The organism is Streptomyces sp. NPDC006516 (assembly GCF_040611875.1).
Classification (GTDB): domain Bacteria; phylum Actinomycetota; class Actinomycetes; order Streptomycetales; family Streptomycetaceae; genus Streptomyces.
Genome location: NZ_JBEXPD010000003.1, coordinates 339,850 through 395,048, shown reverse-complemented (window position 1 = coordinate 395,048; position 55,199 = coordinate 339,850). Strand labels below are relative to the sequence as shown.

The window sequence follows — 55,199 nt, the reverse complement described above, 5'->3', positions numbered from 1 at the left end:
CGGCTTCCCAGCGGCTGTCTTTGCGCTGGTAGACGGTTCCGTCGCCGTTGGCGCGGGAGCGGGTGCGGCGGGACGAGGCGGGGCGCGGCGTGGTCATCAGGCGGCGGCTTCCTGTTCGAGGCGGGCACGGATGAAGTCGGTCAGGGCGTGGGTGGGGATGCGGCGGGCGCGGCCGAGGGTGATTGAGGCGAGTTGGCCGGTGCGGAGCAGGTCGTAGACGGCGGAGCGGCCGAGCTGGAGGCGGGCCATGACCTGGGGCACCGTGAGCAGATCCAGCGCCGGAGCCCTCTCTGTGCGGAGAGCGGCGAGTAGGGGCGAGGTCATCAGCAGCCTCCTTCGGCCGTGAACTGCCGTTCCAGTTCTTCGCGGTGCCGGACACCCGCGGCGAGGAGCGCGCCGCCGGGGCTGTAGCCCGAGCCCTGGTAGGCCCAGTGGCCGATGACGAGGGTGGTGTCCGGGTCGTGCTCGGGCAGGCTGGCGTGGGCGCGGGCCTGTTGGGTGCGCCAGGTGCGGCGGGCGTCGCGCAGCGCGCCGAGGGTGGTGGAGTAGCGGCGGGATTTGGTGGAGAAGTGGCCTCGGAAGCCGAGCATGTGCGCCCACTTCCAGAGCTTGAGGCCGGTGAATTCCGGCAGCCTGCCCAGCTCCCAGCAGGTGCGGATCATCTGCCGCACATGCCGGGCGACGGCGAGCCGGGGCAGGGGACGGGCCTGCCCGGTGCCGTCACAAGCGGTGCACGGGAGCGGGGTTCCATGAGGCAGGAGGGTGGCGCCGCGTCCCTGGCAGGGGCGGCAGAACAGGGCGTGGTCGAGGGTGCCGGAGGCGTCGGCGGACTTGGTGGCGTACTTGGCCACGTAGGCGGCCACGGCCTGGTCAGTGAGTTCGGCGTCAGTGCCGAAGGCGGCGATCTCGCGCACGTCGAGCTGTGTTCCCCAGGTGAGTTCGCGCTCCCCGATCGCGTCCGACGTGAGGGCCACTCGGACACGGCGGGCTGCGGCCCGGATGGCGTCCGTGAGCACGGTGACGGTGGCAGACGGGGGCGGGGGCGTGGTGTTGCCGTCGGGGCCGTCGAGCCGGATGACGGCGTGGAAGTGGACCAGGCCGCGCTTTTGGTACTCGGCGACTTTGGCGAAGGAGATCCGCAGCACGGCGCGGGCGGCCTTCTGGGTGAGGCCGAGCCGGGCGGCGATCTCGCGGCGCAGGTAGATGGTGAAGCGGGCCCACAGAGCGGAGGCGTGGGCGTTGAACAGGACCGCACCCGCGTAGTCGTACGTCGCCGGGTTCAGCGGCGTGCCCAGTAGGGCGTCCGTGGGTCCGTGGAGCTGGTGACAGCGGCAGGGCCTGATGTCGCCGCCGGGGGTGGTGGGGCGGTTGTGGACGGGGCCGAAGGAGGGTGCGGTGAGGGTGGCGAAGACGCGGGGGTGGGTGCGGACGGTGTCGGGCACGGTCTTGCCGCCGGAGAGGCCGGCGCGGATGAGGTGGTAGGTGTCGGCGGCGTAGAGGCGGGAGCAGGCCGGGCAACGGGAGGAGCGGCGGTTGCCGCACGTGGTGAGCAGGCTGCCCGTCGGCTCGTCGGAGGAGGTATAGGCACGAAGGGCTTCGCCGGTCGTGGTGTCGACGGTGGTGGTCTGTCCGGTCAGGCGGATGGGTTCGGCGCAGCCGCCGAGGCGTTCGATCTGCTGCTGTGCGCGGTCGAAGTCGGGGTGGTTGACGAGGTGGAGCAGGTCCCGTACGGCGGGGCTTGCCACGTGGCGCAGGTCCAGGGTGACCATTCGGGGCGTGTCCCTTCGGTTCGGGTGGGTGGCCCCGAGCAGCAACCAGCCGGATCTGTCGGCTTGTTGGTGCTGCTCGGGGCATGGCGAACCAGCCCCAGGGGCGGGCGTGGGTTCAGCGAGGGGGATGTGGCCGGTGGGGGCCGGTGCTCAGAGCTGAGCGAGTGCGGTGGTGGCCACCGGCAGGGCGATGCCCATGCGTGTGCCCAGGTGAGCGGCGGTGATCGGTGTTCCGTGCTCGGCGCGGTGGGTGTCCGCGATGCGCCGGGCCGCGTCCAGCAGGGCGGCCGGAAGGGCAGGGCCGGAAGCGGGTCGGCCCGTCGTGGTGACGGCGACCGGCGGAGCGGCGGCCGGAGCGGGCTCCAGCTCCTCGATCAGGGAGGCGGCGATCTGCGGGGCGGGCGTCGGGGGTGCCGATTCGGGTGATGGTGCGACGTCGGGCACCGGCTCGGTGGCAAGGGTGGCGGCGGTGGCCTCCAGGTGCAGGTTGGGGCGGGTGTGGGTGTGGAACTGGGCGAGGAAGGCGGGGCCGACGTGGCCCCAGCCGAGGAGCAGGAGCGGGGCGACGGTGTCCAGGCAGGCCCGTCCGTAGCGTCCGGCCAACAGCGGTTCGGCGGTGTTCAGCGCGAGGGTGAGCAGGCCTCACAGGTGCAGCAGCCGGGTGCCGGCCTTCAGCTCCGCCTTGGGGACGCCGCGCAGAGCGAGGAAGCGCAGGGCGACCAGGAGCCCGACGACGGACAGGTCGACCATGGGGGCGATCAGTGGCGCGATCGGGTGGGGGACGCCGAGCCGCAGGGCGAGGGCCCAGACGTTGCCGAAGGAGAAGACGAAGGCCAGGGCCGCGATAACCGCCATGACCACGGTCACGGTGCGCCGGGTGAACCGTTCCTCCGCCATGCCCTCAACCTCCTTTCCGGTGTGGGCTTTCGGGGCTACTTGGCGAGCGACGGCCGGGGTGCCGTGGTCCGGCCGGTCGAGGCGAGGAGAGCGTCCAGGCACAGGTCCGGATCGGCGGTCAGGTGCGAGGTGGCTTCGGCGACGCGGGCGGCGTCGGCGTCGGAGACGTAGGGGGTGCGGATGCGGGTGTAGCCGGGGCGGCCCTGCATCGCCATGACCGCGACGCCGACGTAGGCGGGGTCCTGCAAGGTGACCGGGCTGGCATCGGGCCAGTTGCGGATGTCGTCACCGAGTGCGGCCACCGCTGCTTCCACGGTCTTCTGCGCGAAGGACAGCCCGATGGGGCACACGTCGCGGATGAAGGTGGGGATGGCGTCGCCGGTGGTCTTCTGGCTGATCAGGATCACCAGGATGCCTACGCTGCGGCCCTTCTTGACCAGGTCCTCCACCAGCCGGGCGTTCTCCGCCGTCAGCGCGGCCAGCCGTTTCGTGGCCGGGTCGCTTCCCTTGTACTCACGGAAGTACGTGTGCGCCTCATCAATGATCAGGACCGTGAGCGGCCACTGCGGCGAGGGCCCGACGTGCCACATGTTTTTCACGCCCAGCACGTCCCGGATGGTCGCCGAGCGCCGCTTGCGCAGCTCCACCAGGCGCTTGAACAGCGCGTTCGCTTCATCGAGATCGTCTCCGCAGAACGCGAACATCCGCTTGACCAGGTCGGCGTAGTCGCCCTCCGAGGCCCGCGACACCTTCCCGTCCGCACCCGCGATCTGCACGGACGCAGACGGCGCGAAGTCACAGACGAACTTGTTGACCCCCGAGGTCTTGCCCGCACCCGGGACGCCGGCCACCGTCACCCCGGGCACGTTGGCCAGGGACACGCACACCTTCGCGGCGTACTCGTCGATGCCCAGCTCCCAGCGCGTCAGGTCCACGGGCGGGAGGCCGGAGGGCCGGTGCGTGGTTGGCGTGGTCAGCGGGTCGGAGCGCACGCCCCGGATCACCACCCTGCCGGGGCCGTCCGGCAGCACGGAGACCCGTGTGCACCGCCAGGCATCCGCCAGGAACCGCGCAGACTTCTGGTACTCCTCCACCCCGACCTGCGGCAGCGTCTTGGCTCGCACGATCACCCCGAACTGGTCCGGCTTCACCTTGATCTTCGGCGTCAGGACTCGGGGCGCGGGGGCGGGGCCGTCCTTCTGCGCGGTGATCTGTGCGAGCAGGCCCGGGGTCTTGTCGGTGACCGTCAGCCCGGCCATCCGCGCGAGCCGTGCCCAGCCCCAGCGAACCCGCAGGGCCTGCCGCATGCTGACCCGCGTGCCCCGGTCGGCCCGCACGTAGCGCACCACCGTCACCAGCAGCCACACACCGACCAGGACGGCCACGGCCAGCAGCGCGTCCGGCGCGTATTCCGGCACGGAATTTTCGAAGCGGATCACTGGGCCGCCTCCATCGTCACCAGCTCCAGGCGGGCGGCGCGGTAGGCGACGCCGTCGGAGAGCTGACCGTTGAAGATCCGCGCCCACGGGGTTGCGAAAAGCTCCACGGGCCGCACCATCGCGCCCGGCTTGAGCCCGGCGGCCAGGCCGGTTTCCGGGACGGTGATCTTCAGGACCTCGGCCCGGCCGTCCTCCATGAGCATCACGGTCACCGTGTACAGCGACGCGCCGGTCTCCCGGTCGGTGGCGACCTCTCCGGTCTGCTGGTCCTTGATCTTCAGCGCCGGGTCGGTGCCCGCGATGCACACCGCCGACGGCAGCAGGGCAACACGGATTCGAGTCATGGCCATGCCATCACACCCTTTGTTCGATGGAGCCGCTTGATCGGCTCGACATGGAGCATAAGGAGATGATCGCTCAACTTGCAAGGTCGATTAAGTTGTGACTTCGATCAGGTTGGTAGGCGGTCAGGTGGGGAACCCGGGGATGTGTCTGTATCGCTACGGCTTGCTGGCGATACCGTGGGAGCATGACCCTGCCCTTGGACGAGGACTCCCGGCCGCCGTACCTCCAGGCCGCCGAGGCCCTGCGGGACGCGATCCTGAACGGTGAGTACCGCTCCGGCGAGCGCCTGCCCTCGGCCAACGTGCTGGGTGATCGGTTCGGGGTGTCCAGCTCCACCGTCCAGAACGCTCTGCGCGTGCTCAAGCAGGAAGGCTTGGTCTACTCCCAGCTTGGCCGGGGCAGCTACGTCAGCGACTCCGTCGGCGGGAGCACCGAAGAGGTCGACGGTGATCATGAAGAAGCCGATGCCGAGGGGCCGGACTGGCCGGTCGACGTCATCTACAACGGTGATCCCCGACCGCCGTACGCTCAGGTCGCCGATATCCTCCGGCGGGAAATTGTGGAAGGCACCTACCCTCCAGGCTCCCAGCTTCCTCCCGCCCGGGAGATCCAAGAGCGATTCAAAGTCGCCAACTCCACGGCGCAGAACGCCTATCGGCGCCTTAAGCAGGACGGGCTGGTGTACGCGGTCAAGGGACGTGGTGTTTTCGTCCGCCAGGAACCGGAGCCGGGCAAGCACCACGGGACGATCACGAACTACCTGCTGCGCGATGAGATCGCCCGCGAGGCACGTATGGCCGCCACCGAGTTCGCCGACCTCAGCGACGAGGAGCTGCTGGCGCGGGAAGCAGAGCTCGACCGACGATGGGACGTGGTTCGGGAGGAGCATCAGCGGCTTTACGGCGAGCGCCGGAAGGTCAAGCGGGAGAAGAGCCGACGCGGCCTGTTCCTGCCACCCCTGCATGACGACGACGCCGAGCCGGACATGTCGCCGAGCGAGAAGCTGAACACCGCGCTGGCCGAATCGAAGAAGCGCCGGCAACAGCGGCCCTGACCATCGACCGGGCAACTCGATCAGTGCGTGAGCTGTTCAGAGTTTCTTTACTTGATCAAGGGCGTCCCGCTGGCGCGGGCCGCCGCGCGCCGGCGGTCGGTGACCGCCGCCCGCTCCTGTCTGCCGCCCCGCTGGCGACGGCCGCCGACCACTCGGCGCGCAGAGCCCGGGAGCGTAGGCCGGACCACCAATCGGAAGACCCGGTCCGACCGCTCAGCAGCAGTGGCTGGGCACCTGAGAGGCTGCCCGGCGGGCTCGCGCCGTCCCGGACGCCCATGCTTGCTGCCTGGCTGGGGGCCGTGACGATGGAGATAACTGGGCTGATGCCGGTGCGGGGTTGAGCGAGACACACGTGGCGGGTGATCGGTCGGCGCGCCCGCCGTCGTGGCTGACTTTCTGTGGCAGAGGCCAGAACTCCCACAGTCATGGGCACGGCACGCACGTGAGGGCCCGTCCCTGCCGGGGCTGACGAGTGCGGGGGAGCCTCGATCGGCTGCGCCCGGCAGGGACGGGAGTCGGGTGGGTCAGCGCGGTGCGGCGCCTGGGCGAGCGAGGCGGGTCATGTCTGGCGCCAGGTCCGCCAGGGGCGGGTGATGATCTCCCGGTAGGTGTGGTGGGACGGGTTCTGGCCGCAGTGCCGCAGGACCCAGTCCTGCGGTTCGGCGAAGTCCTCGCTTGCCGGCGAGGTCTCTCCGTCCACGGCGCACTGCATCGCGTAAAGGACCGGCTCCGCGTCCGGCTCGCGGTCGGGCTGGAGCGTCCAGGTCTCGTAGCGCAGGACCGAGCGCGGGGTCACCGTCCCCACCTCCGGTTGGCCACGGCCACCTTCGCGCTCAACTCCTCCGTCGGAGTCGGCGAACGTACGTCCTCGGGCGGCACGTCCCACTCCTGGCCACCGCGCGGCGGCCGAAGCTGCACGTACGTCCCCACATGCCCCATCACCACGCCCACCTTGCCGCTCCGCCGGTCGACCACCAGGGCGCCGGCATCGGGCGAGACGGTGTGCCCGTCGGCATCAGGGGTGGGGGCCGTCATCGTGACCACCCCGGCGAGGCGGCGCGCGACCGGGCGTCCAGTCGCAGGGCGGGAACACGTGGGGTGGCGCTCATTCGCACGGTGACGCTCCTCGGCGGCGTTGATGCGTGCCCCTGGGCCTGTTGGTGCCGCAGGGTCGGCACCGATCCTCACGCCGGTCACCGGGACGAAGGAACCTCCACCAAACCCCACTTCGGGACGTCCTGCACCGTGTAGAACGTCCTTAGTGCCGTCCTGAGACGAAGGGGGAGACTCGTGCTGAACGAGAGACTACGAGCCGTCATGGCGGCGGGAGGCTGGACGTACGCCGCACTCGCTCAGCAGGTCGAGGTCGACCCCAAGTCGGTCGAGCGCTGGGTGAACCTCGGGCGTATCCCACGCCGTGCCACCGCCCTCCAGGCGGCCAAAGCCCTGGGAGAAGACGTGCACGCACTCTGGCCGGCGCTCCGCCAGGCCCGCCCCGCCCGCGCCATCAGCCCCGAGCTGGTGGCGCTCTACGAGCAGCGGGCCGACCTCCCCGTCTCGGCGTTCACCGACCTGATGGCCCAGGCCCGGGAACGGATCGACATCCTCGTCTACGCCGCCGTCTTCCTCCACGAGGCGTACCCGCGGCTGAACGAACTCCTCACCGAACGTGCAGCCGAAGGCTGCACCGTCCGCATCGCGATCGGGGACCCCGACAGCGACACCGTCCAAGCCCGCGGCCAGGAAGAGCGGTTCGGCCACGGCATCGAATCCCGCTGCCGCCTCGCCCTCATGCACTACAGACCGCTGGCCGGCACCCCCGGCATCGAAGTCCGCACCCACGAAACCACGCTCTACAACTCCCTCTACCGCGCCGACAACCAGCAACTCGTCAACGCACACGTCTGGGGCGTGAACGCCTACGCCGCCCCCGTATGGCATCTTCGCCGACACGAGACAGGCGGCATGTTCGACACCTACGCCGAGAGCTTCGCCGCGGTGTGGGCGACGGCAACCCCCGTACGAGAGGAAGGCTGACCGTGGCCCGCACCGAGTACTACGACGACCCGAACGCGCCCAAGCCGAACAGCATGGTCGTCGCCGCATCCGCCGTCGTCACCGACGACCACGGGCGCATCCTCCTTCAGCGCCGCCGCGACAACGACCTGTGGGCCCTGCCCGGCGGAGGAATGGACCTCACCGATTCCCTGCCAGGCACGGCCGTCCGTGAAGTCAAGGAAGAGACCGGCCTCGACGTAGAGATCACCGGCCTGGTCGGCACCTACACCGACCCGAAACACATCATCGCCTACACCGACGGCGAGGTCCGCCGCCAGTTCAACGTCTGCTTCACCGCCCGCATCACCGGCGGTCAACTGGCAATCTCCGACGAGTCCACCGAACTCCGGTTTGTACCGCCGGAAGAGATCGAGGAGTTGTCGATGCACCACACCCAACGACTCAGGCTCCAGCACTTCCTGGAACAGCGCGAGAAGCCGTACCTGGGCTGAACCGTCTGACGGCAGTAGCGACGGCAACAACCCCGCACAACCATGGACGCCCACGCACGTCACCGGACCAGTAAACCGCACTTGACCTGCAAAAAAGCAGGTCGAGGGCTTCGCGTAGCACACGTACTATGTGCTGGCGGGTGAGACGCCGGTCCTGGTTCATAATTCCAATGGCTGCCTCACGATGTCCTCCGTTATCAGTGAGGATTCGGTGCTGGTGAAGGCCGCGCAGCAGGCAGGGAAGAACCAGAAGGTTCAGGCCGACCTGGACAGCCTGTTCCAGCAGTTGTCACGCGGAAACATGAATCCTGGCCTCGGAAGCAAGGCGTTGGCAGGAACCGATGTCACCTATGCACGAGGAAGGAACGGCGGTCGCCTGTTCTTCCGGAATGTGGACGGAGGGATTCAGGTCGTCGGGAAATCTGATAAGGCGAACGAGTCCAAGGTAATTGCGAGGCTGAATCAGCACTATGGCCAGTGACCCTCTCTATCGCGTAGAGAACCAGCAGTTCAGCGCACTCTTCATGCTGGGCGCGGAGGACAGCAAGGAAACCGTTGAGAATGTCGACGCAGAACTCAGCCTCCCTGATGGGACGCGATGGAGCGCCACGTTCATGACGCTAGGGGCTATCGAACAGGTGATGAATCGATGGAAGGATACTGGGGAATGCGCCAGCGGTGCATACTTCCAGTGTTCCGACCTTGTGATCATTCCGGAGGGTGGCTTGGTGGCGATGCTGGATTCCTTCAAGGGGATTATCGATTCGGGTGGACCTGAAGGGGTTTTGCAACCTCTGAGCGAGGACTGAAGCGTCGTGGATGCTCCTGCGGAGCAAATCAGGATTCCCCTTTCTCAGGTGACGGGGAAAGGGGCATCCTGGCGGATGCCGCCTATTCTGGCCTGGCGGAGCAGGGCGCTGAATTGCCGGGTGATGATGGGCTCTTCACCCCACCGAGCAGCCGGTCACCCCGTCGGCCCGTCCGCACGAACCCGACGGTCGACGCATGCTGTCTCGGCTGCCGTTTCCCGTGATGCTCCTCGTTCGCGTACGCGGCCCACACACCATGATCGCCCTCACAGCAGAATCGAACATCCGCCCGTGTTCTCCGACTTCGCAACGGGAGACACCCCCCTGGCTCAGCCTGCGGCGACTCAGCTGGACGATCTCCCACCCATATTTTCCTCCCTTGTACGTGGCTGCTTCGCTGGGAGGGGTCGTGGAGAACGAGGGGGATGGGCGTCCGCTGCTCCTGCTCGATGTGGACGGCCCTCTGAATCCGTACGCTGCCGCGCCGCAGAGGCGGCCGGCGGGGTACAGCACGCACCGCATGCGCCGGACCGGGTGGGAGAATCCGTGGGACAAGCCCTTGCTGGTCTGGCTCAACCATGACCACAGGGCAGATCTTCTGGCGCTGCCCTACGAGCTGGTGTGGGCCACGACGTGGAAGAAAGAGGCGGACGACTGGCTCGGCCCGCCCCTCGGCCTGCCCATGCTTCCCTTCATCGACTGGCCTTCCGTTATGCCGCAGAAGAATGCCCGACTGCATTGGAAGACACGGGCGTTGGAACTGACGACGAATCTTCGACTCAGGTCACTAAGACTTGGCGCGCGGGGTGATCCCTCCGGCGTACACGTTGTCCGGTGTGACGACGGACGTGACGGCGCGGGCGACGAGGGTCGACGGCTCCTGGCCGTCGACGAGGGAGTCAGTGTTCAGGATGAGGACCAGGGTGGCCTTCTGCGAGGGCAGGTAGACGGTCACGGTCTCGTACCCGGGCAGGGAGCCGTTGTGCCCGATCCAGCCGTTGGTCCGCAGGATGCCGAGACCGTAGTCGGTGCCGGGGAAACCGGTCGGCAGCATCTTGAGACGCTGCGCCTGGGTCTCGACGCTGAGCAGCTTTCCGGTGGCGAGGACGGGGGCCCAGCGGCGCAGGTCCTGGAGGTTGGAGATCATGCCGCCTGCCGCCCAGGCCCAGCTGGGGTTCCAGTTGGTGGCGTCCGCGACGGCGCCGGTCAGCGTCTGATCGGTGTATCCGTGCGCGTGGAGCTCGGGGAACTCGGCCCCCTCGGGGAGGAATGTTTGGCGCAGACCGGCCGGGCGGACCACCCGGTCGTGGATGACGTCGGCGAGCCGCTTTCCGGTCACCTTCTCGACGACCAGGCCGAGCAGCACGAGGTTGGAGTTGGAGTACTGGAACCTCGCGCCCGGCGCGAAGGTGTTCGGGTGCCGGTAGCCGTAGGAGAGGACCTCCCACGGGTTGAACGGGCGCTTCGGCGCGCTCATCAGGTCGTGGTCGAAGTCGGGGTCGGCGGTATACGGGAACAGGCCGCTGCGCATCTCGGCGAGGTGGCGCAGCGTGATCTTCTCGCCGTTCGGGACCCCTCGGATGTAGTCGTCGATCGGGTCGTCGAGCCCGACCTTGCCCTCGTCGACGAGCTGGAGGAGCGCGGTGACGGTGAAGGTCTTGGTCTCGCTGCCGATGCGGACGTAGGTGTCGGCGAACATCGGCCGGCCGGTGTTCTTGTCTGCGACGCCGGTCGCGCGGACGTAGCAGCCCTTGCCCGGCATCCACAGGCCGACGACGAGTCCGGGGACACGGGCCTGCTTGCGGACGTCCTCGACGGTCTTGTCGAGTCGAGCGGTCAGCTCGGGGCCGAAGCCGTCGGCGGGGCAGTCGTCGCCGTGCGGACCGGCGGCCGTGGCGGGGGCGTGCGGGGCCGGGACGGCCGTGGCGGGAACGGTGGCCAGCGGGGCGAGCACGGACGCCACGAGCAGCGTCGCGGCGATCAGTCGACGGGGGGAGGTTCGTCTCATGGTGGGGGGCGCCTCTTCCAGGTCATGGACGCGGACGGCGACAGATCAGCACCAGATACGGCGCGAACGGCAGACCGCCCGACCGGGCCCCGGCGAGTCCACTCGTTCGGCGCCCCTACCTGGCAGATCCGCAAGACGGGGTGGTCCGTTTCCGCCCTCACCTCGACGCTTCTCGGCGAGGCCCTCCTGTTCTTCCTGGCCACGCGGTCCGTCGCACTCTGATGAGCTCCCCCAGCGACGGCCTCTGGTCGCTCCTTTCCGGGCCGGCGACGCGTTGCAGCAACACAGCCTCTCCGGCGGCATCCTCCAGACGATCCTCATGCCGTTGCTCACCCTGTCCCTTGCCACGGTCGCCTACCTCTTCTTCCGGTTCAGCCGCGTTCGCAGGATGTACCAGAGGAAGGCCAGGCAGGCACCGCACGAAATCACGAACTCGTGGATACGGCGGGCAGCATCTTCGGCATGGTCGTGAGCCGTGATCAGCTGTGCGCCGTCCTCGTGTAAGAACTCGCGGACTGCCGTACCCGTCGCACTCACGTCGTGGTCGGTGGGTGGGAACGGGTAAGACGGCTTTGATCGTGCTGCTGACGGCAGCCCTCGCCGCAGTTGCAGGGCAGCCTGCGCTCCGACGCCGAAGCAGAGAAGGTATGGCGGCGACTGGTCAAACAGGGACGGATCGTCGTGCTGGCGGACGCCTCGAGGAGACTCTGACCGATGAGGATCTGGCGGAGGAACGCGGCACCGTCATCGCACTGGCCGTTCGACGGGCCAACGAGCAAGGTTGCCTCCGATCATCACCTCACGACCGCAGGACTCATTGAGGGGAATGGAGGTCGCCCTCACTGATCTCGAACCGCTGAGTGAGGAGACCGCGCTCACGTACATCTCGTCCGGAAGCCCCGGGAGGACCGCCAGAAGCCGGACTGGATCGTGGAGATGGCCGGTATCACCGAGGCGCCGACGTACTTGCAGATCGCCGCTTGCGACAGTGCCCGAAGATCTCGGGAGTGAATGACGCTGGACCGGTGGTAGGGCGTGGGGTGTTCGGGGCAGACGTGTGCGCGTGAGCGATGAACAGAACAGCACCCCGGACGCCGCGCACCGGCGTCCCGAGGGCATGAGCGACAAGACCGTGGAAGCGCTGGGTGCGTTGTCGAAGGCGCTGGAGACGACCGAGCGGGCGCGCGGCGCGTTGTACGCGTTCCACCAGCTTACCGGCACCGCCGACTTCCAGATCGGTGACGCCGTACGCCTGCTGCGCGAGGCCGGCCATGATGACGAGGCCGACCTGGTCGAGCGGGAGATCCTCGGGCGCAACGTCATCCCCGGCCACTGGACCTTCCAGATCATCGAGGCCTACAACCAGACCTACCACCGCCCCTTCACCGACCTCGAGCAGCGCCTGGTCCACGACCTCGCCCAAGGCCGCGACCACCTCTACGAAGCAGAACTCAAACAATCCCGCCGCCCCACAGGCGGAACACCCCAGGACACCCACCGCCACGCCGCCTCGTAGTGCTGAGCTGAGACCGGCCACCACACCGCTGCACCCGCGAGGAGTCGTCGAGCAGCTGCTCCGCGTCGGGGCAGGGCCAAAGAAGCCCATTCCTGGCATCAGGCCGGCCAGAACTGATCCAGGTACTGCTCCAGTCCAAGAGGGGCACCTACGTGGCACGTCGGCCAGCGCAAACCTGTTGAGAAGGCCGGCCGAATCCGGCAGGAAGTCGTGGGTGGGCAGGACCGCTCGCAGCACCCGGGGGCTACTGGCGTCGTACGTGAGCGCCACCACGCGGTTGGCCACGGGCCGCATTCGCGCAGCCCGGTGACCGGAATGAAAGGCTCCATATTGGCGGCCACCCACGGTGCCACGCATCCCGACCCAGCCAGCACGGGCGCCCAGCTGTGAGGCGAGTGGCGCCCGTGCGCTCCGTAGCCGTGGGGCGCTCTCGCTCTCCGCCGGATCAGCGCGTAGGAGGCAGCCGGCTACCTACGCCCACTCCAGACACAGATGAGGTCGCTCGGCGCGCAGCCGCGGTTCGCACGAAAGCCGTACCGGCTGCGTAGGTGAAAACGAGGTTCTGGCACAGATCTTGGGGAGCGGTCGCGGAGAGTTGCTGAAGCAGGATTACGTTGCTGAGTAGTTCGAATCCGGCTGCCCCGTAGAGCGGCTTCTCTGATGCGGTTCCCGGCAGCTGCCGTGGATCCGGCGGGACGGAGTTCAGTCCGCACGACTCATAGACCGATCGGAGGAGCACGTTTTCCCGATCAGATAACCTGCGGTCATGGGGGACGTAGGGCAGGCCGCGTTCGGGAGCGACAAGGCAAGGCCGAAAGGCCCGTCGTGGTGGAGGCAACTGGCCCCGGTGTGGGCGAACTTCCTCATCGGGTTGCCCGCCATGGTGCCCTTGCACTCGGCATGGTTGCTGCTGACTGAGTACCGCTCTTGCGCGTTCGACAACTCAGGGTTCGGGCAGACCGACTGCGGCAGTTTCGACGTCATCGAAGGAGCGGGGTGGGCCAGAGTTGGCATTATTGTTCTCGGCGGGCTTGGCCTGTTACTGGTCGTCACCCTTGATGTGCTCTTCCCAGCGGCCTATGCGCGCCGTATCCGGCCGTGGCTACTTGGGATGCTCGTCATCCCGGTCCCATATCTGACCACCATCGCGGCAATTGCCATGCTCGGTTGAGATACCGCCCGGCGCCCTCGATCTCCGACCGGGATCAGTGCAGATGTGGGGTAGCAGTCGCGGATGGTTACTGAAGCAGCGTCATCTTGCGCAGTGGTTCGAATCCGGCTCGTCCGTATAGCTGCCTTTTGATCTTCTTGATGCGGTTCACCACACCCTCGACACTGCCCGAGTTCCACTCCAGAGTGAGTCCGGCTGTCACGGCCTCGAGGTCGCGGAGCAAGTGGAGTGCGGAGCCGGTGAGGCCGGGCAGCTGGCTGGTATCGAAGGCCTCGATCCAAGCGGGGAACGCGGCGCCGAGGCAATTGCTGAGCATTTCGCCGAAATCGCGGACGTGACCGGCGGCCGTGTCCCGTTCGGGGCAGCGCGCCAGAACTTCTTTCAGACCGGCGCGGTCTTCCTCGGTCAGGGCGTTGGGGTGACGGGTGAGCCAGCCGGTCACCTGCCGCACCGTCAGAGGCCGGGGCGGCGGCGCCCCGGACGGAGCCGTGCGGAAAGTGGCGATGTGGGCGCGGACCATGGCGTAGGTGACGGGAGCGTGCTCGGCTACCAGCTCGCTGTGCAGTCGGGTAGCGCTGGTGCACCCCTCCGAAAACCGCCGCTCCAGGTAGGGCTTGTAAGGGGCCCGCCTGCTGGACCGGGGAGGGTTCTCGAGGATGGTGTCCTGCCAGCGTGAGGTGTTCGCGTACCGGAGCACGGTGTTGAGGCACCGGCCCAGGTGCCGGGCGATTCGCCCGGCGTGAGTGGCCTTGGGCAAGCAGCTCGTGGACCAGTGCATGTGCTGCGTTCTTCCGCTCCACCCGTCGGCCGATCGGCTCCGAGTCGTCCTGCGGCTGACCGGCAGTCAGGCGGGTGGCCTCCGGCAATATGCCGCTGGCGACGGGGTGCGCAGGCAGTCGCGGTGGGCGGCGACGCAGGTCTCCATGGCCCGGCCGAGGCCCTGCCACAGATGGAACCGGTCTGCGACCTGCAAAGCGTCGGGGGCACCGCGCCGGGCACCCTCAGCGTAGGCGCTCGCCCGGGTCGGCAGATGATCTCCACGCCGGGGTGGCGGATCAGCCAGGCGGCCGGTTTCCCGGCGTCACGCGTCGGGAGTACATCAACCACGCGATGGTCTTCAACGCTGGTCAAGGCGGTGGAGTTGATGCCAGCTACCTTAAGGCTTGTCCCGCTATCTATCCGGCGAGGGCGAGGTTGTGCAGGCGGGCGATCCCGAGCATGGCGTGGTGGACTCCGTTGCCCTTGAGGCGGCAGTCACGAAGGATCTTCCAGCTCTTCATTCGGGCGAAGGTATGTTCAACGCGGGCGCGTACCTGCTTTGGGACTTGTTGTGCAGCAGTTTCCAGTCGGGCAGTTCCTCGCCCTTGCGGCGCCGGTGAGGCATGACCAGGCCGGTGCCGGGGGAACCACCGTCGGCGATCGTCATCGTGTTGCCGACGGCGGCCTTGGCCCCGGATTCCTCCCATGCCTTGCAGTCGTTGCGGTTACCTGGAAGCGGCCGGCCGACCACGACGACCAGGCAACGCCGCAGCATCGTCACCAACTTGCTGAAAGAGCGCGGGCTCAGCCCGGTGAACGGAGTTATCCACGCCGGCTGCGTAGCCGTGATCACAGCAGTCGCGGCAGAATCGTTCCAAACATGACCACTTGCCGTTGGGAATGGGCGTGTGGGTCAGGGCGTCAGCGCGGCTGCCACCCGGGCCAGGCGATCGGCTGACAGGGCGAAGCCCTTGGTGGGGTTGCGGAAGGAGTACTCGCCGTCGTTCACGGAGAAACCGTGCCCGGCTATCGTCCAGCGCGCGGGGCCGGGGGCCCCTTGGTCCTGCAGGAGAGCAGAGGCGAGGGCTTCAGGGTCTTCCACGCTCGTGCGGGCGTGCAGCGCACCTGCCAGAAGGCCAACGGCATCGTCGGGTACTGCATCGTCGCCGAACGCAGGCAGCAGGAGCAGCAGGCGGGAGTGGGGGTCGGTGGTGCTGCCGCCGGGCAGGGCGTTGTCCGCTGCTGCCACGAGCTCGGGCCAGGACAGGCCCGGTCCCATGAAGTGCCCGTCATCCCTGGCCAGGAGTTCGGCCTGGTCCCAGTCGGGGTGGTGGAGGAGGTAGTCGGTGCCGCTGTCGTCCGCGACCGTGCGGTAGACCACGTGAAGACGGTGATCAGCAGCGAGGGGAACCGTGAATGCTGGCCACTCGGCCCGCGCCCACAGCCGCCGCTGGAAGTCGCCGGCCGCTTCGTAGTCCGCACCGAACAGCAGTTCCTCGGCGTCCTCGCTCTGGATGCACGAGTAGAGGTGCCCCAGCCAGAAGAGCGGCTCGTCCAGGAGCCCGGCCTGGTACGTGAGGGGGCCGCCGTCGTAACCCTGTATCCGGGCAGGCTGCAGGTCTGCACTATTCATCACAGGGACATCATGCCGCCCTGGCCCCGCGCCCTTGAGGCCGGGCGCACCAGACGATCTTTGCGGGACAGCCCTTAGGGGGTGTCCAATGGGTCGTGCGGCTGATCTGGAAGGATCAGTTCGCAGCGGTCAAACGTGAAGGACGGGGCGATGGACATGGCTGACGCGACCGGTTTGCCGTATGACGAGCACCGTCTTGTTTCCTGCGGTGTTAGTGGTGGGGCACTGAGCCTCCTCGTTGAGCAGGGGCTGCCTGCCGACTGCAGCCGGATGTTCGTGCGCGACCCGGACAAGGAGCTGTCTGTCCGCGAGCTTGCCGTCGGCCGGGCAGTATTCCTCGGCTCCTTCGAGGACGGCGTCAACTCGTACTGGCTGCTGATCGACAGCGGTGAGGTCTGGATGGTCAGGGGCTACGAAGGCGATCCGGACGAGCGGTACGGCCTGGTCAACACGTCGGTGAAGAACCTGGCGGAGATGCTGCGGATCTGGGAGTCGTTCGTCTTCTCTGGCAGGAGCGACGGGGCGGACGACTACGACGACTGGGCACAGGAAGTGATCGACCGGGCTCGGCAAGTGGATCCGATGGCCTTCTCGAATGAGGACTTCTGGTGGTCACGGGTGTTCGAGGAAGTCGAGCTGGGCGTGCTCGTGCCGGAGGAGACGTAGTCCTGGGCGGCTGTTCAGGGGCGGAGCCACAGCCGGTTCGCAGCCAGGGCGACCGTTCCGTGGAAGACGTATGCCCTCTTGTCGTAGCGCGTGGCGATGGCTCCGAAGTTCTTGAGCCGGTTGATGGTTCGCTCGACTTCGCTGCGGCGTCAGTAGATCGTCTTGTCGAATCCTGTGGGCCAGCCGCCTCGGCTGCCGCGGCGCTGGCGGTTGGCTCGCTGGTCTCTGGCTTGTCGCCCCCGATGTGGTCGGGCCGAGTTCGTAGGCGTCCACCAGCCTGTCGGCGCACGCGGACTTCTTCCGGCACGGGAATCATTTGTGGTGCGTATCCCTACTGACCGGGCGTGATGACGAACCCGAGCGGGCGGCACCCGCCGTCCCCGACGAGGTGGATCTTGCAGGTCAGTCCGCCTCGCGAGCGTCCCAGGGCCTCATCGGAGCGGTGAGTGCCGGTCTGCTTCGGCGGCCTGGGATCTTCGGGGCACGAGTGGAGGCGCCAGCCGCGTGCTGATGAGCGCGGCAGCGCGTGGAGTCGACGCCGACCATGTCCAGTCGATGCAGCCTTCCGCATCGGCGTCGACCTGGACGGCGCGCAGGACACGCTCCCAGTGCCGTCCGCCGACCACCTGCGGTGACGGTCGTGAACCGTCTTCCACCTGCCGAAGCGGGACGGCAGGTCCCACCAGGGCAGGCCAGTCCGCTGCCGGAACAGAATCCCGTTGATCACACGACGGTGGCACTGCCAGCGTCCACCTCGCCCGCGATTCGTCGGTAAGTGCAGCTCCAGCCGAGTCCACTCTTCATCCGAGAGATCCCCTCGCCCCATATCTCACGGAACGAGCCTCCAGGCGATGCGTCACACGACTCATCGGACAGACCCCAGCCGAGGCATCCGCCCATGCTCAGCTCGTGCAGCCGCTTTCCGACAGCAGCAATCCGTTGATCACGGCCTTCCCGGTCGAGCTCGCCAGCGATGCCGAGGCAGTCCTGGCGGTGATGCCTGATTCTCGGCTCCAGCCGCATGCCTCGTTTGCGGTCGCTGTAGAGGGCCAGCAGGTTTTGATCCCCGAGCGCCTCTACAACGACGAGCCGCCCACTGACGTGGTGGCGTCGCTTTCGTCGCGCCAACGGCAGCTTCTGCACTGCCTGTACTCAAGGCACTGCGACGGGGTGGTCAGACAGCGTCACCTGGAGAAGATCGTTGGTTCCCTTGACCCATGGGTCGTCCCCTTCGTCGTGCAGCTGGTGGGCGAGTACGTCTTGGAGATCCTGGTCGTCATCTGCGATGAGCTGCGTGCTCTCACCACGCCCGGCACCCGCGGCCACCTCGCATACGGGCAGTTCATCATGGACAACCCGGCCTTCTTCGCGCGCACTCAACGGCGGGTCGTGAGCTACTGGAGCTGCTACTACCGGGGTATCCACGCGAGTTTTCGGGGCTACCCGGGGTGCACTCTGCTTGACCTCCTACGGGCCGCTGCCTCCGACAGAGCAGGACATCCTTGGCCCAACCTTGCTCCAGCAGGCGCCAGAGTGGACGGCTACTGCGAGGACCCGGCCGGGCAAGGTCACCAGGCCGGACAAGTGGCATCGGCGAGGGGACGTTCGCCCCGCCGGATGCCCTTCTCACTGCGGATACGAGCGCGCTCGCGGCGCGGGCCTGCCGAAGAAGTAGTCCGGTGGCACCGGATCCCTGCTGGCCGGCTGCCCGGCGGTCACCCTCTTGATCCCTGCAGTCGAGGGGGAATCGGGGCGCTGGACATGAGAGCGATCAAGAATCTTCGCTGGTCAGGCCAGAGATCGCCCGAAGGTTCCTGGGCCTCGTAGGTCCGGTAGCAGGGCGTGGCTGCCCAACCAGGCCCCGGGCACTCCCTGTCGGGTCCCCGCCTCGTCTGTTCCGACCTGGCGTGGAGGGCTCGGGCGGCGGACGCCGCAGCTCACTGCAGTCCGGCCTGAGGGTTGCAGATCGGGCACGCCTCGATGTCTGGCTCGGCCAGCGCGCTGACCGCTTCCTCACGGCTGATGAACCCGAAGTCGTTCTTGTACAGCGTGCAGTTCCCGCGGTGCATCAGCGCGTTCGCGCTGGACCGCTGAGGCTGGATCTTCCACGACTGCTCGGCCCGCGCCTGCTCCTGCCGCTTCTTCTCCTGCTGCTCCTGGGCCTCGAGCTCGCGGACCTTCTGGTCCGCGCACAGCAGCTGCCACGCGGGGTACTCCCGCGTGGCCCGCCATTTGTCCGGGCGGGATATCCCACCTGAGTCCGGCACCGGACTCAGGCCGCCTCGGCCGCAGCCGCCTCGGCCGCAGCCGCCTCGGCCGCAGCCGCTTCGGGCATGGCCGGCGGCTCGCGGGTGTGCTGGAGGGCAATCCGGCCTTCCACGACGTCGCCCCGTTCCAGCGTCGCCCAGAAGGGGTGCATGGCCACCTGAATGCTCATCTCGAGGAGCTCGGCCCGCAACCGCGCGACCTCCTGGCGCTGCTCGTCGGTGTAGCCGGGGCTGTCGGGCTTGGCAGATCGGTATCCGCTGTGCAGCTGCTTGTCGCCCTCCCAGCCGGGCATCGGGTCGGCCGACCACGGCAGGGTCCGGGCGTACTGCTCGTAGGCGGCATGGGTCTGGTGGAGGGCGAGCTGGGAGTCGCGCAGGTCCTGGGGGAAGGTGTAGGTCGGCACACAGGAATACTGCGTCTGTTCGAATTGCGGGTGCGAGTCCCCCACCGCCCCCACCGCCTACCAACTCGCGTTCCATCCGATCGTGACCTGTCGCAGTGAAGCCTGAACGGTTCTCGGCGAAGGTTGAGTGGCTGTTCCTGGCTGTTCCGGCCCTTCTTGCGCCAGTAGGTCCGCTTGGCCCGCGAGGCGGCTGAGCAGGTGCAGAAGCGGTGGAGCGGCTGACGACGGCAGGGTGATCAAGGTTGCGGGGTCGCCATGAACAATTGAGCTGGCGGCCGAGCTGTCCCTTCGGCCGGTTTCACCGAGCCTCGACAGCTCCTGCGGTTCGACAGCAGGGGTACTCGACGAAGCGGTAGACGCCGGCCGATACGAGCAAGGTCCCGGCCAGGGCCAAGCCAATCGGCACCACGTACCAGCCCCCGCTCCACACGTGAAACAGGACCGCCAGGATCGTGAAGTGCATCAGGTAGAAGGCGTACGACCACTCCCCCAGCCGGATGAGGGCGGGCCTACGCAGTGGGCTGCTCAGTCCTTGGGCGTCCCGGGCAGCCACGAAACGAATGACCAGCGCGAGCGGGACCAGCGGCAGCGCCGAGACGGAATACGGAGCGGGCAGGACGAGGCAGAGGCCGATCGCGGCCGCCAGTGCGAGAAGGGCGGCCGCGACACGGGGCTGTTTGGGCGGGTAGTGGTCGTGGAGCCGGGCGAGGATCATGCCCAGCACGAAATCAGGCAGTCTGCTGGGCGGGAATACGTAGGCGTAGGAGATGGGCGGGCGCAGGATCTCGTGGAGTCCCACGTCCATGGCGTGCCCGTGTGCTCCGCACATCCAGGCAATGGTCGCGGGGATCCAGGCGGCGAGCGCGGTTGCCAGGGCGGCAAGCGGGAGCCTTCGTCGGCTGATCGTGTCGACCAGCGGCAGCAGCGCCGGAAAGAGCAGGTAGAAGAAGGCTTCACAGGCAAGCGACCAGGCGACACCGTTGCCGGCGGCGAGCCCGCTGGGCGACGGCAGGAACGTATGGACGAGCATGAGATTGAGCAGGTCCTGCCACGCTGTCACCCCCGCTTCCTGTAGCGGGCGGGTTACTCCCAGCCAGACGGCGGACATGGCAGCGATCCACGCGATCGTGTGGCTGGGCAGGATTTTGGCGGTTCGGCGGCGCCAGAACTTCCGGGCGCTGTCTTCCGGGTGGGACGAGTAGGTGAGCACGAATCCGCTGAGAATGAAGAAGAGCGTGACTCCCAGCGGGCCACCGGGATTGAGCACGCGGAGTCCGGGCCACCCGCCCGCGTGCTGCCACATGAGTCCTGCGTGGCAGCAGAAGACCGCCAGGGCGGCAAGGAAACGCAGCCCGGTCAGTGAGGACAACCGGGCTTTGCGATGCGGTGGAGGGATGCTGCGAGCGTCTTCACCAGCACGGGAAGCGGGTGCGGGGAGGGGACTGCCTGTCGTGGCGGGTGGAGGCAGGGCATTCATCATTCTTCGCTCTCGGGCAGGGAACTGCGTTGGTGGCACGCAGGGGTTTCGCAGGCGGAGGCCGGAGCGCGCGGGAGACGAACGTGAGACCGGTTCGGGCGGAGGCACAGTGCGTCTCGCCGGACTCGGTGCCCCGGCTAACGGAACCGAGCGGCCATGTGGTGCGCCATGGAGCGGAGTTCCTCCCGCGCGACGGCGGGCAGAGCGCAGCAGCGCAGCGCCTCGAGTGCGAGGTCGAGGTGCTGTTGTGCGATGGCCTCGGCGGTGGTACGCCCTCCGAGCCGCCCGACGAGCACGGTCGCCTGCCGTGTCTGCGCCTCCGTCAACGGGCCGCCGGTGTCGAGAAGCGCACGCAACTGTCCGGCTTCGGCGCCGGCGGCGTGGAGCGCCGCCACGACCGGCAGGGTCTTCTTCCTCGCGGCGAGGTCACTGCCGACGGGCTTGCCGGTGCGGCGGCTGTCCCCCCAGATACCGAGGACGTCGTCGGCAATCTGGAAGGCCACTCCCGCGTGGCGGCCGAACCGCTCCAGCGCCTCGACCATGACCGGTGGAGCACCGGCGAGGGTGGCTGCCAGCTCGCAGGCAGCGCCGGTCAGGGCTCCGGTCTTGCCTTCTGCCATCTCCAGGTACGCGTCCACCGTGACCTGCTGATCGTCTTCGAAGGCAAGGTCGTTGCCCTGGCCGTGGACGAGCGCGTTCATCATCCGCACGCACACCCCCATGCACGCCGTGCTGCCGCAGTCGGCCAGCACACCGAGCGCGAGCGTCAACAGCGCGTCGCCGGTCAGCAACGCCGCCGGAACGCCGTAGACGACCCAGGCCGCAGCGCGGCCGCGCCGGGTGCGGTCGCCGTCCATGATGTCGTCGTGCAGCAGGGAGAAGCCGTGGAGCAGTTCGACGGACACGGCCGCTGCGACCGCCCGCTCCGGGGTGGGCCCGCACCGGGCAGCAGCCAGAGCCAGGCGAGGCCGTAGTGCTTTGCCGCGGTGCTCGGCGGTCCGGGGGTCCGAGGTGAATCCCAGGTGGTATCTCGCCACGGCGCGGATACGGGGCGGGAGCTGGTCGACTGCATCCAGGATCGCGGTGTCGACCGCGGCCAGGTCGCTCTGCAAGCCGACCACAGACGCGTTCGAGTTGGTGGCGAGGTCAGGCAGGGGCATGGGAACTCTCAAAACGATTCGTCGCGACGTTGTGCCACGTCATCAGGCCATGTGCCCAGGCACGCACAGCCCCGCCGTAGGCCTCCGCGCCGGGCACGGAACGAACCAGGCGGTCGGCAGCGCAGTGGAGTTCCGCCAAACGGGCGGAGATGCGCAGGCGCACCTCCCCTTCGGCCCCGGACAGCGGCATGAGCTCGTGGTGGGCCAGCAGCAGCACGAGGTTGTGGGGGTCGCCTTGGGCGCGCTCCTTGGGCCAGGAGACGAGGTCGTTGTGCCAGGCGGTGCAGTCGGCCGCCAGGTGCCGGAGCGCCACCACATCCTCGTGCTCTGCCTGATCCGGTGTCAGCGGGGTGCGCGCCGCGTACTCCACCAGATCGAGGTTGACCAGGCTTGCGCTGCTGTGCGGCCGATTGGCCAGGTAGGAGGCGAGCGAGGGCCAGCAGGCCTCGGCTCGGTTGCCTGCCTCCCAGCCGAACGCCTCAAGACTCAACAGGCAGTGCCGTAGAAATCGCCGGACCCAGTCCGGACCCATCCGGGGGCCCAGCCGCGCCAGCAGATCATCGAACGCAGCGACGAACCCCGACGGCCCGCACGCTCGTTGTGCCGCCTCGGCCGGGCAGGCCGACCGGCCGAGCGAAACCAGATGATTCGCGTACGCCCCGGGATGCTGATCCGCCCTCCCCCCGGGACTGTCCAGGGCATCGTCGACGAGCAGCGACAGGGAGCACCACTGGGTCAACACGAGCAGTTCGTCGGCCCCGGCCACCGTCCAGCAGCGGTACGCGTAGGAGGCAGACAGTCTGCCGACCTCCCCGCACGTACGGGAGTCCGCCAGCCGGTGAGCCTTGAGCCATCGGGTGCAGTCGGTTGCCACGGCGCTCAGGAAGGGCCTCTGCCCGAACTCGTCTGCGACGGAGTATGCCGGACCCGCCGGCCCATACTCAGGCATCGGGCACCAGCATCCGGGCCGTACCCGGGAGCGCGGTCCCCAGCGCGTCGGAGGCGACGACGAGCTGGGAATCAGCATGACGCATCATCCAGAGATTTCCAGGAACTAGGCAGGCGGGAACTACTTGTCGAATCGTCGCAAGATGATCACGAACGCTGTGCGCTTACACGTCCACCGGGACCCGATCCTTCGAACGGGGCAAGCATGATCAGCCACTCGGCGCAATACACGTACAACATGAGGAGCCTCCGCCGGCCCGCGCGCAAGACGACGGAAGGCCCGACGTGGTCGTGCACTTCCCCGCGGACAACAGCTTCGGGTTCGGCGATCCCCAGGAGAAACCCACCACCGCCGAACAGGCCCGCTCCGTCGCGGCGAACGATTCCGCAGCCCGCTCGTCGACATCATCCTCGGCATGGCCGTCGGCCGCGCGGGCGCGTCCGTCGATCAGCCGTACGAAACAGTCGGGCGCGTGCCGCCGCTTCTCTTCCACCTCGCGCCAGTGCAGCCAAACGGCTGCGCAGCGATCCCCACGCCCGTACGGTGCCCGGCTACCTCCGCCGGGGAGCGCCCGGAGCCGCCGCAGTCGTCGTCGCGCGGAACACGCTGGGGCTCAGGCCCTTGTGGCGTTTGAAGGCCGCGCTGAAGCCGAAGGCGTCGGCGTAGCCGACGGACCTGGCGATCTGGGCGATGCTGAGGTCGGTGTCGGTGAGCAGCGCCGCTGCCTCGTCCAAGCGGCACTCGGTGAGGTAGGCGAGGGGCGGACGGCCCATCAACTGGGTGAAGCGCTTGGCGAACAGCGCCCGGGAGACACCGGACCGGGCGGCCAGGGAGGCCACCGTCCACGCCCCGGCGGGCTGGTCGTGGAAGGACTGCAGGGCGGGGCCGAGGACCGGGTCGGCGAGGCCCCGGTACCAGCAGGGCGCGTCAGCACCCGCCCTGTCGAACCAGGTGCGCAGCGTGCACACCAGGGCCCAGTCGAGGAGCCGGTCCATCAGCGCCTGTGAACCGGCCGACTGACGGGCGGCGTAGGCGGCGGCTGTCTCCAGCCAGGCACACACCTCGGCGTCCCCCTCGACCACCAGTACGGGTGGCAGGGCCCGCAGGAGCCGCTCGTGGCGGTGGCCCGAGGCGCGGTAGGCGCCCACGATCAGCGCGGTCGCCTCCTTCGCGTCGGCGCCCCACTGGATGCCGCCGAGTTCCTGGGCGGAGCGCTCGTCGTTCGGGGTGGAGCAGGCGATCTCGTAAGTGGCATGGGGACTGTGCACGGTGGCGGGGTGGTCCGCGAGGTGGAACGGTTCGGGGCCGCGCACGAGGGCGGTGACGCCGGCACCGACCGCTCGCTCGGTTCCGTCGGGCAGCAGCAGGGTGCCGCCGCCCCGCAGCACACCGATCATGGTGAGCGGCGCGTCGTCGGCGAAGCGGATGGTCCAGGGCTCGGTCAGTAGCGCATGGCTGAAGACCGACCCCTCGGCCCGGATGCCGTTCAGCAGCGAACTCAAAGGATCCACGGAAGACACCGTAGACGATCTCCTATGTTTCGCAGCGCATCTCCCATGGATCATCTAGACCGTCGCGACTGTACTGGACTCATCGCAACCGACCGAGATCAGCCGGGAGTCACCGTGCCGCAGCAGGACAGTCACACCAGAACAGCGCTCGTCGTCGTCGCACACCACCGCCCCGATTCCCTCACCGCGCACACGGCCCGCCGCGCCGCCGCCCGTCTCGAAGCCGCCGGCTACCGCGTCGACCTGCTCGACCTGCACGCCGAGGGGTTCGACCCCCGTATGACCGTGGCCGACCAGCCGGAGTGGGGCGACCGGGACAAGAGGTACTCGGACGAAACGCACGCCCACATGCGGCGCCTCCTCGACGCCGATGTGGTCGTCGCCGTCTTCCCGGTGTACTGGCAGAACGTGCCCGCCATCCTCAAGGGCTGGATCGACCGCGTTTGGAACTACGGGTTCGCCTACGGCCGCAGCAAGCCCCGGCTGGCCGGCAAGCGCATCCTGTGGCTGGGGCTGGCCGGCGCCACCGCCGACGATCCCGTCACGGAGGGGATGAGGGCCGTCCTCACCAGCCTGAGCGAGGGCATCGCGCACTACTGCGGCTTGTCGCACTCCACCCTCGGCCTGCTCTCCGACGCCGACGGCAGACTGCTGGTCGGCGACGCGGTCGCGGGTGCCGAGCGAGAGGCGCACTACGCGGCCTTCGATCAACACGCACGGGAGTACGTGGAGAAGTTCCTCGCCGAGGAGACCGTGACGGCCTGACCGTCAGAGCCCGCGGAGCCGCCCCCGGGTGCGGCCGGCCGGTCCGGCGGTGCGGACCGGGCCGGCCGGCTCCTCCTTGGCCTGGTGGGGACCTTGCCGGCGTCGACCGCTTCCCGCACCTGCCCATGACGCCGCAGGATCGCACCGGCCGCGACCCGTCACACGGCATCGCCCGGGTGACCGGGCGATCTCCTCTCCGGCGGCCTCGATGATGGCCAGCACTGCGGCCGCCGCGGCCGCCGGGTCCCGGGCCTCTATGGCCCGCACGACGGCGCGGTGACCGGGCAGTGAGGCCTCCACCGCACCGGGGGTCCGCGTGCTGACGAGGAAGCTGTGTTCCAGCACGGGACCTGGTGCACGCGGGCAGGGACCCGACGGGCTGGCCGTACGTGCGGCGGCGCGTCGCGCTGGAGGTGCTGTTCGCCGATCACGGGCTGGCGGCGCCGCTGGCGCTGTGCCCGTCGACCACCGACCCGGCCGTCGCCCGGGAGTAGCTGGGCTGGTCGGTGGCCGGGCTGGAGGGTCTGGTCTTCAAGCGGCTGGCCGAGCCCTATCTGCCGGTGCGGTCGTGGCACAAGTACAAGGTGCGGGCGACTATGGAGGCTGTCGTCGGCGCGGTCACCGGTTCCCTCACCGACCCGCGCACGCTCCTGCTCGGCCGATCCGACGCCGCGGGCGTCCTGCGGTACACCGGCCGCAGCACCACCGTGTTCCGCAGTGCCAGGCCTGCCCTGGCCGGCCGTCCGGCCGAACCGGCGGGCATCCATCCACCCGTGCCGAGACGCGTGGTCATCACCAGCGGGAAGTTCTGGGCGATCGCCGTATCGCGGCTCGGTGCGGGTGAACTCATGCCCGAGGGAGCTATACCCGAAGTCGCACCTGGTGCCTGGTCTCAGATGCCGGTTCCGGTGAGAGCGGCGGTTGCCTGCCAGAGCCTCTTGGCGACGGCCCCGTCCAGGCCGGCCCGGCTGGGCTTGCGGACCAGTGGGGAGCCCGTGAAGCTGAACAGCCCGTCCGGACCGACGTAGGCGTTGCCAGGAACGTCTTGCGTGGCCGCGTACATGAGCGGCAGCGCTCCGTGTTCCACGTCCTGGACCAGGAACGGGAGCCGGTTGACGAATCTCAGCGGCGAGTGCGTGACCAGTCCGGTCCGCGCGACGCCAGGGTGAGCGATGACCGAGCGGACAGGGCTGCCCGAGGCGGTCAAGCGGCGCTGCAACTCCAGTGAGAACAGCACCACGGCGAGCTTGGACGCCTCGTAGACGGCCAGCCCGTTGTACTTGCGGGTGCGCCAGTCGAGGTCGTCGAGGTCCAGCCTGCCAAAGCGGTGCAGCTGACTGGAGACCGTCACCACGCGGTCGGTCAGCCGGGGCAGCAGCAGGTTGGTGAGCACGAACGGCCCGAAATAGTTCGTCGCGGTCTGAACGTCCAGGCCCTGCGCGGTGCGCGCCGCCGGGATATCCATCACCCCAGCGTTGTTGATCAGAACATCGACGGCACCCGTGTACGCCGCCGCGAACGCGTGGACCGAGTCCAGGTCGGCGACATCGAGGTGCCGGACATCGAAATCTCCGCGCATACCGGCCACTGCCCGGCGCGCCTTGTCGACGTTGCGCACGGCCAGCACCACGTGAGCGCCGGCCCGTGCAAGTTCGCGAGCGGTCACCAGCCCGATCCCCCCACCGGCGCCGGTGATCACCACTGTCACGCCGGTCATGCTCGGCAGGCGGTCCGCAGTCCATTTGGCCATAGTGAAACTCTCCAGACGCTCTCTTACCGGGTTCCTGACGTCGTCCAGTACAAAGGGCCCGTGTCGGCGGATGAAGGACTTGCCCAGCCACTGAATGGCAGGGCGTGGCTACCCGCGTTCACCTGCCGGACAATGAGGTGGAGGCAGACGACGTGCGAGGTGGGAAGCACATGGCGGACACGGCACTGGACGGTGATGGTCTGGCCGATTTCCTGCGCGGACGCCGGGCGTCCCTGCAACCCGAGGACGTCGGGCTGCGCCGCGGTGTGCGACGGCGCACGATCGGGCTGCGCCGGGAAGAGGTCGCCGAACTGTGCGACATGTCTGCCGACTATCTGGCCCGCTTGGAACGCGGTAGCGGTTCCCAGCCGTCGCAGCAGATGGCAGCGGCCATTGCCCGGGGCCTGCGCCTGACCCCGGACGAACGCGACCACCTGTTCCTGCTGTGCGGGCACCGCCTGCCGACACGGCACCTACGCGAAGCGCACATCAGTCCTGGGCTGCTGCGCGTCATGGACCGGCTTCAGGACACCCCGGCACAGATCGTGGGCCCGGTCGGTGAAACGCTGCAGCAGACGCCGCCCGCCGTAGCGCTGCTCGGCAACGAAACGCACCACACCGGCCCGGCGCGCAGCGCCCTCTACCGATGGTTCACCGACCCCACCGCCCGCCATCGGTACCTGCCCGAAGACCACCGTCAGCACAGCCGCGTCTATGTCTCCACCCTGCGCGCCAGCGCCACCGCGCAAGGGCCCGGGTCCTCAGCCGCGCTACTCGTGGCCGACCTGCAACACCACGAGGAATTCGCCGAGCTTTGGAACCTCCAAGAAGTGGGACTGCGGTGGAGCAGCGCCAAACGCTTCGTCCACCCCCAGATCGGACGCATCGACGTGTACTGCCAGACACTGCTCGACCCCGACCAGGGACAGTCGCTACTCATCTTCACCGCCACACCCGGCACGGAGAGCCACGACAAGCTCGCCCTGCTGACCGTGCTCGGCACCGACACATTCGCAGGCTCCTGACCCACTTGCGGCTTCGGCCGTCAACCTTCTTCTCGCCGTCGAAGCCCCTGGCTGCGGTATGCACCGACGCGGCTTCACCGATTGCGCGTCGATGATGCCGGCGGTCGGCTCCGCGTCCCGGCCGGCGACCTGGTGGACCCTCTCGAACAGCCCGTCGTGGAACTCGGCGGTCAGGCTCTTGTCCCGCCAGCGCAAGAAGAAGGCGGAGCCGCGGTACCACGCGGGGAAGTCCGCCGGCATCGCCCGCCAGGTGATGCCGCCGTTGCGACCAGCTAGCGCACCGCGTCGACCCTCTGCCGGTGGCAATAGCTCTCCGTCTGCCCGCCTCGGCCCTCCAGCCAGCCGGGCACCGGCATCGCGCCACGTACGACGGCCCACTCCGCGTCGCTCATGTCGGACAGATACTTCGTTCGCCTGTGCGGCCGGTCCCCGCCGCGGACGACGACGGCTTCTACACGATCATGATCGATGATCAAGCGCCCCACAGCTCGCTCGTCCTGATGACCGGAGCCGAACTAAACGCGTGATCCGCAGCTGCGCGTACAGCGACAGGCGGCCGGACGCAGTGCCCGCCACCGAGTTCGCCGCTCAGGACGGCGAGCACGTGTGCTCGTCGGATGCATCTGGTCGTTCTGAATTACCGTTGAAACAAGTCAAGTTGAGGGATATGGCGAGAGGGGGCGGGGGACTACGGTAATCGTCGTCATTCCCCGATGGGGGCATTGCCAGACGCAGGTCCTCCCGGCGTCACCTGCGCCACCGCTGCCGGGGAGGCCGCACGCGCCACTGAGGAAAGAGGTCCACGATGCCCACGCCCGGCTTCCCGCCGCATACGCTCGATCCCGGAGGAATGCCGATATGGATCACTGATCTGGCCTCCGACGACCCATACCACATCCTGCACGTCGTGCACGGCATCGAACCGGCGGAGGCGCTGGAAAGGCTCGGCGCCAGGACGAGGTTGATGCAGCCCTGCGAACTGCCCGACAGCAGGCCGGACGAGTGGACGTCACTGCCGTGCGCGGCTCTCGGTATGGACCCGGGATCGTCCGCGGCGCTGCTGGCGGGACGCGTCGGCGAGTGGACCTTCGTCTACGACGACTCCGGGTTCACCTTCGAGGGCGCGGCGGAGGCATTGTCCGCCGATGGACGGACGGGGGCCACGAGCGTGTTCAGCATCAACGGGGACGCCAGCCTCACCTATGCCGTCGATGGCAAGCAGGTCGCATGGGTCGACGTCTGCGGTCTCGCCCTGGAGGAGGCTCTTCCCCGTATGCCCGCCGAACTGCGCGCGGCCTTCGAAGCCGCCGGCACCGTGGAGGAGGAAGGAATCGAGCCGGGCGAGGCCGACAGCTCCATCGCTATGCGTGCCGTCTGCGCTCTGGCCGGCCTCCCGCTCACCCTGAGCGCCCTGCGTCAGGTTCCGCTGGTGGTCCTGCCGTTCGGCTGACGGTGCGTCGGTCGGGCGAGCGGCACCGTCCGACCGCCGAGGAGCCTTCGGGGGTCTGCTCGTGGCGCCCTGTGGTCGACCGCCAACGGGTGCTTCCTGCAAGGGAGATGCGTAGACGCCGCCCTCCGCTTCGTTCGGTACGGTGCGCCCATGACATCTGCGATACGGGACCGGTTCCGTCCCTTCCGTGAAGAAGCCGAGGTCCAAGGCGTTCCGGCCGACGATGTGGAGCGGTGGCTGGCCACAGCCCGTCCCTGCGCCACCCTGACACTGTCCGACGACGACACCGGACCGGTCGTGGGACGGTTCGGCGGCCCCCTGCTGCTTCCGGCCGACACCCCGGACCCCGGACACCCCTTCGTGGCCTCGGTCGACCTGGCCGCACTGCCGGCCGGCGCGACAGACCTCCTCTTGCCGCCCGACGGCCGGTTGCTGTTCTTCGCCCTGCCCGAGGCTGGGGACCGCACCTCCATGGGTACGGTGATCCACGTGCCAGCCGACGCGGCCGTCACACGTCGGGATCCGTACGCCTGGAACTTGGCGAACATCGCCGAGGACGACAGGGTGTTCGCGAGCTATCCGGAGGGGCCGCTCCGGGCGCGGCCCGACGTGTCGCTCCCTCACCACCAGTTCATCGTTCCCGCCGGTGAGGAGGAAGCCGTATACCTTCCCGGGCATCCCTACTGCTCCGAACTCGTCGAGATATGGGAGCACACCAAGGACCTCATCGCTCCCTCGGCGCAGATGCAGATCGGAGGATACGCGGACGAGGAGGCCGTGGAGTTCGACCCGGTCGACGTCGCGGCGTCCCTTGCGGCGGAGGCGTTGGACGCCGGCCACTGGGACGGTCCCGTCTCGGACGACGTGGCCGACTGGGTGCTCCTCGCCGACTGGTACGCCGGCAGGGACGTGAAGGGGCGGGAAGGCGCGACCGTCCACTGGGTGATCCAGCGCGAGGACCTCGCGGCCCGACGCTTCGAGCGCGTGTTCACCACCGTCTTCTGGAACCCCTGAACAGGCCATGACGGGGGCGAGCCGGAGCGGCAGGCCACCGGCCTTCGACCACGAGGGCGTACAAGCGGCGCACGGGACCGCCTGGAAGACTTATGAAGATCTTGGGTTCTGGCCGTGCCGCGTGAGCGGCGGGGCCAGACTCGTTGGTTGGCAATGGGTGAGTGGGGTCGGTGAGAGTGTCGGGCCGGACGTGTGTGAGACGTGCCGGGACCTGATCCCGGCCGGGAGTGTGTTCGCGTTCTTGGCCGAGCATCGGGGTGAGGTGTTCCCGGTGGATACGTTCGTGGACATGTATCCGTCGGCGAACGGGCGGCCCAGTAGGCCGCCACAGATCCTGGCCGCGGCGCTCACGTTGCAGGCACTGCACGGGCTGTCGGACTTCGAGACGGTGCAGGAACTGCGGTGCGACCTGCGATGGAAGGCGGCGTGTGGGCTGGGGCTGCACGACATGGCGTTCGATCCGTCGTTGCTGGCCTACCTCCGCCGACGGCTGGCCCGCTCGGTCCGGCCGAACCGCGACGGGCGTCCTGAAGGGCAAGTACCGCAGGGCACTGGACTCCACCGTGCTGGACGACGCGGTCGCCACCCAGGACACCGTCACCCAGCTCGTCGCCGCCTTGAGGGCGGTGATCCGCGAGGTCCCCAGAGCCGGCCCGGTCGCGGCGGCCCAGTGCACCGCTCACGATTACACCGACCCGGGCAAACCGAAGATCGTCTGCAACGACGAGCAGGCCCGTGCCGATGCGCAGATGGATGCCGTCGGCCCCCACGTAGACACAGACATCGTTTCTGATGGCTGTCACAGGTGCCGCGTAGATTCCGGTTATGCCCGAGCCTTTGAGTGAAGTTCTCAGACAGCTGCTGGACGAGTTGCCACCTGGCAGGCTGATAGGGCCGTGTCATCATCCGCATCCGGTGGTGTGGATGAGCAACGGCCCGGTCACAGACGCGGCTGACTGGTGGAAGGGGTTGCACGCGCGTCGCTGTGAGACCGGCCTTTACCCGCTGTTGCTCGAGTACCCCGACGACTCATTCGAGCCTGTGGGTGGTGGCTACGGGGCTGACGCCGATGCCAGCTCGTACTTCCGGAGCAAGTGGACGGACGACTCGTGGCCGCCGTTCAGGGAGTAGCCCGGTCTCGCGACGCCTGCCGCGGTGGTGACGGACGCTGACGTGTGCGCGGGGGAAGTGGCGACTGCTGTCGCCCGCGACGGCCGAGCCCGGTGTCTCGCACTCGTCCAGGTCGCGCGGGGCGCTGATACGCCCGCCGCCCTCAGCTGGCTGGGCATGACGAATCACATGACTGCGCAGGAACTGTCAGCAGTGCTGCGTTCCTGGGAGCACCGGTTCGGTGTCCGTGTCGTGGGCTTTGGACACGGAAGCCTGTATCTCTCGGTTGCTGCCCAGCCGACGGACGCCCGCCAGGCCCGTGTCCTCGCCGCAGAGCACTACCTCTGCTGCCCTGACGTCTTTCATGAGGACCCCGACATGGACTGGTCCACGTACCACAAGGCGCTCATGCAGCGTCGCGAGTGGCGGCTTTGGTGGGACTGAGAGTGCTCTTCTTGGCGAGGCGACGGTGGCAGATGCGCGTGGCGGCGATGCCGACGAAGGCGAGGAAGTGCTCGGGCTTGCGTTCGTAGCGGCGGTGGAGGCGTCGGCAGCCGGCCAGCCAGGAAACGGTTCGTTCGACGACCCAGCGGTGGCGGCCGAGCCGCTGCGAGGACTCGACGCCTCTCCGGGCGATGCGGTGGCGTATGCCGCGTCCGCGGAGCCATGGCCGCAGGTGGTCGTAGTCATAGCCCTTGTCCGCATGCAGCTTCGCCGGTCAACCGGTCCGAGCTGCACTGGGCAAACCGCCGGTAGACCGTCTGCCGGGCCGAACACCGGCGGGAGGCGCCTCCACGTACAACCCGAGGTGGCCACGAAGATGACCGACGCCAAAACCTCACGGTTATTCAGCCCAACGCCGGCCCCCCGCCCTGCGGACGCCTCACCATCGTGGGCGGCACCACCCGCCGAAACAATACTCACAACTCCTCCGGCACCAGATGCTCCACCAGATCCGCCATGCACATCTCAACGAGCGATTACGCCACAAGAGACGACGTCATAGTCGGTGGCCGACAGATCACGCCTGGAGAACGCCTGGTGGTCGGCCTGCCACTCAGTCGTCAACCGGGTGACGGCGGCCGACGAGCGGCCGGCTGAGCTGCCGAGGAACTGCTCGAGCGCGGGAACGAAGTCACCGGATGACAGGCCGTGGAGACAGAGCAGCGGGAGGACCTCGCTGATCATCGGGGACTTGCGGCACCAAGGCGGCAGGATCGCCGAGGAGTACCGCTTGCGCTCGCTGGTGGACAAATCGATCCGCTTGGCGTTCACTCGTGGCGCTTTGACCTCGACCGTTCCGGCAGCAGTGGCGACGTTCCGCGGCTGGTGGTAGCCGTTTCGCACGACCAGGCGCCGGCCTTGGTCGTCCTGCTCGCCCGCCAACTCAGCTGTATAAGAGTTGACGCACGCCTCCAGGGCGGCGGCCGGCATCCGCCTCGCACCCTCGCGGACGATCTCGTCGATCAGGAGCCGTCACGAGTGGTTCCTCGGCGTTTACCAGGCTGAGCACGGGCGTGCCTTCCGTGGGGACGTTCCCACGATGCGGTGGTTCCGCTTCGGTCGCGTTCACCATTCACGGACGGCGTGGGCCTCGGCTTCAACTGCGCGTATGCCGCTGGTCGTAGCGGGAGCGGGAGGCGTCCACTGTGTCGAGGTGGTTGCCCACCCACCTCAGCAGGGTCTGCAGAGGGTCCTGGAGGGTGCGCCCCAGAGGGGAGATGCGGTACTCGACCGCGACGGGCTCGGTGGACAGGATCACTCGCTCGATCACGCCGTTGCGTTCCAGCCGCCGCAGGCATGCCGTCAGAGATTTCGGGGTGACCGCGGGCAGGTGCTGGCGAAGCTCGTTGAAACGCCGGGGGCGATCGCACAGGGCGTCCAGCACCAGTAGCGACCACTTGTCGAAGAGCTGGTCGAGTAGTTGTCGACCGTTGTCACCGAGCTCTATGTGGGTCACGCCGGTCTCCTCGGGGATATCTGATTTCGTTGCAGTGTACCCGAACTACTAGATATATGTTAGATATCTAGTAGCTCGATCCGTGAGGAAGGCTCCCTATGGCCGACACCTACTCGACCCTGCACGTCTCTGTCATCGACGGTGTGGCGTATGCCATCATCGACAACCCTCCCGTCAACCTGCTCGATGCCGCCCTCATGACGGATTTGGACCGGTTCACGGGCGCCATGTTCGCCGCCGCCGACGTCCGAGTGATCGTTTTCGACAGCGCGGACCCGGATTTCTTCATCGCGCACGGAGACATGCGCATCGCCGAGGACCCTCAGTCGTTCTCGGCGCTTGATGTCGCCTCGGAGCAGGACCCCTCTTTGAATCCGATGATGCGCCTGCACGAACGCATCCGGACCCTGCCGCAGATCACCATCGCCAAGCTGCGCGGGCTGGCACGCGGCGGCGGTGCGGAACTGCTGTCCGCGATGGACATGAGGTTCGCGGCTCGTGAGCATGCCGGCTTGGCTCAGCCTGAAGACACTATGGGCATCATCCCGGGCGCGGGAGGCACCGTCTATCTGCCCGGCCTCGTCGGCCGCGCACGCGCGCTGGAGATCATTCTCAGCGGCCAGCTGGTCGATGCCCCGACCGCGGAACGGATGGGCTGGGTGAACCGGGCCGTGCCGGCTGCCGAGCTCGACCACGTCGTCGACACCCTGGCCGCCCGCATCGCCACCCTGGCGCCCGGCGTTGCCCGCGCCACGGTCGAGGCGGTGGACGCCGCAGCGGTGTCCACCGCCGGTGGCCTGGCCATGGCGAACGAACTGTTCGGCCAGCTCTTCAGCACTCCCGACGCGGGCCGCCGCGGAGAGGCGGCACTGGCCGCCGGCGCGCAGACACGGGACGGAGAGCGCCGCCTCGAAGCCCTGATCGACGGCCTCGCCTGAAGCAGCTCAGTGAACCCTTCTCATCCTGGGGTACGAGGCTGATGACGAAGGGCTGATGGGAGTGCGTGACGTGGCAGGGCTCCTGGTCGTTCGGTTGGTGATCTCACTCATCAACGTCTCGACAAAGGAGCCCTGTTGGTCCCGTATCGAACCATGCTCGACATCCCGCATGCGAACCTCGGACGTTATGGCGCCTTCATCCTCGCAGTTCCGTACCTGTTCAATCAGCAGATGAGTGAGGCCGCGGGCACGACGGAGCGCCCTGCTTTCGGCGTGATGCCGGCACGGTTGCTGGACCACAGAGGGCTCAGTGTGCAGGAGCTGGCCAGTCGCGCCGGATTGCGCAAGCGAGGTCCGAGCGGTGCTCGCGGGGGAAGTCCCTGGCGAGGGGCGGCTCCGGCGTATCGCGCCTGTCGTGGGTTTCCATGCCGTCGATCTGTTCATCCTTGCGGGCTGACGGTCCCGGACGATATGGCGCCATTGGACGCCGCGGCCGAGCGGTGGGCACCGGACATCGTGATGAATGCGGTGCACCTTTCCTCTGCCGAGCGGCATGAACTCCTGCAGCTCATCCACTCACTGCCGCAGGAGGAACGGCCTTCCGCCTTCGCCGCGAAACGGCTCGCATCCCATGCCGGCCCGGGCAGTTGGGCCATCCGCATGCTCCAGTACCGCAATCTGAGCTGGATCGGCATGGCGCAGCTCCTGGCGGTGGTGACGCCCACATATCTGTCGGCGGGCACCTACAGGGTGATCGGCGACGGTCGCAAGGAGCTGACGCCCCGCTTGGTGACGGATTTCGCAGCCCTGCTGGGGATCAACACCCGAGAACTGGCCGCGCTCACGGGCATCCACGGGCGTGAGGTGCCACCGCCTCCTGCCCCGGAAGCAGCGGAGCAGCAGTTCTGCTGTGGGAGGCGCGGCGCCTCTCCGGCGCCCAGGCACAGCACGTCGCCGAGCTGGCACGCTCCATGCGCGGGGACTCCATCAGGAAGTACTTCCTCAACCTGCCCGGGTCGTGACCCCTGCCGGGCACGCGTCCGTCGGCGTACGTCAGAGGAACCCCTGAGAACCTACGGGCGTGGTCGCCAGGTGGCCGGTCCGGGCGCGCGTCGGGGTGACAGGATGGCGCGGTGTCCGGCTCTTTGCATGAACTCTGGCTGCGTGGCGTCGCTTTCAATCCGGCGGCGCCCTCCGACGTACTGATACGGCTGATGGATCAAGCGGCCGGTGAGCTCGGGCAGCTGATGTGTAAGGACCGCGACCTGCCCGACGCAGTCATCCAGGCAGCCCTGCGCCACACGCAGTGGCGGATCCGCGGCGCGCTCGCCCGCAACCAGCACGTAGACCCTTCGCGGCTCGCCCCCTTGGCGACGGACCCGTCGGGACTCGTCCGCGCGCGGCTCGCCAACCCCCACCTGCGGCCCTGGCCCCGCCGGGTCCGGCCGCTGCCGGACGACATCCTCGTCACCCTCCTGACCGCCCAGGACGGGGGCGAGGACGGCAAGCTCACCGCAAACGAGATCATCGGGGAGCTCGACTCCTCCCGGCAGATCCCGCTGACCTTCTTCCGCTCCATGGCCGGCCACGAGAACCCCGCACTCCGGATACGGGCCACTCGGCGGTGGGAATCGCTCACCCCGGCGCAACAGGCAGGGCTGCTCGACGATCCGGACCCCGCGGTCCGTGAAACGGCCCATGACAGGAACTGGGAGTCGGCCCCGGAACGGGTGGAGGCCGAGCTGCCGTCCATCCGTCCGAGCAGCAGGCCGTTCGTGCTGGGCAGGTGCGCTCTGTCGCCCGCGCTCGTCGAGCAGTGCTTCGCGGACGGCATGGTGCTCCCCCTGGCCCGGAACCCCCACACTCCGGCTGATGCCGTCGCCCGGCTCGCACGGCATCCCGAGGCGAAGGTCCGCGAGATGGTCGCCGCCCGGCCCGACCTGGGACCAGAGCTGGTGACGGAGCTGAGGAAGGACCCGGACGAGGACGTGCGGATGCGCGTACGCCTCCACCCCTTCCCCCGCACCTGGGCCGAGTACAACGTGATCGACCGGGTCATCGGGCACGGTCCGCAATGCGTCTGCCCGATCACCGAGCCGGACCCCGACCCGGACACCGTGCCGTCGCCCGACTGGTTCGCCGCCTGCGCGGTGTCCGCGGAACCGGTGCTCCGCCGGGTTGCGGCGAGCTGGTCCAGCCTGCCCGCGGCACTTGTCGGGGCACTCGCGCAGGACGACGACGAGGAGGTCCGGATCCGACTGGCCTTCAACCACCCATTGGCTCCGCCATACCTGCTCCTGGACGTCTTCGCCACCCGCCCGGACCACCGTTCGGACCTACTGCCGCTGCCCGGCTTCCCGCGCACCGGCCTGACCCACCTCATCGGCCACCCGGATCCCGAAGTACGCGCCTTGGCCGCAGCCGATCCCGCCCTGCCCGGACCCCCGGTGGACGACGCCCACGAGGCAGTACGCCGGGCCGCCGCCGCCAACCCGCGCCTGACACCGGAAGCCCTGGAGACCCTCCTCGCCGACCCCCGCACCGCAGAGGGCGCCGCAGCCAACCCCTCCCTCCCCGTAGCCCATATGCACGCGCTCCTCGACCGCTGCCTCAACGCGCCCGACAACGTGCACCAGGGTCCGCCGTCACGGCTTCCCTCGGTGCCGTCTTAGCGCCACGAGCTGGCTTATCAGAGGCATCCGATAGCTTGCTGACCATGGGAACTCAGGCGGATCATTGACGACGCGGCCCACAGGGGAACTGCACCAGCTCATGCGGGCGGCCGGGTTCACAGACATTGAAGACGGTGTCCTTCCTGGACAGCGATGTGGGGTTTGTCGAGGCAGGCACGCCGGACGGCAGCAGCTGGGAGGGCCTACTCAACCGCGAGATGGCGAAGAGCTACGAGATCCCTCTAGAGCACTTCCCCATGGAACCCGCCGTCGCCGGTGCACTCGCGTGGTCGGCCGCCGCCGGACTGACGCCCGACGAGGAAGCCTCCTCAGCTCTCTTGGTCGCCCTGGGACTGCCCGGCGCAACCTACCCCTCCGAAGCCAGGGCCTGGGGAACCACCTGTGCCACGACTCCGTGCCTCCCTTCGGACAGATCAACCTGACGACCGACCGACCGGCCTGCCTGCCTGGCGCACGGCCCGAGGGATGATGGGGCCGAAATGACGGAACGTGAGGTCAGGAGATTCCATTGGCGAACCGGGTTCACCGACCCCGTGAGGACGCGGAGTTCAACTTCATCCTCGGAATGAGCGTAGTTCCGGTCCTCGCATACTTCACCGGGACATGGCCCAAGGCAATCGAGCCCTGTCGGGTGATGGACCTCGTCGTGGGCGGCATCGCCGACGACTACACGGGCCGCCTGACGGCCGTCCGCGCCGACATCACGCGTTGCCCAGCCGCGACCGAGCGATACGGGATCACCGGAGCCCCGTCCTACGTCGTGCTGAAGGAGGGAGAGGCGGTGGCGCACGGCACGGGGCTTATGACCATCACGGAGTTTAGGAAGTTCCTGGACGACCACCTCTGAGCGGCCGCTGCGGCACGTGGCCGCGCCAGCCCCTTCATCGCGTCCATGGGAGCTGAGCCGCCTGGCGCCCCTTGGGGGTGAGACACCCCCACAGTCACATGACGCAGTCGATCTCGGTCGCGTCCGGCAGCCGCCCGGCTGCACCCACGATCTCGGCGAAGGCCGGCCCCATGTCGGTGTTCCGGCTGCGCGCAGTACGCGGCCAAGGACACCGGCAGTGGCACGGCCTTGTCGCGGACGACGGACAGGTACGCGGTCCAGTCCGCGAGCGGTCCGGCAAGGTCGCAGTCTGCCTCGGAGGACGTCGCGCACCGCGTCGACCGCGGACGCTTCGGACCGACGGCGTGCGAGGGCAGCAGACGTCGCACGGACTGCAGGGGTCCCTGGCCCGGCCCAGGTGGAAAACTAGATCGTCCTCTCGGACGGCCGCGTGGCTTCCCCGTCGCCCAGCCCGAGGGGCTCGGCAAGGGTAGCGAGGAACTGGTCAGGTGACCGGCGGCGGCTTCACGGTCCGGTGACGAGGTCGCAGCTGCCGTACGGAGCCCCGTCTGCGGCGGTGTCGAAGAGCTCGTCCAGCGTCGCCACCACTGCTCTCGAACGACGGCCAGCGCCCGCGCGGCCGTAGCCGCATGCTCGGCAGCCTCGCCCAACTGGGCGCCCTGTCCGGCGAGGTCGGCGAGTGCACGGTGCGCTCTGTTTAGGAGTTCGGCATTAGGCCAGGTGCGCACGGACCTCGTGCACATGGACGCTCACGGGTTGTACGGGTTCCTGCGCGAACTCGACCAGCAGGGACGCGACCTCATCGTCGCGTCCCTGCCGGTGGAGGAAGGGCTCGGGCTGGCAATCGCCAACCGGCTTCGCCGGGCTGCGGGGCCCCGCACTTCCGTGTGAGCGGCCACGGCGAGGCGGTCAGGACGCGGCGGGGACCACCGCATCAAGACCGCGGGTGGCGACGAGCTGGGCGCTGCCGTCGGCCAGGCGGTAGGACAGTCCCACCACGGCGAGGCGACCGGCAGCCACCGCCTCGGCCAGGACGCGGGAGCGCTCCAGGAGCAGGTCCACGGTGTGCTCGATGTGCTCGGCAAGGATCTCTTCGGGCTTTTCGCGTCCCGCGGCACGGGCGGCCAGCACACTCGGGGTGACTCGTTCGACGATGTCGCGGACGAAGCCGCCCGGCGTCTGTCCGTTCTCCAGCGCAGAGCAGGCCGCGGCGACCGCGCCGCACGAGTCGTGGCCGAGGACGACGACCAGCGGAGCGTTCAGGACGCTCACCCCGAACTCGATCGAGCCGAGGACTTCGGTCCCGGTGACATGCCCGGCGGTGCGAACCACGAACAGGTCGCCCAGGCCGCGATCGAAGATGATCTCGGCGGCAAGCCGGGAGTCGGAGCAGCCGAACAGCACGGCGAACGGCTTCTGGGACGGTGCGGTCTCGGCACGGCGAGCGCCGTCCTGGTTCGGGTGCTCGGGAGTGCCCGCGACGAAGCGCTGGTTGCCGGCCATGAGCAGCTCGAAGGCGTCGCGGGGCGTCGGAGTCTGGGTGATCTCAGTCATGGCTACAGCCTACGAGGCGGCACCTGCCGGCCGTCGCAGCGACCGGTCCCACCGGACGGGCGCCGACCACGCTGTTATCCCCAGGCGCTGGGCGAGCGCGGTCTCCATGCGGAACCGCAGCGCACAGCGCAGCGGCCCGGCGCCGTACGGGTCCCCATCTGTCAGTTCCTCTTACACACCAACACAACGAGCAGGGCAGTGCTGGAGCTGTCGGCCGACCGTTACGGTCGTAGTCACGGCACTGGAACCTACGGGGACGGGGCAGGCAGGATCAGCCGGATGCGCGTAGTGCCCGCACGGCCCGGTTGTCGCCTGCGGGGGCGGCGAGGTCGGCGCGATCGAGTCGCCACTCTTAATCAGCAGTTACTGCGTGTCCGGAAGGCCGGCAAGCGAGAAAGGCATCCGATGGGGCGGGCGCCCCGTCGGTGAAGCAGCGTGAGTTCAGGTTCAGGTCTGAGGTTCGCCCCGCAGGTCAACGAAGCCGGTTTCGATGGCGCCGCGAAAGGTGAGTGTTTCTTCGCCGATACCGAGGGCATCGAGCAGGAGGCCGAGGGCCGCGTCGACGTCAACCCGGGCGCGGCTAACCCAGACGAAGACATCAGGGCAAGGGCTGCCCTCCAGCCGGCTGAGCGCAAAGTCGATCTTCTCAATGCGGAACATCGCCGCATCCACCGCGCCCAGGTCCTCCCAACCCCGTTCGACGTTCAACCGCAGCCGCCCGGCCAGAACGTCCAGCGACGGCGACAGGCCGGCAACCAGCCGGAAGGGCTCGCCGCGTACTCCCACATGCTGGCCTGGAAGGCCGGGTTTCGCTTGCCGCCCTGGTACTCCAGCGCGCATTCCCAGTCCGACTCCGGCCCAGGAACCTCGACCTCCGCCATGCGCCCTCCCCACCCCGCCGCTGAGCTGTGCCCCTCACTCTAGAAGCTCAGCTCCTGGCGTCACGGATCACCAACCCGGTGAACGTATGCGGTCACAGCACTAGCGGCGAGACCTTGATCTACGGCTCGCCGTGCTTCTTGACGATGTCCACCCCGCCCGTGGTGCCTGGCTCCAGCGCCCTGTCAAAGCGGGTCAGGGCCTCGCGCAGCCGCTTCTGAAGAACCCCGATGAACCCCCCAGGGCGCCGCTCGGCGGTGAGCGGCAGCACGAAGAGCCCGCTCCCAAGCAGCCCCTCCCGCGGCCAGATTGCGGCCCGCCCCCGCCTCGGACTTCTCTGAGCCGGCGTGCGGCAGGGCCCGGTGGCGGCGGGATCCTCCGACCCTTGCAGGCCCGGCACGGCCACCGCGCGTATCCACCCCGCCGCTCCCCCACCGCAAGCTACTCCCAGCCATGCTCCGTGAGCGCGCCCGTGCCCTCCAGGTAGCCGAGGAGTCCCTTCTTCGGGTATTCGATGATGTCCTCGGGCAGTTCGTGGACGCTGAACCGCTCGAGGCCGAGGCACTTCTCCGGTTCCCTGTTGACGGGTTCCCCGCTCCACCGGGTGGCTTCGAAGAAGAAGCCGATGCGCTCGATCTCGGCGCTCTGCCGGTGGTGGACCACGTGCACCATCCGCAGGTGGGCGGGGTCGACCGTCACGCCGGTCTCCTCCAGCAGCTCGCGGGCTGGCCCCGGCGCGCAGGGCCAGCAGGGATTTCAGCGGAACCCCGTCACACGCGTAAACGGCATCGTCATCGAAGACAACGAGATCCTGCTCCTGGACCAGGACAGCACGCGATCGTGGAGCCTGCCGGGAGGCAAGCTTGAGGACGGCGAGACCCTAGCCGAAGCCCTGGTCCGGGAAATGCGAGAGGAAACCGGCGTCGAGGTCGAGGTCGGGCGCCCATTACAGCAGCCCTCATCGGACATCGCCGCCTCGCGCCCTGAGCTGCGAGATCAGTCCGTCAGCGGGGTCAGAGGGTCCGGTCGGGACAGCGCCTCGGACAGCGGCAGCCCCTCTCTCGCGGCAACGGTCCGACGGACCCGCAGTTCAGCGCGTGTCCGCGGGCGGTACTTGGGTGCCTTGCCACACCCGCAGACCGACAGCCCTTCGTAGCGCAGCCCTTCACCCAACACCACAGCCACCACAGACCAACTGCGGACATCGCGCCTGGGCGGCGGCGCGAAGTCGTGACCAGCGCAGATGAGGGGCTGCGAACAGTTCGGGCACAGGTGCTCCCGCAGCGGATAGGCATGCCGCTTGAAGCTCACACGGCACGAGACGCACGCGTAGTGCAGCTTGTAGTAGGTCATGGCGTAGAAGCACACCGGGTCACCGTACCGAGCAGTCCTACAAGCGGACCACCCGTTTCGAGCGGCCAGCAGTCCGCCATCAGTGCGTGCGCGTGGCGCACTGATGCGGGTCACAGTCGCGCCGCTGTTGGTAGCGGTGCGTGCTGAGGGCAGGCCTCGAACGCCTGGATCTTGGCGGTCACGACCTCGTCGGCCGAGCGCGGCGAACGCCTGCGCGTAGGTGTGGCCGCAGCGCAGGTGGGCCAGGAAGAACAGGGCCTGCCGGCCGCAGTTCGGGCGCCGCCATCGGGAGCCGATCCGACCGCGGTGATCTGCGAGGAGGCTGGAGAGATGGTGCAGGGCGCGGCTGGAGAGATCGATACCGGACGGGTGGACAAGCACACGAAACCCCTGGCGGACTGGTGATCTTGGTCGTGAACCCGTCCACCAGGAGCTTTCTTCGTGCCTGCTGCCGGGGCACTCTTCCAACCACCCGTCAGGTTGGAAACGGCGCACGGTCAGAGGAGGATGGTGAGGACCTCACTGGCGTTCTGCTCGTCGATGCTTGAGGTGAGGCAGCCCAGGACGTCGAGGTTGATGGTCACCTTTTCGCGTACCGCGACCGAGCCCTGCGCGTAGCCGGCGGTGACCGTGCCCGTCGCAGTCACGATGATTTGGTTGGCGACGTGCGCGACGGTGGTGAGGGTGTAGGTGATAGTGCTGTTCTGGCCGTTGCTCCAGTGATACGTAATCACGTCAGCCGGAGGGATCGTGCTTGCGAGCGGTGGGATCAGGCAGCTGGCCTGCTGACTGAAGGATGCGGTGGCGACGCCGGTGAGGAACGGGCCACCCAGACACGTCAGTTCTTCGGTGATGCCCACGTTGGTGGTCTGCGGCAGCGGGCCGAGCGGGGGCGAGTAGGTTGAGGAATCCCCACCGGTGCAGACCACCGTGGCGGCGGCCTTCGCCGGTGCGGCCTGGGCCGAACCGGCGGGAACGGCGAACGCTGCGGTGAGAGCGGCCAGGGAGAAGGACAGGGTGAGAAGTCTTCGGATACGTAACATGCACTGGCCTTTCAGCACGGTGTTCTCCTCGGGCGCCTGACCGACTGCTGTGAAAAGTGCGCCGCTTGAGGGCGGGACCTCAGAGCATCGCCTGTCCGGTGCGCGTGGAATCGGCTCTTGTGGAGCTTTGCGGCGCTTTTCACGTTGTCACACGGCAGCCGACGCGTATATGGCTCCCTTTGGGGGGGCGCACACCCCCCAAAGGGGTGCGCACCCTCGGCTTGTGCACATCCCGACCCTCTGTTCACATTCGGAAGCTCCGCAAGGCGAGCCGCTCAGGCGGCACCAGCGAGGCCGTCTCCGAATCCTGCCCTCGCGCGGACGGCTCGCGGCGTCCCGGGAAGCTCGGCTCCCACGCTGAAAAGGGCTCGTTGCGAGGAACAGGGCCGGAAGCCTCGACCTGAGAACGTGATGAACCGGTGATGGCGACGGGGTGGCGGGCCGACTGTCTCAGTCACATGAACGACGTCCCGGAGCAGCAGGCCACCGGGCCGGGAGAGCCGCCGCTTCCGTGCTGTCAGCCGACAGTAACTGGACGCACCGGCCGCCTCGTACGAAACCGCCAGCCCGCTGAACAGGCATCAGCGGCGGCACTCCCCGGGGTGTCCGGCCAGGCCGACGCACCGGTGCCGCGCGCGCCCTGCTCCATGCCGACGCCCACCGCACCCTGGTGGCCTCCCAGGTGTAGTGGGCGTACCGGAAGCACGGTCACATTGCCACCGCCCAGGCCTCCCGCCGGTTCTTCCCGACGGGCCAGCCGGCCCGTTCCCAGCCCCTGTCCGCGCTCCTTGGCGAGGTCGCGCCCGATCGTCGCCTCCCGCAGTGCTGCCGCCCGCAGCAGCACCTGGAACTGCCCACCCCCTCGCCGCGGGCGCCCTCGGTCACCGGAGACAGGACCACCAGCGCCGCGCCGGCGCGCTACCCGCGCTCGCCGGGTGCAGGTTTCGCGGTGTGATCAGATCCGGACCGCACCGTAGAAACTGCCGATGGTACTCATCGACTCGATGCGGACGTAGGCGCCCGGGTAGGGGGCGTGCAGCACGTTGCCGCCGCCGGCGTACAGCCCGACGTGCGAGTTACCGCTGAAGAAGACAAGGTCGCCAGGCTTCAGCTGGCTCTGCCCGATGCGGGTGCCCTGGTTGATCTGGGTGTACGTGGTGCGGGTGATCTCGACACCGGCCTGGTGGTACGCCCATTGGGTCAGGCCCGAGCAGTCGAACGAGTTGGGGCCCGTGGTGACGGAGTGAGAGTACGGCATTCCGATCCGCGTGCTGGCCGCCTGGAGCGCGGCGGCTCCGAGGCCGGACGCGGCGACCTCCTTACCGAGGTCGAGCCGCCCACCTGCATCGCGACTGGCCCGCTGCTCCTTCTCGGCGAGTTCGGCGCGCTCGGCCACGGTCAGGGTGTTCAGCAGGCGCTGAGCGGCGGCGAGCTTGGTCTGGGACGCCTTCTTGCTCTTGCCGAGCGCCTCACGCACCTCGGCGAGTTCGGCGAGCTTGCCCTGGGCCTCCTTGCGCTCCTGCGCCAGGGAGCGCTGCTTGGCCTGGATCTTCTGCAGCGACTCGGTCTGCCTGACAGTCAGGCCCTCCAGCGCCGACGCCTGGTCGAGGAAGTGGTCCGGGTCCGAGGAGAAGAAGAGCTGTACGGAGGGGCTGATGCCTCCGGAGCGGTACTGCGCGGTGGCGATGGAACCGAGTTCGCTCCGCAGCCCGTTCAGCTCGTCCTGCCCGCGCGCGACCTTGTCCTGTACCGCGGCGACTTCCTTCGTGAGCTTGTCCTGCTGTTCCTTCGCTCCGTTGTACTTTTCGCTGGCCTTCTCGGCCTCCGAGTAGAGCTTGTCGACCTTCGCCTTGACCTCGCTCTTGGTCGGCTTGGGGTCGGCGTGGGCTGCCTGGGCGCTCAGGGCGACAGCAGCGGCGGCGGAGGCGGTGATCACGGTCACGCGGGCACGGCTCGGCGCTTTGGGACGACGGTGGGACGCCACGGAGGCGAACTCCTTCTCATCGAGCCGCCCACCCGGTCGTGGAGGAGCTCAATCGCTGGCTCCAGGCACGTCACGGACACGACGGCGTCTTCGCTGCCACCCGGATGGGTGATCGGTCGCGCGAAGGTTCGATCGCAAACTTTAGTGACCATTTCGTGATCGGAGCAATCTCCGCCAGGAGAATCGTGAGGTCCGGAAGATTTCTTTACTCGCCACGTACAACGCGTAACGGCTACTTGACAGTTCGCTTGCGTCCGGTGGGGCCGACGCCCGCTGCGCGGTCTTGTTCGTTTCCTGAGCCGACGGTTGTTGTCCTCCTGGCACGGAAAGGGCGACTGAAGTCGCCGCTCCGCGAGATGACTTGGGTCGGCGCCAGCTCGGATGAGGGGTCGGTTCGCTTGGGCCTATCTGCGGTGGCGTGTGCGGGATGAAGTCCGCGGCCCGCTGGGACGCGCTCACAAGAGCGCAGGTCGCCGCAGCCCGGGACGGTAAGCAGCGGCCTGAGGCGCAGGCGCGGCAGAGGCCGGCCACGCAGGCCCGGATCGACGGGACCGTGTGCGACAGGGGCATCTGCTGCGTCACCGGCGCGGGGGCACTGAAGTCGTACGCCGGATCCGCACCCATCATCTGAGCCTCAGGCAGGAAGCGTTCTTCGGCCGCCGCTTCATCGAGAACAATCGCCCAGACGTCACAAGGGCCGCGCGGGTCGTCCTTCACATACTGAGAGCGGAGAGCTACCGTCGTAGGACTCATCAAGCTGGGCCACCCCCGAAGGTGAGCTCTCAGCCGACAACCCGCCGCGAGCGTCGCAGGCCGTACCCGCGTCACAGCGAGAAGCCAAGACGAGGCCTCGGCACCGCACGTCGCCACGGCGGCGGCTACGGTTGGCCGATGCCACCGCCCCCGCACCGTGCCGCGATCCTCGTCATCGACATGCAGCGCGGCATGCAGCCGATCATGCATCGCGCCGAGCGCACAGTCGAAACCATCGCAGGGCTCAGCTCTCGGGCGCGTGCTGCGAACGTCCCCGTCATCACGGTCCAGCAGCGAGGGTGCGGCGATGCCCTGCCGGGCCTGGCCCCGCACCACGGAGAGCCGGTCGTGATGAAGACGTGCGCCGACGCCTTCCTGGACACCGACCTCGACGAGATACTCGTCCGGCTCGGCGTGACCGAGGTCCTGGTCACCGGCTTCGCCACTGAGAACTGCGTGGAGACCACTGCCCGCCAGGCTCTCAGCCACGGCTACGACTTGGTTCTGGTGGCGGACGGGCACACCACGTCGGTCCGCCCTCAGCCGACAGACTTCGTCCTTCCCGACCAGTCAATCGCCCATCACAACGAAATCTACCGGCACATCGACTTTCCTGATCGCAGCGTTCGGGTCCTGCCTGCCACGCGGATCGACTTCGTAGCGCCGAAGCCGGCACCCGAGGAGAAAGGCTGAGAACGTGCACCCCAACGCCGTGGCGTTCGCCTGCCTCCAGGCCTCACCCCGCCGGCCGAGGCGGTGCGATTTCGCCTGAGTGCCGCCCATGAGCTCAAACAGTGCTCGGGCCTTGCCGGTTGTGTGGCGGTCCGGGCCGAGGGAGGCCTGGCAGGCGTCGTGAGCGGCGCAGTCGGTCCTCGGGCCTTGCGGGGGCGGTTCAGCCGGCGGCCTTGGGTGTTGCGATCAGAAGAAGAGCAGGGCCGCCGCCTCGTACTCGTGGTCGTCCGGCCGCGATCGGGCCACTGCACGGACTTCGCCCTCCGCCTCGGTGTAGCGCCCGGCTTCGTAGAGGGCTTGCTGCTGAGATTGGTCGCCGATGCCGTCATCGCAGGAGTCACACTGACGCCGCTCGACCTTTGACAGCGATGGGGATGCATTCGCCTGCAGGGCCGGCGTCACCGCCCTCAGGGCAGCACATCCCGGCCGGCTCTCAACCCACCCGAGCTGCATGTGAGGCCGCCTTCCTGGGTTCGCTCGACCGCCCACCGCTCCGGGATTGAGATGAAGCCCCCGCTCCCAGGCTCGCGGGCCGTGATCTCCATGTCGATGCCGAGGGGGCGGCATGCTCGACGAGGTGCTGGCGGTAGCCGCCGTGGCCCCACACCTTGCGGATGCCTTCCGGTCGGCTCCCCATGAGCCGACGCCGTGGTCGCGGCGACCTTCGGCCGAAGGCACTGACGCGCCGCTGAAGCGACCGCTCGGTCGGAATGTGAGTTTTGCCGGAACCGATGAAGGTAATGCAGAACGGCCTTTCGGATGACAAACTCGCACGACCCGGTCGACGACACCTACCGTCGGCTGATGGACCGGCAGCTCACCGTGCAGGAGTGCCGCCACCGTCTGGCCCGCGCGATCTGCCACGGCAGCCCTGGTAGATCCGCCAGGCGTACCGCGAGGGCCCAGGAGGACCAGCTCGCAGCTCCCAGCCTGGTCCTGAAGGCTGTGGTCCTGTGGAGCACCCGCTACCTGGACGCCGCCGTCGCCCAACTCCGCGCCGAGGAACACGACATCAAGGGACGAGGACGTCGCCCGCCTTTCCCCGCTCAAGGATCGGCACATCAACTTCCTGGGCCGCTACCTGTGCAACATCAAGGCCAGCAGCCCCGGCCAGGGCCTGCGCCCGTTTCGGGACCCGGACGCCGTCGAAGGCGACGAGGGCAACGACTGAACCGGCCCGCGACGGACGGTGGAGACGTGGCGCATACCAGCCCGAGCTGTCAGAACGGTGGTTCGGAGGAGTAGGTGCCGTCCCATGTGGGTGTGGTCGGTTTGCTCATCGGCTGCTGGAGAAGTCGTACAGCGTCTTCAATGCGGCCGCGGGCGATAAGGCGCTCGGCACGAAGAGAACTGTTGACTGCCGGGTGCTGTGCGAGGACTGCGTCGGCTTCTTCGGTGCGGCCAGCTTTGTCTAGCATGTCGGACAAGGCCCAGGCCGCGTACCAGGTGTCGCCCTCGGGGTGCGCCCGCGTCTGCTCGATCGCTTCGTCGAGCAGGCCACAGTCGGCCATGAGCGGAAGCCGCATTTGGAAGAGGTCCCAGTACTCCTTGCCGTCTCTTCGTGCCTTGATGGCATCGAGGTGGGCCAGGCCCTCTCGGGACCGGCCGTGCTCGGCGTACAGGGTGCAAAGAGCGTGGACGAGCCAGTCCTCCGCGTCGTGTTCGGTGAGCGCGCGCAGCGCCTCGATCGCCTCGTCGCTCCGTCGGTGCCGGACCAGGAGCTCGGACAGCGGTACAGCCACATGCCACATGCCGGACGACGTAGCACCGAACGTGCGGTAGGCGGCGATCGCACCTTCCACGTCGCCGCGCCCCTCCAGCAATTCGGCAAGGCACTGCACGGCATGCCCGTGGTACTCGGACGCTGCGTACGCACGCAGTTCCGTGATTCGGTCGTGTCTGGCCAGCAGGTCGGCCAGCTGGTCACGGCCGTTGACGGAGGTGACCTCGCGGGTGTGCAGCAAGGCGATCGCCTCCTCGATCCGGCCCTGGCGTTCCCTGATCGTGGCGAGCAGGTCGACTGCGTTGGACGGTTCTGTCCGGAGGTTGTCGCAGTCGGGGTCGTCGCAGGCAGGTATCGCCGCTTCTACCCGGGCTTCCAACAGGGCCGCCGTATCCTCGTCCATGCCCGCCGTTTCGGCGATGTCGACCAGGCAATCGGCGAGGAACCAGTCCTGGATCCCGGCGCGCAGCAGCATGAACGCCTCGCCGCTGCGGCCGTGGCGGGCCAGCAGGCGCGCGAAAAAGACCAACGCCAGCCGGTCACCGGCCTCCGTGTACGGGCGGGACAGCTCGATCGCCTCCTCCGCCCGGCCCCAACCCTCCAGCAGCTCCGCCCGGGCTTGGGCCGCCGGCCACCAGTTCGTGGCGACATACGGGGCGAGCACCTCCAACGCCTGCTCGCGCTGGCCCCGATGCCCGAGCAGCCGGGCCCACTCCAGCGCGCAGAACCACTCCCCGCAGCCGGCCTGGAACTCCACTTCCCGCTCATGACCGAGTTCGAGAAGTCGCGCCACCAGCAGTGGAGGAATGCAGCCCGTCAGCGTTCGGGCCCGGTAGTCAAGATCATCAGCGTCCACGACAGCGCACCTTAGCCCTCACCACCGACACAACACGCATGTCGGGCCATCGCAGGTGAGGGCAGACGTCAGTAGACGTTCGTTTCCGAAGATCGCCCCGCGAGGCCGCCCGAATCGCGCAGAGTCTTCAAGGACCCCTTCAAAGACCTGGGTCGTTCAACACAACCCCGGACCACCGTTTTCTGGCATGATCCGGGGCCGTGACCGGCCTGGAACCGGCCGAGCCGGACCTCCTCGTCGCCGAGCCGCTCATTCGCACCGAAATCAAGATCGGATACGCCCGGCTCTCGACGCAAGAACGCGCTCCGCCCCGAGCTGAAGGCATGCGCGCGACCGAGAGATCGGCCTCACCTCACTCCACGAGAACCTGGACACCACCACCCCGGCGGCCGGCTCGTCTTCCACGTCTTCGCCGCCTTCGCCGCCTTCGCGGAGTTCATCCGCGAACTCATCGTCCTCGGCACCAACGAGGGCCTTGCCGCCGCCCGTGCCTGCGGCCGAGTCGGCGGGCGCCCCACCGTCGCCACCGAGGAAGTCATCAAGGCCGCCCGCGACCTGCTGCCCGACCCCGGCCGCTCCATCACCTCGATCGCCAAGCTCCTCGGCGTCTCCCTGGGCACCCTCCACAACACATCCCCGACCTGCGCCAACTGCGCTCGGCACCGCCCCCCGTCAGCTTGAAGCTCGCACGAGGTAGGCGGACCCCAGCAAGATCGTTCTCACCGGGATCGCCTGTCCCTCAACCACTCACCCGGAGTCTCCCACTGCCCCCTGGCCACCCCGTCCGTGTCCGGTACGACGGCGCACCAGTCGCCCAGCGCCGCATCGGCCAGCAGGAGAGAGAAACCGTCATCCATGACCTCGGAGAGCGTGTCGGCTCCACCGGGGTAGCTCCGGTGGGCCAGTTCGCCGTGCGGCAGCGGGGCCACGAAAGCGGTGAAGCCGTCTTGCAGCAGCTCCACTCCGGGGCTCAGCTCCGGCTCGGTGGCCACGCAAACCAGCGATCGTGGCCGCAGGAGCCGGGCCACTTCGGCTGTGCTCTCCGGCGTCACGCGGAACCATCTGCACCCGTGAGCGCCGTACGCCCAGCGCTCGCAGACCAGGGTCAGGCGCTCGGACACCTCCGCCACCCTCGCCCAGAAACCCGCATCCGCGACGGCGTCGACAGGGTCCGAAACCTCTATGGGTTCAGGAGCCGCGTCTCGCCACAGGAACGTCACGCCCTCACCATCGAATCCCGCCAGATCGTCGGCCACCGCTGGCGTGGTGCAGAGGTGTACCGCCCCGTCCCATCCCGACTCGATCCGAAGTCTCCCGGGTGCGGCGAGCTGACAATACGGCCCGCGCCCGGCTGCCATTCCCTCGGCGAGACCTATTGCTTGCAGCGGCCGGACCTCCGCACCATTGCGCAGGCCGCGGTGCTCTTCGGGAAGGGGCTCGTTCACCAGCAGCCCGCCCACCTCCAAGAGCTCTGCTCCACTCTTCTCGATCGCAGCTCCGAGCACCTCGCGAAGCCCCGCCGCGTACGCGCTCCAGGCAGCGGCTTCCGCCAGCTCCACTCGCACACGCTCACTGCGGGGGCTGATGATCAGCTCTTTGCTCATTTCGCCAGCCACTTGAGTCCTCGCAGCTCTCCGTTCGACCCGATGCCCGATCGTACGTTTCGTCTCGGTCCGAGCCCCCCGAGGGCGGCCGGGCAGCGAAGGCAAGTTTTTCCGTGGCCGCCGCTACCTTGCACCCTGGGTCAGGGATAGGAGACCAGCGCCGTGAAGGAGCGGTGGGCGATGCTCTCTGCCGCACCGGGTCCCTCACGGCGGGGTTCGGGGGACAGGTCGAAGTCCGTGCGCAGCCACTCCCCTGGGCGGCGGTCAGTTCTGCAATGGACAGGGCGCGCCGGGCGACAGCATGAGCGTGTCTCCTGGTGTTCGGGAAGGTCGGGGGGATGCGCGTCGGTCAGGCGCGGTCGAGGTGAATCGGGTTGGTCCAGGCGCGGCCGCCAAAGGCATCTTCCACGGTGACCCGGCAGTACCCGCCTCGGAACATCGCGTGCGGCAGCGAGCACTCCGTCAGGTCGGTGCCCTCCACGACCTGGGCGCCCGGCGCCCCGCCGCTGAGGACCACCTTGTCGGCCGGCGAACAGCGCACGACGACCGCTTCATCGGTGAGCTGGACGTCGTAGAGCTCGGGGCCGGTGCTGGAGTAGAAGTCCCCGGCCTTCAGGGCCGCCAGCAGCAGGCCCGGGTCGAGTGTTTCGGCGAGGACGTTGACCCAGGCGGCACACGCCGGCGGGTCCTGCGGTTGCAGGTGCGCGTCGTCGGCGGCGTATGCGGTGAGCCGGTGTCCCCGGTTGAGGAGAGTGTCGGTCAAGTGCCAGCTGTCCCCCCGGTGCTCGCGCTCGGCGAGGGCGTTGTAGACCTCTACGGCGTGCGCGGCGTCCAGGCTCTCGGCGTCATCGACGGTGAGCAGCGAGGCGGCGGGGTGTGCCATACCGACGAAGGCACCGGCCGCCCGGGCCCGGCGGGCCAGCTGCGGGCCGTCCTCGCCGGGGTGCGGCGGGGCGAAGCCGATGGGCAGTCCGACCGCGACGATGTGCCAGGACGGTCCGGCCTCGGTGCGCGGGGCGTGCAGCTCGGCGCCGATCAGCGTGGTGAAGCCCAGGCCCCTCAGGGCGCGGGTGTCAGTCACCGGGAAGTCGTACTCGGGGCGGAAATGGTCCGTGACGGCCAGGAAGTCGTAGCCGTGCTCCTGGTAGTGCCGGGCCGTCTGGCGGGGCGTCAGGGCGCCGTCCGACTCGGTGGTGTGGGTGTGCAGGTTGCCGCGCCAGAACGTGCCGGGCCGGCCGAACGGCAGACCGCTTGTGTGGCGGCGTCCTAACGAGCGCGCTGGGCGGCTCTCGTGCATGACCCCTCCTCGTTGCTGGTGACCATTCTCGTCCAGCTGATCATTCGGGGAACTTGTTTTCGGACATGGATGGTGGCGACTCACGCGCATCAGAGCGGCTCGGCGGCGAACGTGCCGTCGCCGTGGGGGCGATGGTGCCCAGGGCGTCTTTGATGGCGAGGTGGTCGGCGCCCGCTGACCGTGGTGTCCAGCAGCTCGCTTTCTCTGCGCACGGTGGTCCTGCGGTGGTCCTCCTCGCCGAGGTGACGGTGAGGGTGCGGACGACCGGCAGGGACAACTGGAGTACGGTCTCGCCGGCCACCAGCTGGCCCACCACTGTCTCCGGGCTCGAGCGAGGACTGAGCAGAGATGAGGACCTCGCCCACGCCTACCGAGAGTGGCTCCAGACCGCTTGACGGCAATAGGAGCATCAACGTCCCCTCGGCCGTCAGCGGCTCGGACTGGCGCGGAGCCGTCGACCGCCCGTCCGTGCCGCCGTGCGCCGTCGCCTTTGCTCGGCCACATCCGCCACCGGTGAGGAGAGCAGCAGGGTGCGGGTGTAGCTGTGGCTCGGTTGCGTGGTGACCGTCTCCGCGTCGCCCGTCTCGACGATCTCGCCCTGGTGGATCACCGCCACCCGGTGGCTCATGAAGCGGACCACGGACAGGTCGTGGGAGACGAAGAGGTAAGACACGCCTGTCTCCTCCTGGATCTCGAGCAGCAGGTCGAGCACCGTGCGCTGGGTGGTGAGGTCCAGCGCGGACACCGGTTCGTCGCATATGACGAGGCGGGGGCGCAGGGCCAGGGCGCGGGCGATGGCGACGCGCTGGCGCTGGCCGCCGGAGAACTCCCTGGGCAGGCGGGTCGCCGCGTCGGCGGGGAGGTGGACCCGGTCCAGCAGGCCGCCGACCCTGTTCCGGGCGTCGCGGGTGGCGGTGCCCTGGCCGATGAGGGGTTCAGCGAGGGTGTCGCCAATGGTGCGGGCGGGGTTGAGCGAGGTGTAGGGGTCCTGGAAGATGACCTGGAGGTCGCGGCTGAGGGCGCGGCGCCGGCGTGCGTCGGCCCGTTCGATGCGTTCTCCGTCGAAGGTGATGGAGCCGGAGCGTACGGGGGCGAGGCCGAGGACCGCCCGGCCGATGGTGGACTTCCCTGAGCCCGACTCGCCGACCAGGCCGAGGGTCTCACCCGGCCGGATGGTGAGGTCGACGCCCTTGAGGACTTCGGTGTCGGGGGCGCGCCATCCCTTGCCGGAGAAGGAGACCCGCAGGTCCCTGACGGCGAGCAGGTCGTCCGAAGGACCGGCGTTTTCCTGGGTGCTCATGCGGTGGCGGTCCTTGCTGCTCGGTGTTGCCAGGGGGCGCGGGTGGGAGCGTCGTCGAGTACGGCGGCGAGCAGGGTGCGGGTGTACGGGTCCTCCGGTGCGCCGAGGACCTGCTCGGTGGTGCCGGACTCCACGATGCGACCGCTGTTCATCACGGCCACCCGGTCGCAGATGTCGGCGACGACTCCGAGGTTGTGCGTCACCAGGAGTACGCCGAGCCCGCGTTCCTGCTGGAGACTGCGCAGCAGGTCGAGCACTTCGGCCTGGACCCGTACGTCGAGTGCGGTGGTGGGTTCGTCGGCGATCAGGAGTTCGGGGTCGCAGGACATCGCCCCTGCGATGAGGACGCGCTGGGCCATGCCGCCGGAGATCTCGTGCGGGTAGAGGCGCAGGGTGCGTTCGGGTTCGGGGATCTCCACGAGGCGCAGGAGTTCCAGCGCGCGGACGGCGGCTTCTTTGCGGGAGAGCCCAAGGTGGTAGCGGAGGGGTTCCATGAGCTGACTGCCGATGGTGAACGCGGGGTCGAGGTTGCTCATCGGTTCCTGCGGGACGTACCCGATGGTCTTTCCGCGCAGGGCGCGGTGGTCGCGTTCGCTCATGCCGGCCGCCTCCTGGCCGTTGACCGTGATGCTGCCGTGCGTGACGCGGCCGCCCTCGGGCAGGATGCCGAGGATCGAGAAGGCGGTCTGGGTCTTGCCCGAGCCGGATTCGCCGACGAGTCCGACGATTTCGCCGGGGTGGACGTCGAGGTCGACGCCGTGCACGACCTCCTTGTCCGTGCCGTCGGGCTGTCCGTAGGCGACGGCGAGGCCGCGTACGGAGAGGAGGGCCGCCCGAGACCGCGCCGGCCGGGCGAATTCCTCCGGTCCTTCGGCCGCTGCCGGGGCGGGGCGCCGGCGGGCGGACCGCGGTCGGGGGGCCTGCTCCTCCAGCGCGTCCCGCACAGCGCCGGCCATGAGGACGAGTGCGCAGTTGGTGAGGCCGAGGGCGAGGCCCGGCCACAGGATGAGGAGCGGTGCGCGCTGGATGTTCTGGAACGCCTCGTTGAGCATGGCGCCCCAGGTGGCGGTCGATCCGCTGCCGACACCGAGGAATTCGAGGCCGGCCTGGAGTGCGATGGCGATGCCGGAGACGAGGGCCACCTGAATGATGATGGGGCCGCGTACCACGGTCAGCACGTGGCGGGCGACGATGCGGGCGTCGGACAGTCCGGAGACCTTCGCGGCGTCCACGTACAGTTCGCCGCGCATGTTGGCGACGATGCCGCGCACCAGGCGGAAGAAGCTGGGTGCCACCAGGACGCCGAGCACGATCATCAGGACCCAGACGTTGGGTCCGAGGATGGCGCGGGACGCCAGCAGGACGACCATGGCGGGCAGCGCCATGACGAGGTTGACGGTCCAGTTGGCGACCGAGTCGAAACGGCCGCCGTAGTAGCCGGCGAAGAGCCCGGACGGCACGCCGAGCGCGAGGGCGATGGCGAGGGCGAGCATGGCCCCGCCGAGGGTGTTGCGCCCTCCGTACAGCACGCGGGACAGGATGTCGCGTCCGGCCGAGTCCATGCCGAGCGGGTGTCCGGTGCTCGGGCCGGCGAACGCGTCGGCGAGCGCGGAGGCGCCGGGTCCCTGCGGTGCGATCAGGGGCGCCAGTACGACGGCCAGGACGATGAGGAGGAGGAGTACCGCGGATGCTCCGCCCAGGGGGTTGCGCAGCACCCGTCGGGTGGTGCCGCGGGGGCGCGCCGGGCCTGCCTTGCCGCCGGGCGGTGGGGCGACGGTGGGGCCGGGGGCCGTCGTCGCCGTGAGGTTCTCGCTCATGCGGCCCTCGCCTTGGGGTTGAGCCAGCCGATCAGGACGTCGACGAGCAGGTTGATCAGGACGACACCGACCACGGTGAGCATGACGAGCGCCATGATCACGGGGATGTCGCCTCGGGTGGTGTAGGTGACGGTCATGCTGCCGATGCCGGGCAGGCCGAAGATCTGCTCGACGAGTACGGCCCCGCCGAGCAGCCCCACGAACTGCATGCCGAGCACGGACAGAGCGGGCGCGGAGGCGTTGCGGAGCACGTGCTTGAACACGATCCGGGACGCCGGCAGCCCGCGGGCCCGCAGGGTGCGTACGTAGTCCTGCCGCAGGACATCGATGACGGCGCCGCGCACCTGCTGGGAGACGCCCGCGACGGAGGCCACGGACAGGGACAGCACCGGCAGGGTGACGGTGGAC

56 protein-coding genes and 12 pseudogenes (2 of these 68 only partly in view) are annotated in these 55,199 nt (G+C 68.5%); 26 read left to right on the top strand and 42 right to left on the bottom strand.

The window, feature by feature from the left end:
- The 7 genes from ABZY45_RS13850 to ABZY45_RS13820 form a co-directional block, all read right to left on the bottom strand.
- Positions 1-97, bottom strand: the 5' end (the start) of a protein-coding gene (locus ABZY45_RS13850) for a tyrosine-type recombinase/integrase (RefSeq protein ID WP_356739497.1). It extends 1,187 nt beyond the left edge of the window; only the first 97 of its 1,284 coding nucleotides appear in the window; its start codon is at positions 95-97; its stop codon lies beyond the left edge, outside the window.
- On the bottom strand, positions 97-324 hold the full coding sequence (locus ABZY45_RS13845; protein WP_356739495.1) for a helix-turn-helix domain-containing protein: 228 nt from the start codon (positions 322-324) through the stop codon (positions 97-99). Before ABZY45_RS13845 ends, ABZY45_RS13850 begins: the two co-directional genes overlap by 1 nt.
- On the bottom strand, positions 324-1,769 hold the full coding sequence (locus ABZY45_RS13840; protein WP_356739493.1) for a replication initiator: 1,446 nt from the start codon (positions 1,767-1,769) through the stop codon (positions 324-326). Before ABZY45_RS13840 ends, ABZY45_RS13845 begins: the two co-directional genes overlap by 1 nt.
- A gap of 150 nt (positions 1,770-1,919) precedes the next feature.
- Positions 1,920-2,372 (bottom strand): hypothetical protein, encoded by a 453-nt coding sequence (locus ABZY45_RS13835; RefSeq protein WP_356739491.1) that lies wholly within the window; start codon positions 2,370-2,372, stop codon positions 1,920-1,922.
- Between the two features lie 39 nt (positions 2,373-2,411).
- Positions 2,412-2,666 carry a DUF2637 domain-containing protein gene (locus tag ABZY45_RS13830; RefSeq protein ID WP_356739489.1) on the bottom strand — a complete coding sequence of 85 codons (255 nt, stop codon included), beginning with the start codon at positions 2,664-2,666 and terminating at the stop codon, positions 2,412-2,414.
- Positions 2,667-2,701: 35 nt separating this feature from the next.
- Positions 2,702-4,105 carry a cell division protein FtsK gene (locus ABZY45_RS13825; protein WP_356739487.1) on the bottom strand — a complete coding sequence of 468 codons (1,404 nt, stop codon included), beginning with the start codon at positions 4,103-4,105 and terminating at the stop codon, positions 2,702-2,704.
- Positions 4,102-4,455, bottom strand: a complete 354-nt coding sequence (locus ABZY45_RS13820) for a hypothetical protein (protein WP_356739485.1) — start codon at positions 4,453-4,455, stop codon at positions 4,102-4,104. Before ABZY45_RS13820 ends, ABZY45_RS13825 begins: the two co-directional genes overlap by 4 nt.
- A gap of 179 nt (positions 4,456-4,634) precedes the next feature.
- On the opposite strand from ABZY45_RS13820, the gene ABZY45_RS13815 reads away from it, so the two are divergent.
- Entirely contained in the window at positions 4,635-5,504 is an 870-nt protein-coding gene (locus ABZY45_RS13815) for a GntR family transcriptional regulator (RefSeq protein ID WP_356739483.1), read from the top strand.
- A 559-nt stretch (positions 5,505-6,063) separates the two neighbouring features.
- On the opposite strand, the gene ABZY45_RS13810 is transcribed toward ABZY45_RS13815, so the two are convergent.
- The gene (locus ABZY45_RS13810) at positions 6,064-6,309 is read right to left on the bottom strand and encodes a hypothetical protein (protein WP_144321749.1); all 246 of its coding nucleotides are present in this window, start codon (positions 6,307-6,309) and stop codon (positions 6,064-6,066) included.
- A complete protein-coding gene (locus tag ABZY45_RS13805; RefSeq protein ID WP_356739480.1) occupies positions 6,297-6,548 on the bottom strand; it encodes a hypothetical protein in 252 nt (83 codons plus the stop codon). The genes ABZY45_RS13810 and ABZY45_RS13805 overlap by 13 nt, the downstream gene beginning before the upstream one ends.
- A 273-nt stretch (positions 6,549-6,821) precedes the next feature.
- On the opposite strand from ABZY45_RS13805, the gene ABZY45_RS13800 reads away from it, so the two are divergent.
- The 5 genes and pseudogenes from ABZY45_RS13800 to ABZY45_RS13780 form a co-directional block, all read left to right on the top strand.
- A complete protein-coding gene (locus ABZY45_RS13800) occupies positions 6,822-7,541 on the top strand; it encodes an XRE family transcriptional regulator (protein ID WP_356739693.1) in 720 nt (239 codons plus the stop codon).
- Between the two features lie 2 nt (positions 7,542-7,543).
- Entirely contained in the window at positions 7,544-8,014 is a 471-nt protein-coding gene (locus ABZY45_RS13795) for an NUDIX domain-containing protein (protein WP_356739478.1), read from the top strand.
- A gap of 130 nt (positions 8,015-8,144) precedes the next feature.
- A complete protein-coding gene (locus ABZY45_RS13790) occupies positions 8,145-8,495 on the top strand; it encodes a hypothetical protein (protein WP_356739476.1) in 351 nt (116 codons plus the stop codon).
- Positions 8,485-8,823: a hypothetical protein gene (locus ABZY45_RS13785; protein ID WP_356739474.1), complete on the top strand. Its 339-nt coding sequence runs from the start codon at positions 8,485-8,487 to the stop codon at positions 8,821-8,823. The genes ABZY45_RS13790 and ABZY45_RS13785 overlap by 11 nt, the downstream gene beginning before the upstream one ends.
- 409 nt (positions 8,824-9,232) lie before the next feature.
- Positions 9,233-9,535 (top strand): annotated as a pseudogene (locus ABZY45_RS13780) (hypothetical protein); the annotation flags it as partial.
- Positions 9,536-9,610: 75 nt separating this feature from the next.
- On the opposite strand, the gene ABZY45_RS13775 reads toward ABZY45_RS13780, so the two are convergent.
- Positions 9,611-10,831, bottom strand: a complete 1,221-nt coding sequence (locus tag ABZY45_RS13775) for a serine hydrolase domain-containing protein (protein ID WP_356739472.1) — start codon at positions 10,829-10,831, stop codon at positions 9,611-9,613.
- A 1,117-nt stretch (positions 10,832-11,948) separates the two neighbouring features.
- Between ABZY45_RS13775 and ABZY45_RS13770 the strand changes: the two genes are divergently transcribed.
- The gene (locus ABZY45_RS13770; RefSeq protein ID WP_356739691.1) at positions 11,949-12,347 is read left to right on the top strand and encodes a hypothetical protein; all 399 of its coding nucleotides are present in this window, start codon (positions 11,949-11,951) and stop codon (positions 12,345-12,347) included.
- Positions 12,348-13,113: 766 nt separating this feature from the next.
- Positions 13,114-13,518, top strand: a complete 405-nt coding sequence (locus ABZY45_RS13765; RefSeq protein WP_356739470.1) for a hypothetical protein — start codon at positions 13,114-13,116, stop codon at positions 13,516-13,518.
- Between the two features lie 67 nt (positions 13,519-13,585).
- On the opposite strand, the gene ABZY45_RS13760 is transcribed toward ABZY45_RS13765, so the two are convergent.
- From ABZY45_RS13760 to ABZY45_RS13750, 3 genes and pseudogenes are all read right to left on the bottom strand, one after another.
- Positions 13,586-13,960: a transposase gene (locus ABZY45_RS13760; RefSeq protein WP_356739468.1), complete on the bottom strand. Its 375-nt coding sequence runs from the start codon at positions 13,958-13,960 to the stop codon at positions 13,586-13,588.
- A gap of 733 nt (positions 13,961-14,693) precedes the next feature.
- Positions 14,694-15,043 (bottom strand): annotated as a pseudogene (locus tag ABZY45_RS13755) (transposase); the annotation flags it as partial.
- Between the two features lie 147 nt (positions 15,044-15,190).
- A complete protein-coding gene (locus ABZY45_RS13750; RefSeq protein ID WP_356739466.1) occupies positions 15,191-15,910 on the bottom strand; it encodes a hypothetical protein in 720 nt (239 codons plus the stop codon).
- Positions 15,911-16,060: 150 nt separating this feature from the next.
- Between ABZY45_RS13750 and ABZY45_RS13745 the strand changes: the two genes are divergently transcribed.
- On the top strand, positions 16,061-16,576 hold the full coding sequence (locus tag ABZY45_RS13745; RefSeq protein WP_356739464.1) for an SUKH-4 family immunity protein: 516 nt from the start codon (positions 16,061-16,063) through the stop codon (positions 16,574-16,576).
- 331 nt (positions 16,577-16,907) lie between these two features.
- Here the strand turns inward: ABZY45_RS13745 and ABZY45_RS13740 are convergent, their stop codons facing one another.
- Positions 16,908-17,402, bottom strand: coding sequence for an IS5 family transposase (locus tag ABZY45_RS13740; RefSeq protein ID WP_356739462.1), 495 nt, complete (start codon positions 17,400-17,402; stop codon positions 16,908-16,910).
- An 83-nt stretch (positions 17,403-17,485) separates the two neighbouring features.
- Here ABZY45_RS13740 and ABZY45_RS13735 point away from each other — a divergent pair.
- Positions 17,486-18,124 (top strand): annotated as a pseudogene (locus ABZY45_RS13735) (hypothetical protein); the annotation flags it as partial.
- A 389-nt stretch (positions 18,125-18,513) separates the two neighbouring features.
- On the opposite strand, the gene ABZY45_RS13730 reads toward ABZY45_RS13735, so the two are convergent.
- The 6 genes from ABZY45_RS13730 to ABZY45_RS13705 form a co-directional block, all read right to left on the bottom strand.
- A complete protein-coding gene (locus tag ABZY45_RS13730; protein WP_356739460.1) occupies positions 18,514-18,843 on the bottom strand; it encodes a DUF6233 domain-containing protein in 330 nt (109 codons plus the stop codon).
- Between the two features lie 5 nt (positions 18,844-18,848).
- Positions 18,849-19,247 (bottom strand): hypothetical protein, encoded by a 399-nt coding sequence (locus ABZY45_RS13725; protein WP_356739458.1) that lies wholly within the window; start codon positions 19,245-19,247, stop codon positions 18,849-18,851.
- A gap of 298 nt (positions 19,248-19,545) precedes the next feature.
- Positions 19,546-20,616 (bottom strand): acyltransferase, encoded by a 1,071-nt coding sequence (locus ABZY45_RS13720; protein ID WP_356739456.1) that lies wholly within the window; start codon positions 20,614-20,616, stop codon positions 19,546-19,548.
- Between the two features lie 245 nt (positions 20,617-20,861).
- Positions 20,862-21,884: a polyprenyl synthetase family protein gene (locus ABZY45_RS13715; protein ID WP_356739454.1), complete on the bottom strand. Its 1,023-nt coding sequence runs from the start codon at positions 21,882-21,884 to the stop codon at positions 20,862-20,864.
- On the bottom strand, positions 21,871-22,650 hold the full coding sequence (locus ABZY45_RS13710) for a terpene synthase family protein (protein WP_356739452.1): 780 nt from the start codon (positions 22,648-22,650) through the stop codon (positions 21,871-21,873). The genes ABZY45_RS13715 and ABZY45_RS13710 overlap by 14 nt, the downstream gene beginning before the upstream one ends.
- A gap of 734 nt (positions 22,651-23,384) precedes the next feature.
- Positions 23,385-24,353 carry an AraC family transcriptional regulator gene (locus ABZY45_RS13705; RefSeq protein WP_356739450.1) on the bottom strand — a complete coding sequence of 323 codons (969 nt, stop codon included), beginning with the start codon at positions 24,351-24,353 and terminating at the stop codon, positions 23,385-23,387.
- A 105-nt stretch (positions 24,354-24,458) separates the two neighbouring features.
- On the opposite strand from ABZY45_RS13705, the gene ABZY45_RS13700 reads away from it, so the two are divergent.
- Positions 24,459-25,109 carry an NAD(P)H oxidoreductase gene (locus ABZY45_RS13700; protein WP_356739448.1) on the top strand — a complete coding sequence of 217 codons (651 nt, stop codon included), beginning with the start codon at positions 24,459-24,461 and terminating at the stop codon, positions 25,107-25,109.
- A gap of 171 nt (positions 25,110-25,280) precedes the next feature.
- Here the strand turns inward: ABZY45_RS13700 and ABZY45_RS13695 are convergent.
- A pseudogene (locus tag ABZY45_RS13695) lies at positions 25,281-25,451 on the bottom strand (FCD domain-containing protein); the annotation flags it as partial.
- 11 nt (positions 25,452-25,462) lie between these two features.
- Between ABZY45_RS13695 and ABZY45_RS13690 the strand changes: the two are divergent.
- A complete protein-coding gene (locus tag ABZY45_RS13690; RefSeq protein ID WP_356739446.1) occupies positions 25,463-25,603 on the top strand; it encodes a hypothetical protein in 141 nt (46 codons plus the stop codon).
- Between the two features lie 398 nt (positions 25,604-26,001).
- On the opposite strand, the gene ABZY45_RS13685 is transcribed toward ABZY45_RS13690, so the two are convergent.
- Positions 26,002-26,859 carry an SDR family NAD(P)-dependent oxidoreductase gene (locus ABZY45_RS13685; RefSeq protein WP_356739444.1) on the bottom strand — a complete coding sequence of 286 codons (858 nt, stop codon included), beginning with the start codon at positions 26,857-26,859 and terminating at the stop codon, positions 26,002-26,004.
- A gap of 170 nt (positions 26,860-27,029) precedes the next feature.
- Between ABZY45_RS13685 and ABZY45_RS13680 the strand changes: the two genes are divergently transcribed.
- The 6 genes and pseudogenes from ABZY45_RS13680 (at position 27,030) to ABZY45_RS13655 (ending at position 31,902) form a co-directional block, all read left to right on the top strand.
- Positions 27,030-27,884, top strand: coding sequence for a helix-turn-helix transcriptional regulator (locus ABZY45_RS13680; RefSeq protein WP_356739442.1), 855 nt, complete (start codon positions 27,030-27,032; stop codon positions 27,882-27,884).
- An 850-nt stretch (positions 27,885-28,734) separates the two neighbouring features.
- Positions 28,735-29,334 (top strand): hypothetical protein, encoded by a 600-nt coding sequence (locus ABZY45_RS13675; protein ID WP_356739440.1) that lies wholly within the window; start codon positions 28,735-28,737, stop codon positions 29,332-29,334.
- A 150-nt stretch (positions 29,335-29,484) separates the two neighbouring features.
- Entirely contained in the window at positions 29,485-30,348 is an 864-nt protein-coding gene (locus tag ABZY45_RS13670) for a DUF1963 domain-containing protein (protein WP_356739438.1), read from the top strand.
- 157 nt (positions 30,349-30,505) lie between these two features.
- Positions 30,506-31,088 (top strand): annotated as a pseudogene (locus ABZY45_RS13665) (transposase); the annotation flags it as partial.
- Between the two features lie 85 nt (positions 31,089-31,173).
- Complete coding sequence (locus ABZY45_RS13660) at positions 31,174-31,479, top strand: hypothetical protein (RefSeq protein ID WP_356739436.1); 306 nt, start codon at positions 31,174-31,176, stop codon at positions 31,477-31,479.
- Between the two features lie 24 nt (positions 31,480-31,503).
- On the top strand, positions 31,504-31,902 hold the full coding sequence (locus tag ABZY45_RS13655; RefSeq protein ID WP_356739435.1) for a DUF4253 domain-containing protein: 399 nt from the start codon (positions 31,504-31,506) through the stop codon (positions 31,900-31,902).
- Here the strand turns inward: ABZY45_RS13655 and ABZY45_RS13650 are convergent.
- From ABZY45_RS13650 to ABZY45_RS13640, 3 genes and pseudogenes are all read right to left on the bottom strand, one after another.
- Positions 31,865-32,176 (bottom strand): annotated as a pseudogene (locus ABZY45_RS13650) (transposase); the annotation flags it as partial. The gene ABZY45_RS13655 and the pseudogene ABZY45_RS13650 sit on opposite strands and share 38 nt — an antisense overlap.
- Positions 32,177-32,460: 284 nt before the next feature.
- Positions 32,461-32,928: pseudogene (locus tag ABZY45_RS13645) on the bottom strand (transposase); the annotation flags it as partial.
- A 130-nt stretch (positions 32,929-33,058) separates the two neighbouring features.
- Entirely contained in the window at positions 33,059-33,418 is a 360-nt protein-coding gene (locus ABZY45_RS13640) for a helix-turn-helix domain-containing protein (RefSeq protein WP_307535063.1), read from the bottom strand.
- Positions 33,419-33,516: 98 nt separating this feature from the next.
- Here ABZY45_RS13640 and ABZY45_RS13635 point away from each other — a divergent pair, with 98 nt between their 5' ends.
- From ABZY45_RS13635 to ABZY45_RS13615, 5 genes and pseudogenes are all read left to right on the top strand, one after another.
- Positions 33,517-34,356, top strand: a complete 840-nt coding sequence (locus tag ABZY45_RS13635; RefSeq protein ID WP_356739432.1) for an enoyl-CoA hydratase/isomerase family protein — start codon at positions 33,517-33,519, stop codon at positions 34,354-34,356.
- A 1,133-nt stretch (positions 34,357-35,489) separates the two neighbouring features.
- Positions 35,490-37,028, top strand: a complete 1,539-nt coding sequence (locus ABZY45_RS13630) for a hypothetical protein (protein ID WP_356739430.1) — start codon at positions 35,490-35,492, stop codon at positions 37,026-37,028.
- A 134-nt stretch (positions 37,029-37,162) separates the two neighbouring features.
- Positions 37,163-37,471 carry a hypothetical protein gene (locus ABZY45_RS13625; RefSeq protein WP_356739428.1) on the top strand — a complete coding sequence of 103 codons (309 nt, stop codon included), beginning with the start codon at positions 37,163-37,165 and terminating at the stop codon, positions 37,469-37,471.
- 86 nt (positions 37,472-37,557) lie between these two features.
- Positions 37,558-37,896 (top strand): thioredoxin domain-containing protein, encoded by a 339-nt coding sequence (locus ABZY45_RS13620; protein ID WP_356739426.1) that lies wholly within the window; start codon positions 37,558-37,560, stop codon positions 37,894-37,896.
- A gap of 747 nt (positions 37,897-38,643) precedes the next feature.
- Positions 38,644-38,787 (top strand): annotated as a pseudogene (locus tag ABZY45_RS13615) (Sua5 family C-terminal domain-containing protein); the annotation flags it as partial.
- Between the two features lie 18 nt (positions 38,788-38,805).
- Here ABZY45_RS13615 and ABZY45_RS13610 read toward each other — a convergent pair.
- From ABZY45_RS13610 to ABZY45_RS13595, 4 genes are all read right to left on the bottom strand, one after another.
- Entirely contained in the window at positions 38,806-39,450 is a 645-nt protein-coding gene (locus tag ABZY45_RS13610) for a carbonic anhydrase (protein WP_356739424.1), read from the bottom strand.
- Between the two features lie 447 nt (positions 39,451-39,897).
- Complete coding sequence (locus ABZY45_RS13605; RefSeq protein WP_356739422.1) at positions 39,898-40,236, bottom strand: hypothetical protein; 339 nt, start codon at positions 40,234-40,236, stop codon at positions 39,898-39,900.
- Between the two features lie 214 nt (positions 40,237-40,450).
- Positions 40,451-40,600, bottom strand: coding sequence for a hypothetical protein (locus tag ABZY45_RS13600; protein WP_356739420.1), 150 nt, complete (start codon positions 40,598-40,600; stop codon positions 40,451-40,453).
- Between the two features lie 170 nt (positions 40,601-40,770).
- Positions 40,771-41,028: a DNA mismatch repair protein MutT gene (locus tag ABZY45_RS13595; protein ID WP_356739418.1), complete on the bottom strand. Its 258-nt coding sequence runs from the start codon at positions 41,026-41,028 to the stop codon at positions 40,771-40,773.
- Here ABZY45_RS13595 and ABZY45_RS13590 point away from each other — a divergent pair.
- Positions 40,955-41,269, top strand: a pseudogene (locus tag ABZY45_RS13590) (NUDIX domain-containing protein); the annotation flags it as partial. The gene ABZY45_RS13595 and the pseudogene ABZY45_RS13590 sit on opposite strands and share 74 nt — an antisense overlap.
- A 56-nt stretch (positions 41,270-41,325) precedes the next feature.
- On the opposite strand, the gene ABZY45_RS13585 reads toward ABZY45_RS13590, so the two are convergent.
- The 4 genes and pseudogenes from ABZY45_RS13585 to ABZY45_RS13570 form a co-directional block, all read right to left on the bottom strand.
- Positions 41,326-41,682, bottom strand: a complete 357-nt coding sequence (locus ABZY45_RS13585; protein WP_356739689.1) for a hypothetical protein — start codon at positions 41,680-41,682, stop codon at positions 41,326-41,328.
- Positions 41,683-41,892: 210 nt separating this feature from the next.
- Positions 41,893-42,063: pseudogene (locus tag ABZY45_RS13580) on the bottom strand (IS5/IS1182 family transposase); the annotation flags it as partial.
- Positions 42,064-42,179: 116 nt separating this feature from the next.
- On the bottom strand, positions 42,180-42,743 hold the full coding sequence (locus ABZY45_RS13575) for a hypothetical protein (RefSeq protein ID WP_356739416.1): 564 nt from the start codon (positions 42,741-42,743) through the stop codon (positions 42,180-42,182).
- A gap of 937 nt (positions 42,744-43,680) precedes the next feature.
- Positions 43,681-44,709, bottom strand: a complete 1,029-nt coding sequence (locus tag ABZY45_RS13570) for an NlpC/P60 family protein (protein ID WP_356739414.1) — start codon at positions 44,707-44,709, stop codon at positions 43,681-43,683.
- Positions 44,710-45,600: 891 nt separating this feature from the next.
- Here ABZY45_RS13570 and ABZY45_RS13565 point away from each other — a divergent pair.
- Positions 45,601-46,155, top strand: coding sequence for an isochorismatase family protein (locus ABZY45_RS13565; protein ID WP_356739412.1), 555 nt, complete (start codon positions 45,601-45,603; stop codon positions 46,153-46,155).
- Positions 46,156-46,380: 225 nt separating this feature from the next.
- Here the strand turns inward: ABZY45_RS13565 and ABZY45_RS13560 are convergent, their stop codons facing one another.
- Both ABZY45_RS13560 and ABZY45_RS13555 read right to left on the bottom strand, forming a co-directional pair.
- Positions 46,381-46,596 (bottom strand): hypothetical protein, encoded by a 216-nt coding sequence (locus tag ABZY45_RS13560; RefSeq protein ID WP_356739410.1) that lies wholly within the window; start codon positions 46,594-46,596, stop codon positions 46,381-46,383.
- Positions 46,597-46,664: 68 nt separating this feature from the next.
- Positions 46,665-46,819: pseudogene (locus tag ABZY45_RS13555) on the bottom strand (IS5/IS1182 family transposase); the annotation flags it as partial.
- 149 nt (positions 46,820-46,968) lie between these two features.
- Here ABZY45_RS13555 and ABZY45_RS13550 point away from each other — a divergent pair.
- A pseudogene (locus tag ABZY45_RS13550) lies at positions 46,969-47,365 on the top strand (Tn3 family transposase); the annotation flags it as partial.
- A gap of 49 nt (positions 47,366-47,414) precedes the next feature.
- Here the strand turns inward: ABZY45_RS13550 and ABZY45_RS13545 are convergent.
- From ABZY45_RS13545 to ABZY45_RS13515, 7 genes are all read right to left on the bottom strand, one after another.
- The gene (locus ABZY45_RS13545) at positions 47,415-48,773 is read right to left on the bottom strand and encodes a hypothetical protein (protein ID WP_356739408.1); all 1,359 of its coding nucleotides are present in this window, start codon (positions 48,771-48,773) and stop codon (positions 47,415-47,417) included.
- A 264-nt stretch (positions 48,774-49,037) separates the two neighbouring features.
- Entirely contained in the window at positions 49,038-49,400 is a 363-nt protein-coding gene (locus ABZY45_RS13540) for a hypothetical protein (protein ID WP_356739406.1), read from the bottom strand.
- A gap of 92 nt (positions 49,401-49,492) precedes the next feature.
- The gene (locus tag ABZY45_RS13535) at positions 49,493-50,377 is read right to left on the bottom strand and encodes a hypothetical protein (RefSeq protein ID WP_356739404.1); all 885 of its coding nucleotides are present in this window, start codon (positions 50,375-50,377) and stop codon (positions 49,493-49,495) included.
- Positions 50,378-50,726: 349 nt separating this feature from the next.
- The gene (locus tag ABZY45_RS13530) at positions 50,727-51,674 is read right to left on the bottom strand and encodes a CehA/McbA family metallohydrolase (RefSeq protein WP_356739402.1); all 948 of its coding nucleotides are present in this window, start codon (positions 51,672-51,674) and stop codon (positions 50,727-50,729) included.
- A gap of 427 nt (positions 51,675-52,101) precedes the next feature.
- Complete coding sequence (locus ABZY45_RS13525; RefSeq protein ID WP_356739400.1) at positions 52,102-52,974, bottom strand: ATP-binding cassette domain-containing protein; 873 nt, start codon at positions 52,972-52,974, stop codon at positions 52,102-52,104.
- The gene (locus ABZY45_RS13520; protein WP_356739398.1) at positions 52,971-54,791 is read right to left on the bottom strand and encodes a dipeptide/oligopeptide/nickel ABC transporter permease/ATP-binding protein; all 1,821 of its coding nucleotides are present in this window, start codon (positions 54,789-54,791) and stop codon (positions 52,971-52,973) included. The genes ABZY45_RS13525 and ABZY45_RS13520 overlap by 4 nt, the downstream gene beginning before the upstream one ends.
- Positions 54,788-55,199, bottom strand: the 3' portion of a protein-coding gene (locus ABZY45_RS13515; protein ID WP_356739396.1) for an ABC transporter permease. It continues 530 nt past the right edge of the window; 412 of the gene's 942 nt are visible here — the last part of the coding sequence; its start codon lies beyond the right edge, outside the window; its stop codon occupies positions 54,788-54,790. The genes ABZY45_RS13520 and ABZY45_RS13515 overlap by 4 nt, the downstream gene beginning before the upstream one ends.

Excerpts from the sequence above, each read along its gene's own strand:
- ABZY45_RS13845 (WP_356739495.1), bottom strand. The coding sequence starts at position 324 with ATGACCTCGCCCCTACTCGCCGCTCTCCGCACAGAGAGGGCTCCGGCG.
- ABZY45_RS13840 (WP_356739493.1), bottom strand. The coding sequence starts at position 1,769 with ATGGTCACCCTGGACCTGCGCCACGTGGCAAGCCCCGCCGTACGGGAC.
- ABZY45_RS13830 (WP_356739489.1), bottom strand. The coding sequence starts at position 2,666 with ATGGCGGAGGAACGGTTCACCCGGCGCACCGTGACCGTGGTCATGGCG.
- ABZY45_RS13820 (WP_356739485.1), bottom strand. The coding sequence starts at position 4,455 with ATGGCCATGACTCGAATCCGTGTTGCCCTGCTGCCGTCGGCGGTGTGC.
- ABZY45_RS13815 (WP_356739483.1), top strand. The coding sequence starts at position 4,635 with ATGACCCTGCCCTTGGACGAGGACTCCCGGCCGCCGTACCTCCAGGCC.
- ABZY45_RS13800 (WP_356739693.1), top strand. The coding sequence starts at position 6,822 with ATGGCGGCGGGAGGCTGGACGTACGCCGCACTCGCTCAGCAGGTCGAG.
- ABZY45_RS13785 (WP_356739474.1), top strand. The coding sequence starts at position 8,485 with ATGGCCAGTGACCCTCTCTATCGCGTAGAGAACCAGCAGTTCAGCGCA.
- ABZY45_RS13775 (WP_356739472.1), bottom strand. The coding sequence starts at position 10,831 with ATGAGACGAACCTCCCCCCGTCGACTGATCGCCGCGACGCTGCTCGTG.
- ABZY45_RS13770 (WP_356739691.1), top strand. The coding sequence starts at position 11,949 with ATGAGCGACAAGACCGTGGAAGCGCTGGGTGCGTTGTCGAAGGCGCTG.
- ABZY45_RS13765 (WP_356739470.1), top strand. The coding sequence starts at position 13,114 with ATGGGGGACGTAGGGCAGGCCGCGTTCGGGAGCGACAAGGCAAGGCCG.
- ABZY45_RS13750 (WP_356739466.1), bottom strand. The coding sequence starts at position 15,910 with ATGAATAGTGCAGACCTGCAGCCTGCCCGGATACAGGGTTACGACGGC.
- ABZY45_RS13745 (WP_356739464.1), top strand. The coding sequence starts at position 16,061 with ATGGACATGGCTGACGCGACCGGTTTGCCGTATGACGAGCACCGTCTT.
- ABZY45_RS13740 (WP_356739462.1), bottom strand. The coding sequence starts at position 17,402 with ATGGGGCGAGGGGATCTCTCGGATGAAGAGTGGACTCGGCTGGAGCTG.
- ABZY45_RS13715 (WP_356739454.1), bottom strand. The coding sequence starts at position 21,884 with ATGCCCCTGCCTGACCTCGCCACCAACTCGAACGCGTCTGTGGTCGGC.
- ABZY45_RS13685 (WP_356739444.1), bottom strand. The coding sequence starts at position 26,859 with ATGGCCAAATGGACTGCGGACCGCCTGCCGAGCATGACCGGCGTGACA.
- ABZY45_RS13680 (WP_356739442.1), top strand. The coding sequence starts at position 27,030 with ATGGCGGACACGGCACTGGACGGTGATGGTCTGGCCGATTTCCTGCGC.
- ABZY45_RS13675 (WP_356739440.1), top strand. The coding sequence starts at position 28,735 with ATGCCGATATGGATCACTGATCTGGCCTCCGACGACCCATACCACATC.
- ABZY45_RS13670 (WP_356739438.1), top strand. The coding sequence starts at position 29,485 with ATGACATCTGCGATACGGGACCGGTTCCGTCCCTTCCGTGAAGAAGCC.
- ABZY45_RS13660 (WP_356739436.1), top strand. The coding sequence starts at position 31,174 with ATGCCCGAGCCTTTGAGTGAAGTTCTCAGACAGCTGCTGGACGAGTTG.
- ABZY45_RS13635 (WP_356739432.1), top strand. The coding sequence starts at position 33,517 with ATGGCCGACACCTACTCGACCCTGCACGTCTCTGTCATCGACGGTGTG.
- ABZY45_RS13610 (WP_356739424.1), bottom strand. The coding sequence starts at position 39,450 with ATGACTGAGATCACCCAGACTCCGACGCCCCGCGACGCCTTCGAGCTG.
- ABZY45_RS13585 (WP_356739689.1), bottom strand. The coding sequence starts at position 41,682 with ATGACCTACTACAAGCTGCACTACGCGTGCGTCTCGTGCCGTGTGAGC.
- ABZY45_RS13565 (WP_356739412.1), top strand. The coding sequence starts at position 45,601 with ATGCCACCGCCCCCGCACCGTGCCGCGATCCTCGTCATCGACATGCAG.
- ABZY45_RS13535 (WP_356739404.1), bottom strand. The coding sequence starts at position 50,377 with ATGAGCAAAGAGCTGATCATCAGCCCCCGCAGTGAGCGTGTGCGAGTG.
- ABZY45_RS13530 (WP_356739402.1), bottom strand. The coding sequence starts at position 51,674 with ATGCACGAGAGCCGCCCAGCGCGCTCGTTAGGACGCCGCCACACAAGC.
- ABZY45_RS13525 (WP_356739400.1), bottom strand. The coding sequence starts at position 52,974 with ATGAGCACCCAGGAAAACGCCGGTCCTTCGGACGACCTGCTCGCCGTC.
- ABZY45_RS13520 (WP_356739398.1), bottom strand. The coding sequence starts at position 54,791 with ATGAGCGAGAACCTCACGGCGACGACGGCCCCCGGCCCCACCGTCGCC.